The organism is Corynebacterium sp., from assembly GCF_022712195.1.
In the GTDB taxonomy this organism is placed as follows: domain Bacteria; phylum Actinomycetota; class Actinomycetes; order Mycobacteriales; family Mycobacteriaceae; genus Corynebacterium.
The window spans coordinates 1-52,193 of the sequence record NZ_JALAGY010000026.1 but is presented as its reverse complement, the minus strand read 5'-3'; the positions used below and the strand labels follow the sequence as shown (position 1 = coordinate 52,193).

Here is a 52,193-nt window from a genome sequence, read left to right as displayed (position 1 = left end):
GGTGTCAGGGAAGTAGCTGACGCGGTAGATAGTGCTGTCGCCGGCACCGGTTTTGCCGACCGTATGGCTACCGCCGGTGACGCCACGTACAGCGGCGGTCCCCCGGGGCATGCTGTTGCTGACTGTCAGCACCTGAACGCCGTCGAACGTGGTAGTCGGTGAGAGCGAGCCCGCCCGACCCGCATAGATGAGGACGACCCAGAGTCCCTCCGGAAGGTCGAAAGTGAGGGTGTTCGTCTGCGCCCCCTCGAACACGTCGACGATCTCTCCGCCACCTCGTTTCCCGACGACCGGGCCCAGTTTCAGGTCACTCATCGCTGATCACCTCCTCCGCTCTGTGCACATCGTTGCTGTCGGTGTTCCATACCCGGTCACCCGGCAGCGCGTGCTCCGGCGGCACCCACGGTTCGGTGCCGTCCCACTCCCACTCCACGGGCCGACCACGCACCAGCGCTTCCAGCGCGTCCAGCCGGTCGACGACAGCGCGCAGACCACGCACCTGGTCGACCTCATGCTCATGCGGTAGAGGCATCCGCGGATCACTGAGCCGGTCGTCGTTGCCGTTGACCTTCGACTGCAGAGCACCCTGCAGCCCCTCCACCTCCGAGATCGGATGCGAATGCTTCGGCAGAGGCACCACCAGCAGACTGACCGTGCAATCAGCCTCCAGATCCTCCGGCGACCACGTCGCCGCGACCGCCAGGCCAGAGATATCCGCCAGCTCCACCCGCACCGTCACCGGCCGGTGAGTCTCCGGAGTGCCCGCAGGGACCGTCTCCAGCGTCACCGCCGACCCATCCGACCGACGGCCACGCAGCGCCACCGACGTGCCGCCACACCAGTCGACCATCACCATCACCGACGACATCCAGTGCGGCGGAGACACCCACGTCCCATCCATCGACCAACCCGTCGGCGTATCAGCCACCGGAGCAGTCGCATACCCCCACCCCGGCTCCTGCGGAGTCAGCTGCACCGACGCACCCGGCGCGGCGAGGGATAGGGCGGGGACGGTGGGGGCGTCGGCGGTGCCGGAGAGGTCACCGCCGAGCTGGATCAGACCGCGGGTATCCTCCGTCGCGCCGGGAACGTTGCCGATCGCGATTTCGGCCGCAGCCTCCGCCGACTCCGCAGCGGCCTGCTGTGATGCGCGAGCATCGCGGGCGGAGCGTGCGGAGCGCTCCGATGATGCCTGGGCGGCATCCGCGTGCCCGGCGGTGATGCCTGTGGCCTCGGCGACCGCATCAGTGACGCGCTCCTCGGCTTCGGACGCAGAGATCGCAGCGTTAGTCGCGGAGGAGGCGGCGTTGTCCTCAGAGGTTTTCGCCGCGGTTGCGGAGTCGGCGGCGGCCCGGCGGTGGACGTCGGCATCGTCCCGGTGCTGCTCGGCGAGCGTGGCGGACCCAGCGGCGGATTCGGCGGAGCCAGCGGCCGCGACCTGGGATTTTCCGGCCTCGTCCTCGGAGTCGGCGGCGGCAGCAGCGGACGCTGACGCGTGGCCGGCGGACTCAGCAGCCGCGGTCGCCTCGTCGGCGGCCCGGTCGGCCTCCGACTCGGAGCGGGTGGCCTGGCGGGCAGACTCGTCCCGGTGGGACAGGGCGTCCTTCTCCGCCTGCACCGCCGTGGCCTCCGCTTCGAGGACACGCTCGGCGGAACCGACCCGGTCGGCGGCCCGCTCGGAGCGGTCGGCTTCCCGCTCAGAGCGATCCGCCTGGGCCCGGGACTCCCGGGCAGCGGCTTCGGCGCGGGACACGACGATCGGCTCCCACTCGACCTGCTCACCGATCAGGTCAGCCAGGTTCCAGCGCTCGTTGTCGTCGGGGATGCCGATCTCCCACTGCTGGCCGTGTGACACGCCGCCCTCCAGGCGGACGATCACAGGGCCGGGGTCGAGCTCGGGGGTCTCGAAGTGCCCGTCGGAGTCCTCCATCTCCACTCGCGCCAGCTCGACGAGGGTCAGGGCATCGGAGTGCATTGCGGGGCGGGCCTGCGTCGCGGAGATCACCACCGCGGTGCCCTGCTGATCGAACGGGGCGCCGGTGACGTCCCTGAGGTTTCCGTAGAGGACGGTCATCCCTTGGCCTCACTCTCTGTCTCGTCCGGGACGGTCTCGTCGCCCCGGTTTTCGGTGTCGGTGGAGTGCCGGATCGCGGCCATCATCGACCAGCGGGTACCGCCGTCCCACCAGCGCCAGGCGCTCGACCAGACCTCCGCCTCGACCGTGCAGCCCGGCTCGTCGATGACGACTGGGAAGACAGCGAGGAGGGTGCCGGGGCCGATGTTGTTGTAGGCCAGGCCTGCTTCCAGCAGCGTGGACGCGTGGTCGGTGGTCTGGTGGTAGAACTGCCCGTTCGGGCGCCTAACCCGGGTGGTCATGCTGATCTCACCGGTGCCAGTGAATCCCGTAGACCGGGCGTGCGCCTTGACGAGGATCAGCCACGCGCCCGCCCCGTCGAGGACCAGGCGGCCGTCGGAGTTGATGCGGGTGTTCTTCGCCGGGCCGAGCTGCTTGTCGAACGGCAACCGACGGGAGTTGTTCAGGCTCCACTGGGCGTTGATATTCCGGGACATGTACGAGAAGCCGTACCCGGAGATGCCGAACAGCAGGTCGATACGGTCCTCCAAGTCGGCCTGCCCGTTGCGGAACTCCTCGCCGGCTTCCTCCGCCGGGGCGAACGGGCCGCCGGTGATGATCCCCCGCAGCCCATTCATCAGACCCTCGGCGATACCGCCGACCGTGTCCTGCATCGACCCAGCCAGACCACCACCCAGGTCATTCCCGGCGCGCCCCAGGGCGCTGATGTCCTGCGGTGAGCCGGACCATCCGGGCTCGTGCTTGTCCGGTGAGATTCCCATGTCAGTCCTCCTCGGCCAGGGCGGCGCGCAGCTCTGCTCGCTGCTCTGGGGTCAGGGACTTCACGTCGACTGGGGCGGTGGTGACTGGTTCCCGGTCCTCCAGTGCGCCGATCCAGCGGCCGTCCTGGTGTGGGGATCCGTCGCCGCCGAGGGTGTCGTACTTCACCTGCGGGCCGAGTCGGACTGTCCACCGGTACTGGCCCCGCGGTAGGGTGCCGACCATCCGGCCGGTGCGGGGGCACAGGCTGATCCCTGGGGGCAGCTGCTCCGACCATGCGGCGGTGTACTCCGACCCGGGGACGATCTCGTCGACGTCGCGGTCGTCCTTCCAGTCGCGGACGTACTCCACCGATGTCGGCTCGACGTCGTGGAGCTTCGCCCCGCACATGTCGAAGACGAAGGTGGCGAGCTCGTTCATCATCTCCGGGGTGAATTTCATCCCGAGGGGGTGGAGGAACAGCTGCGCCATCGGGTGGACGTCGGGCGGCGGTTCGGTCTCGTGCATGAACGCGAGCTGCCTGTTGCGTTGATTCGTCACAGTGATGTTCCTCCTGTGGGTTACGGGATGGCCGTCTTCACCCGCTCGAGGGCCGACGACAGGGTCTGGACGCTGCGCTCGAGCGACCGGGCCGGGGATTCCCGTAGTCGCGGGTCCCCGAGGCCGAGTGACACGTCGTCGCCGTCCGGGGTGACGTCCACGTCCCACTCGGCGACGTAGGTGGCGAAGACGATGTCGTGGGAGATGACGCCCGCCTGGTCGCCGGCGACGTAGTCGCGTCCGAGGACGTACGGCTGGCCGTCGCCGACGGTGAACTCGGTGCCGACGGACCCCTGGGTGGACTGCAGGCCGGTAAATCCCGACTGCAGACTCGACAGGGAGAAACCGTCGCCGGAGAGCACGATCCCTCGGTAGCGGTACGGGCCGTGCGCCAGGGCACGCGACCGTGAGCTGTACTGCGCCCACGCGAAGAGCTTGTCCTTGAGCAGTTCGCCCTGGATGTGGCCGAGGAACGCTCCGGCCGCGATCGCCAGAGGGGCGAGCGGTGGGAAGAGCATGCCAACTCCGGCACCGATCCCCTGCCACAGGGCATTGCTGCCCGCGGCGATCAGGCTGTTGACGATCTGCGGGGATCGCCCGCCGACGATGACGTGACTGTCGGTGGACTTCCGGATGACCAGCCGGTGCTCGGTGCCCTGCATGTGGTCCGCGGACCACACACACCAGGCGTGCGGATTCTCCCCGTTGAACCACTCGTCGTCGAGGACGAGGGCCTTGGTCGTCTGGTCGCCGGAAATCGTCGCCCGGATGCCGCGGATGATGTCCGTCGGCCGGCCCGTCGACGACGAGTCGAAGGCGCGGGGTTTGACGTCGATCCAGATCGTCGGTTTCGTCAGCGTGACATGCGACGGTGCGGGCTGCTCGTCGCCGGGCAGCCACAGGTCCAGGGTGACGAGCAGCCCCGCCGCGTCCAACGTGGAGGCGAAGGTCTCGCCGGCCATGTTGAAACGCGAGTCCAGGACCGTCCATTCGGTGGTCAGGGACTCGTGGACGGGGTTGACCATGATCGGCCAGGCGGATTCGTTGATCCTCGCCCACGTCGACGGGGACCACATGTCCCACGACCCGAGCAGCGCCGACTGGAACTCGCGGGCTAGGTTCGCCTGCATGAAGGACTTGACGACCCGCAGGCTGTCGCCGAAGCGAATGTCGGCGTACTTCAACTGCGCCAGCAACGGGCTACCGGGGCTGGCCCACAGCGGCAGGTGGTTCAGGTGCTCGAACAGCCCCTCGCCGAGGACCGTCACCGAGGACACCGTGTCGGTCTGGATCAGCTCCAGCTCTGCCAGGCGGTACGCCACCCGGTAGTGCGCGGTCTCCACGATGATCCAGAACCACTGACTGAGAAGCGCGTTCGGGTCCGTGGCACCGTCGCCGTCAGCCATGAGCAGCGTCGGCACCGCCGAGTGATCGCCCGGCAGGGTGAGGTTGATTGCCCCGGCTGCGTTGGCCTTGTCGCCGTACGACCCCTGCAGGAATCCCGACAGTGAGCACACCGGCACCATCTGATTGTCGGCCAGCCAGATCGTCCGGGCGCCGAGCGCATGCTCGGCCCGGCGCGCCGCCTGCCACGACTCCCAGTCGAACGTGTCCGGGATGTCGAGCACTGTGGCGTCCATGTCACCACCTCCACATGTGTGAATGCCGTGAGGTCAGACGTCCCACGCACCCGTCGAACGTCCAACGGGCGGTGCTGTGGGCGTCCACCGGTGCGGGGAACAACCGGCCCCGCATGCCGCGCCACAGGTCGGGGGCGTCGACCCCGTCGACCGTCACTCGGGACGCGAATGCGGGGTCGGTCTCCAGGACCGCGGTGCGGCCGCCGGTGTCCGGTAGGGCGACCTCGCCGATGCCGGGGGCGGTGACCGACGCGCCAGCGCCGGACCACTGCACCACCGGCCAGGACGGCAGGTCACCCGAGTTCGCGAGGGTCGACGGGCCGCGGTGCGACACGGTCTCCCCGTGCCAGCACCCCTGGTACGAGGTGACGGGGATGTCGACGATCAGCGATTTCAGCCCTCGGGTGTACGGGCTCTTGTCTGGCTCGGGGTCGACGGATGTCCTCACCACCGGGCAGGTGAGGATGCCACGCTTGGGGACCTTCACCCGCAGGGTGGACGGCACCAGTGGGGTCAGCCCTCGGAGGAACATCGCCCAGGTCTCGGAAAGCGGCTGGTCGTCGCCGCGGAAGCCGATCTTCCAGGTGGCCTCCATCTGCTCCGATTTCCACGAGACGGCGGATACCCCGACCTGGGAGGTGGTCTGCCTGGCGGTCACCTGGATCGGTGACGCCAGGCCTACCGGCCCCATCAGGTGCACCCCGGGGCGGCCGGGGGCGTTGCCCGTCAGTGCCCACTGGATGCCCCACCGGTCGGTGAGATCGACCTGCATCTGATCCACCGGATCACCTCCTTACGTCAGCAGCCTGACTCCGGCATCGACAGCCCGGCGGGCCGTCTTCTGCTTCTTGAGCTCGGCGGTGTTGATCTCGACCTGGTCCTCAACGTCGTCGACCCGCTTGGCGAGGACCTCGTCACCGTCGACGTTGACGACGACGTAGACGGGGCGTCCCGTGTCGTCGTCGCGGTCGTCGATGGACGGGGCCTCGACCTCGGGTGCGGCGATGACCGGCCCCTCGGGCTCTGCGGAGTCCGAGAGGTCGGCCGCGGCGACCTTCATGTCGCCGGTCGCGTCGACGAAATTCTCCATCGCGTCGTCGGTGAAGACGTGCTCCGGGGAATCGCTGAGGTTCACCGCGAGGGCTCCGGGCGGCAGGGTGCCGCCGGAGTCGTACAGGCCGGCCTCCATGACGAGCTGCTCGGCCCTCCCCATCTTCGTGGCGTACCGGTCGGGGAACGCGGAGACCTGCACGCCCTGCGCCACAGCGCCGGGGTCCATGGACTCCCAGTTCGGGAATTTCTGCAGCATCGCGTCGAAGAACATCCCCGCACTGTCATACGGGTCCATGCGCTGGGCGACGGTGCCCCACGCCCCGTTGTCACGCTGCTGGAACAGCCCGACCGAGTCGTGGTCAGACCCGACGGCATCGTGCGGGTAGTTCAGCGACTCCGGGACCGCGTTGTTCGCCCACATCTGCAGCGGGTCGCCCGCCTCCACCAGAGCGGTGGCGACGCCGATTCTCGCTCCCGACGCGGGCAGACCGTGGTCCTGGGCCGACTGCACGATGCCGTAGACGTACCCCTCGGGGCCGCCCGACGGCTTCTTGTGCCGGTCCGGGTCGATCTCGTCGAGATCCACCACTAGCGACTCTGACTGTCCTGCAACCGCAGGCACGGGAGCCGTCGCGGCCGCCACAGCAGCAGGCTCTACCTCGGCGGTGACCTGCAGGTCATCCGTCGTGGTCAGATCCTCCATCACCACGCCAGCGCCCGACACGTCGGACGCCGTCGTGGCCGCGGTGGCCGTGTCGACCGCGGTGGACTCCGCGTCGCCGCCCTGGTCCTTGGTGTACCAGTCCGGCATCGGTGCCAACTCATTCGCCGGGGTGGTGACCAGCTTCTTCGTCAGGCTGTCACCCATGCCGAAGAAGTCGAACACCGCGTCCGTGGCGTGCTCCAGGGCGGACTTGTCGCCCATCTCCTCAGCGAAGACGTGCTGGGCTACCTGGGTGCCGCCCTGCACGGCCTCCTGAGGAGTGGACCCACCCTCGGTCGGGTTCCGCAGGATCTTCTCCGCCTCCGCGACGGGTGAGTACCCGACGCCGAAGTGGTCGATCATCTTCTTGATCGCCTCGACCTGCTCCCAGTTGAGCACAGCCTCCGGCCGGCCGGTCTCGTTGCGGACGATGGACATCCCGTTCGGGATCCAGCCGCCCTTGTCACGGAAAAGACCGGTTGCCTTGTCCCCGACCCAGCTCGCTGCCGAGGACACACCGTCGGCGATCGCCGAGCCGATGTCCTTGGCCTTGTTGTACGCGCCGCCGAGGAGGCTACCGAGATCCTCGATCCGATCGAACAGGAAGTCGATCGTCTTGTTCTTAGTCCTCGACATCGCCTCCGGAGGAATCCCCAGCCACTCGGGCGGGGGCTCCCCGATTGCCGAAGCGAACGAGGCCTTGATCGGGTTCAGCAGCTCATCGAAGATGTCCTTGACCTTGTCGCGGAGGTACGAGGACTTCTCCGCAGGTGACGGGCCACCTCCGCCGCCGCCGGACTCGAAAGCGCCGTCCGCGCCGATCTTCAGGTGCCACTTGTCGGGGAACTGCGAGTGGTCCGCACCGACCGCAGCGCCACCGTAGGTCGCGCCCTGGCCGGTACCACCACCGGACTCCACGTTGACCGCCGAGAATTTCCCGACCGCAGACAGAGTGCCAGCAGTGTGACCACCGCCGGGCCCACCCGGATCATCGTGGATACCGACCGAGAAGCCCGGTCCCAGGCCCCGGTCCCACGCGCCGACCTGGGGGCCGGGGAACGTCGACGTTGCCCACTGACGTGTCCCGCCGGGACCGCCGATGATCACATCGGCGATCTCTGACATGAACCCCGAGCAGTCCGTCGGACCACCCGGCGCGCCGCCGGAGCTTCCGCCGAGCACGTACGGCCCGGGGGCGACCTTTTGGGCGTACGCATGGCCGCGCTCGAGCTGCGACTCCCACTCGGGGCGGATTTCTCCGCCCTTGGCGAATGCGGGGAGGAACAGGCCTGGTGCGGCGCCGGCGAGGTCGCCGGCGTCGTTGTCTACCTTGTTCGGCAGGCTGACCAGTCCGCCGTGGCCATCGAAGGTGAAGGCGTCGCCCTGCGCGATCATCTCGCGCATGGCGTAGATCGCGCCGTGGCCGCCGGCCTTTTGGACTTCGGCTTCGGTCCACATGTGCTCGCCGTTGGAGCCCCACATCAGAACATCGTCCGAGGTTCCGGTTCCGGGGCCGGAGATCCGGCCACCGGTGGCGTACCCAGGAATTTCCTTGGCTGGTTGCGCCTCCTTGAGCCCGGGCAGGAAACCGGCGATGGTATTCCACGCCTTCAGGATGCCGCCGTTGTACACCTCGCGGATCATGAAGTTGATCGGCTTGGCGAGGATAGAGCGAAGTCGCTCCCACACTCCCTTGATGCCGTCGACGACGGTGCCGAAGAAGTCGCGTACCTTCGACAGGCCGTTCTTCAGCGCGTCGAACGCCGGGGAGATCACCGAGTCGTAGACCGACCGGATGCCGGATCCGAGACCGGACCAGGCTTCCTTCATCCGGTCGACGACCGGGGAGAAGATGGTGTTCCACAGCCACTGGATGGCGGTGGCGACCGAGTCCCACGCCGGCTTGATGACCGAGTCGTAGACGGACCGGATGCCGGATCCGAGATTCGACCATCCGGTGCCGCTACTCGAGAAGATCGGCGAGAGGATCGTGTTCCACAGCCAGCTCGCCGCCGAGGCGACGGCATTCCACGCCGGCTTGATGACCGAGTCGTAGATGGCGCGGATCGCGCTGCCGAGCAGGGACCATGCGCTGCCGATGTAGCCGAAGATCGGCTGCAGCACGCTAGACCACAGCCAGCTGATCACCGTGGACAGAGCGTCCCACGCCGGCTTGATGATGTTCTCCCACGCCGCGCTGATGCCCCAGGACAGGACCTCCCACGCCAGGAGCAGCGGGGCGAGGATGATCGTGCCGATTACCCCGAGGGTGGTCGACACGACGGTCCACAGGGCGTCGAAGACGGGCTTCAGGATCGACTCCCACGCGAACTTGATCCCGGTCCAGATGCCCTCGACGAGGGTTCCGAACCCGGAGAACGCGCCGGACAGCGCCCCGCCGAGGAACTCGGCGAGGTCGCCGAACCATCCGATCAGCGGGACGATCACGGTGTCGACCAGCCAGGAGAATACTCCGGCCGCGATCTTCACGACCCCTGCGATGAACTCGAAGGCCTTCGCCGCGGCCATGATCGCGCCGAGGACGACACCGCCGACGACGGCGCCGACGATCTTCAGGACCGGCAGCAGCAGCGGGGACAGGACGTCCCACAGCTTCCGCAGTCCCTCCCACAGGCTGGTGACGGCTTCCCACCCGGACTTGAGGGCGTCGATCCACGCGCCGCCGAGCGCCTTGCCGACCTCGAGCACGGACCCGCCGACGTTCTTGAGGGCGTCCCACAGTGACGACAGGGCGCCGCCGAGGGTGTCCTTGAGGATTCCGCCGACGGTCATGGCCGCGTCCCTCAGCCTGAACAGGAAGTCGACGATGCCGCTGTCTTCCTCGAGTCCGAAGGGCAGGCCGGTGTAGTCCCCGTTGAACAGGATGTCCCACACCCCGCCGGCGAGGGCGGGCAGTTGCTTGAGCAGGTCCCATACGGTGCCGAGAGCGTCACCGACGCGCTCGACGGTGCTGACGATCCACTCAGCGTTGTCCGCCCCGACCAGTGCGGTCAGGGCACCGGTGCCCCAGTCGCCGCCGGAGAAGGCCGCAGTGATCTCCTCCCACGCGGCCTTGAGCAGTCCGAACTTCTCGCCGATCCAGTCGAAAACCGGGGCGAAAGTTCCGGTGAGCCAGGACCACGCGCCCTTGAGCGCGTCCATGAGCTTCTCCCACAGGGCCCGGCCGGTCTCGGTCGAGGTGAAGAACCAGGTCAGTGCACCCACCACCGCGGCGATAGCCGCGACGATCGGGTGCTTGACCAGGAGGTTCAGCGCGCCGCGGAAGAGTGTCGTGGCCTTCGTGGCGATGCCGGTGGCGCCAGCCTGCGCCAGCATCCCGAGCTTCATCAGGCCCAGTGCTGCGGTCACCGCGCCGACGGCGGCGGCCAGGGGCTTCATGATCGGCGACAGAGTGCCCAGGACGCTACGGAATGCGCCCATGACGCCCTCGCCCTCGAGGAAGTCGGAGATCAGGCCACGGATGACGCCGATCAAGTTCGACCCCGCCGAGGCGAGGGTCTTGATGGCCGGCATCAGCAGCTTCATGATGTCGCCCGCGAGGTTGACGAACGACATTTTCAGCAGGCCGAGCTGGCCGGAGGTGGTCTGCGACATCTCGTCCATGACGCCGGTCATCGCCATCGTCGACCCGGCGATACCGTCGGACCCCTCCATGATCCCGGTCGTCAGGGCGTCGAACGCCTCCTCCATCGGCACCGTGCCGCCGGAGATCATCTTCTGCATCTCCTCGGTGGTGACGTCGAAGTGGTTGGCGAGGATCGTCAGCCCGTTGACGCCGCCCTGGGCGAGGGAGTTGATCAGGTCCATGCTGATCTTGCCGGACGCTGCGGCCTTGCCCCACGCGTCACCCATCGACGCCAGGGCCTGCTCGCCCTTACCGGAGGCGGCCGCGGCTTCACCGAGCGCCATGACGGTGTCGGTGACGTCCTCAGCTTCCAGGCCGAAAGCGACCAGGTTCTTTCCTGCCTCGGACCAGGCGTCGAACGAGTACGGGGTCTTCATGTTGGACTCGGTCAGATCGTCCATCAGGGTGGACGCCTCGTCTGCGGAGCCCATCAGGATCCCCAGGGACGCCGTCGTGTCCTCGATGGCCGACACCTTGTAGAATCCGGCGGAGATCGTGTCACCGATCCCCTGCACGCCCATGAAGGCCGCTGCGGCGAGTCCGGCGTTCTTCGCCAGGTCACCGAGCCCGAGGGACAGCCCCTCGGCTGCCGGCTCAGCGCCGGCGAGCTCCGAGCTCATGGCACGGGTCTCCCCCGCCGCCTCGCTCGCCGCATCTCCCGCCTTACGGGCGGCCTCGGCGGACTTCTCCTGCGCGGCCGCGAGACTCAGCTCGGCGACCTCCGCGGACTCCGTCGCAGACTGCGAATCGGCGCGGGCACGGCTCACCTGCCCCTCTGCCTTCTCCGCAGCGACCGTGGCCGTGTCCGCCTGCTTGCGGGCCCGCTCGAGCTCCTTCTCCGCGGCGGTGGCCTGCTTCGAGGACTCTCCGTGCTCGGCCTTCGCCAGGGCGAGCTGAACCTCGGCGCCCTCGGCCTTCTGCGTGGCCGCCAGGGAAGCATCCCGGGCGTCCTGAGCCTTCTGCTCGGCCACGGCGACCTTGTCGGACGCCGCCTCGGCCTTCAGCCGTGCGTCTTCAAGTTTGTTCTCGGCGGTGACGACGCTCGACGTGCGAGCTTCGCCACCGTCACGCACGGCCTGTAGGTCCTTCTCCGCAGCGCCGAGACGGGTGGATGCGGACTCCTGCCGGCGGCGGGCGTCCTCCACTTTCGCCTCGGCGGCCATGATCTGGCCGGAGGATGCGTCTCCGCGCTTACGGATCTGGTCGAGCTGCTCCTCGGCGACCCGGAGGTCCGATGCTGCGGCCGCCTCCTTCTTCCGGGCGGCCGCGACCTTCGACGACGCCTGCCCCATCTGCTGGGCGAGCGACTCGGCGGCGGACTTGCCGCCGCGCTTTCCCGCTTCCCCGAGGTCCCGTTCCAGGACGGCTCCGGCGGACTTGGACGCCTGACCGGCGCCCTTGTTCACCTCGGCGATGAAGCCCTTCATGCTCGCGAGCACGGGCACCCAGACCTCGGACATGGGACCTCCTACAGATTGTCGAGCCAGTCCAGGACTTCGCCCTGGTCGTAGTCGCCGAGATCGCCGGACAGCCCCTGACCCCCGGATTTCTCCGGCTTGGTCCACGGGTACGTCGGCATCTTGTCGGCAGGCATCTTCGCCTTCTTGTCACCGGCGACCTGCCGGGCGCTGACGGTGTTGACCCACACGGCCCAGATCAGGATCCACAGCATCGAGTCCGAGTAGGAGTACTCGATGCCGTTGGTCTGGTGGCGGGTGTGCGGCCCAACCTGGGGCAGACCCTCGGTCAGCACCCGCAGCTTTCGCAGGGTGATCTCCCCGCGCCAGTACTCGGCCATGACGTCACGGTGGTAGCAGCGCTCGAGGGCGGCCTCTAGCGCTTCCGCGCCGCCGTGCGACGCTGCGAGCGATTGCGCCGTGTAGGGCGTCCGGAGCTGTCAGCCTCCTGCTCCCGCTTCGCCTTCTCCTGGATGATGAAGGCGATCATCGCGGGGGTGCCGCCCGCTTCGACGAAGCGGTCCCACTCGTCCTCGCCCATCCAGAAGACGGCGACGTCCTCGAGGGTGCCGTCGTCGTCGCGGATGTCGTTGAGGTCGTCCCAGTCCTCGTCGGTGAAGGTCATCTGGTCGCGGACGGTGAAGGTGAGGTTCTCGCCCTTCTTCGGTCCGGCGGTGGCCTCGAAGTCGAAGGGGACGCGGCCCTCCTGGGCGCCGGTGGCTTCGGCGCGCTGTGCGAGCAGTTCGGTCAGGTTGAGATTGGACATGTCAGGTCCTCCTAGAAAGTTGGTGTGTCAGGTCCGCTTACGCAGGCGAAAAGTGAGGGGTGCGGGGCGAGGACCTGACAGGGTTCCCCGCACCCCACACCCGTGGTGCAGCGTGCTACTCGCCGGGCTCGGCGGCGGCTTCGAGTGCTGCGACTCGTGCCGCGAGCGCGTCGAAGTCCTCCTGGGACACCAGGCCGGACACATCGGGGATGGTCGGTCGGTCCTCCAGGTCGTTGTAGCTGTGCTTGTGGTTGCCGGCGGCGGCCGTGTTCCCGGTCGTGCCGATCGTCAGGGACGACGTACCCGCGCCGAGGTGCGTCCGTGCGGCTGCGGCAGATTCGACGCGCATCAGGTCACGGGAGTAGCCCGTGGTCTCGCCGATTTTCGTCATGTCCAGCGTGGAGTCCGGGGTCAGTGCCCGGGACGCAGCGGACTGGGCAGCCGCCGCGGCCGACTGAGCGTCGGCAGCAGCCTGTGCCGCCGTCGCGATGCCGTCGTCCATGTGGTTGAAGTTGGCCGCGGAGGTGGGCGTGCCGCCCTCTTCCCCGTTGCGCCAGTTGATCTTCTCGTAGTCAGCCATCAGGCCTCCTCACTCGGGTCGGTCGGGTACAGGTCAGGGCCGGGGTAGGACTGCTCCCCCGGCCATGTCATTCCCCCTGGCCGTCACCGGCCTCCACGGTCAGCTCGACGGCGCGGGAGGCGTACAGGCCGTTGCGGTCGTCGACGCGGACGGTGAACTCGAAGTCGCCGGCCTCGGTCGGGGCGCCGGACACCTGGCCGTTGTCGGCGAGGGTCAGGCCGTCGGGCAGTGACCCGGCGGAGACGGACCAGCCGTAGGGGGCGGTGCCGCCGGACACGGTGAAGCGGTGGCTGTAGGCCTCGCCCTCGGTGGCGTCCGGGACCGCGCCGGAGCCGATGGTCACCGGGGTGGTGCCGTCGGTGCCGGTGGAGATCTCGCTGGCGTCCTTCCAGTTCTTGTTGAACTCCCACCAGGCGGTATTGCCCACTGCGTCGGGCTCGGTGTCGGCGTACTCGTTGCCGGCCGGGTAGACGTTGCGGGTGATCTGGAGGCCGTAGACGCCCTCCTTGTTCATGGTGATGCCGCCACGCTCCGCGATCTGGGTGTTCAGGAACGTGGTGCGCTGGTGCTTGCCCTTGTCGAACATGTCGACGATGGTCTGCACCGAATCGAACTCGGGCAGGCCGCCGGTGAAGAAGCCGACGCCGCCGTGCTCCATGTCCTGGATCTCGGACTGCGGCACGCCGAGGTACTCGGCGAGCTTGCCCGGGCCGGTCTCCCACATCGTGTACTGGATGCCGGTGGTGGCCTCGATGATGTCCGTGCGGACCGCGGAGGCCTCCTGCCACGGGATGAAGTCCTGACGGTTCTCGTCGAAGCTGACCTCGACGCCGTCGGAGGACAGGTAGCCCTCCTGCTTGTGGACGGTGGAGTCGTACTTCTCGTCAGTGCCGACGATCGGCGTTCCGATCGGGGCGGTACGCACCGCACCGGTGAGCGCGACGCGCACAGCATCGCGGTTGGTTCCCTGGAGCATTTCCTGCTCAGCCATGTTGATCCTCCTCATGGATCGTGAAACCCCCGCAGGACGATCCCACGGGGGTCAGTTTCGGATTGGTGGTCTAGCGTTTCGTCAGCTCGGCCTCGGCGCCGAGGACCTTCACCCTGGGGTTCAGGTCCTCGCGAGTGACGAGCTCGGGACAGTCGACTGTCGCCACGTCAGTGGTGGCGATGTGCGGCAGCTGGTACAGGACCTGCCGGAGCTTCTGCGCCACCGGGAAGGCCTGACCACGGGACCGGGCGAATACCTCGACGTCGAGAGCGACCTCGTCCAGGAGGACGGGGAATTCATCTCCGTTCCACGCGGTCTGTCGCGTCTGCCCGGGAAGCACGTCGATGACGATGCACGGCAGGTTGTCGTCCATCTCGGTCAGGGGCGGCAGGTGGTCCGCGACCCACATGCCGGGGAAGGCTTCGGCAGCGACGTCGATCGTCTGTTTCAGCACGTCGGCGGCGCTCATCCTCTCCCCCTCCCCTCACGTCCAGCGCGCCGCAGGATCTTGTTGACCCTGCGCTCTGTGCCGTCAGGGGCTGCCGCGACCACGTCCACCGTGGCGCGTCCGGTGGCGAGCGTCCGCTCACGGATCGACACCGGGGCGTCGATACCAGCCCGCGACAGCTCTTTACGGGTCCGGGACGCGATCTGGGCGCCCCTCTTCTTCACCGCGGCGCGGACCCGTGGGTCCGTGTTCGCGAGGGTGAAGATTTCGTCAGCGTCGAGCTGTACGTTTCCCATGTCATCCCCTCCATCTCGTGACGGTCAGCTCGTCGTGACCGTGAGTCGGGTGGACGAACTCGCCCACCTCGCCGACGACCTCGAGCACTCCGTCGATGCCGTCGACGAGGACACCGTCCGTCGCTTCCAGGCCCTCGATGTGCTCGCCAGGTCTTGTGATGATCCGCCAGGAGGTTCGAGTGTGTACCCGTGTGCCCCCGGCGTCCTCCTCCACCAGTTCGACCGGCTGGCACTCAACGAAGTGCTCCTCGTCGAGGACGGTGGCGCCGTTGTCGGGGTCAAGGGTGGGCCGGCCTGGGCTGTAGTCGTCGGCGACGACCGCGGGCTTCACGACCCGTAGCGGGGTGTCCCACATCTACATCCTCCGTTCCGGCCACCGCGGTGCGCGGGGGAACCGGCCGCGGGATCTGCCGCCGACCGGCAGGCCGAGGTCTCGGCGTTGCTCGTCGGTCAACTCCACTCCGACCCACGCGGTCGACACATCATCGGCCCAGGTGTACGACTCACTCACCGCGCCAGCAGACACGCTGCGCGATCGGCGTTTCGCGTCCCCTCCGACGGTGATTGCCGCGCCCACCATCTCGACGATGACCCGCCGGTAGGTGATGAGGAACTCCCGCCGCTGGAGAGCGGCTGCGAGGTCCTCGCCCACGGCGAGGAACGACGCTTCGATCACCTCGGCAGCATCCCCGAGCAGAACCTCGGCACGGGTCTTCTCCGCTCGGTTGAGCCGACGGGGGAAACGGGCTTCGAAGTAGTCGATGCCTACAGTCGGCATGGACGCTCACCCCTCTCAGATGAAGCGGGCGATGAGCTCTTCCTTCTTCATGCCCTTCGGGTCGACGCCGCGAGACCGGGCGTAGTCCTGCCACGCCTCGAGCTTCGCGACCTTGCTCGGCCGCTTGGCCTTCTCCTCCGCCGCGTCGTCCGATGGTTCAGGCTCCGCAGGCGCGGGCTCCGGCTCCGGGGTCTCCACGGCGGGGACGTCGTCCTCATCCACGGCGATGCCGTGAGACAGCATCCATCCCCGCTTCGGGTGGTCTGCCGGCAGCCGGTCCCCCGGAGCATGTCGGACAACCCGGCCGTCCACGGTCGGGTGCCAGTGATGCTTCAGGACCAGGGCCATGTCGATCAGGCCTCGATCCCGGTCAGCTTCACGACGGCCCGGGGGTTGTCCACGGCGATGACGCGGTGGCGGAACAGGTCAGACCGCCAGGACTGGGTCGGCCCACCGAATCCGTTCTCCCCGCCCGGGGAGTACACCGGGGTGACGGTGAGGGGCTGCGCATCCGAGGTGAAGCCGACGGTGCCGGACTCCATGATGTACGCCTCCCCCTCGGGGATGTACTGGGAGGTCACGACCTGCAGGCCGCCGATGGTCTGTGGGGTGATGCCGGTGTAGACGGGGTTCTCCGAGGCGATGTTGCCGCGGTAGAACTTCTGCACCGACTCGTGCCACAGGGCAAGGTCGATGGTCGCGTCGTTGGCGACGAGGATGTTGGGCTTGTAGCCCATCAGCACGTCGTCGCGGTCCGGGGCTTTGGCGGTGGAGATCATCCGCTTGGCCTGCCGGATGTCGAGCATCGGGTTGGCGTCGTTGGACTCCCAGTCGGATCCGACGGCGAGCTCGGGGGTGTCCGCGGAGCGGAAGGCGTTGAGGGTGGCCTCGACGCCGTTCTTCACCATCGTGTTCTGCGCTGCGGTGATCTGCTGGGACAGCATGTCGATCCGGTTGAAGCGCTGCATCTCCCAGGAGATGCGGATCGCGAGGGCGGTCTTGTGGCCGATGATCGACCGCAGCTTGCCGCGGTTGATGTCGGAGACCGGGATCTCGGCGAACTCTGCGACGTCCTCAGCGTCATCGTTGAGGAACGGTGCGGCGGCCTCGCGGACGGCGACGACGCCGTCGTTGGTGCCACCGTTGCGGAACAGTGCCGCCTCGAGGAACGCGCCGTCGAGGTTCTCGATGACGCGCTCCTGGATGAAGGTCGGGTCTTTCACCATCTGGTCGACGGTCAGCGTGTCGTTGCCGAACGCCGACGTGATGTGCTGGGCCATTATTCCTCCTCAGGAAAGGCTTGGGGCATGAGAAAACCCCCACGCCCTGTAGGCCCAGGACTGGGGGTGCGTATGCGCGGTGCCCGCCTATTCAGCGGGGTATGTGTCGTCTCCCGGGAAGCGATCCTCCCCGGGATGGGTCAGTTTCCCTCAGCCCCGCCGGAAGCCCCGACGAGTGCGGACGGATGGAACAGGTGCACGCGGGTCAGCGTGCCGGCGGTCGCTCGGTCAGCGATGCCGACCTTGACTGAACCGGAGGCAGACACCTTGCCGTCGGCCGCGGCGTACACGTCGGCACCGGCGGCGATGGTGCCGTTCGTGTCGATGTTCACGACCCGCTGGGAAGTGCCGACGCGGATCAGCTCGGGCAGGCCGTGGGCGAGGTAGTCCTCCTCTCGGCCCTCATCCGGGGCAGCTGACTCGGTGATGACACCGAACGGGAAGGTGCCAGCGTCGTTGTAGATGACGGTGTTGTCGCCGTCCTCCTTGACGAGGTGGAACTTGCTGATGCGGGCGCCCGCCTTACGGGTCAGGTCGCCGGTAGAGAATGTGGGGTTAGACATGCTGTCTCCTTCTGATTGTCAGACGGTCGGCTTCATGGCGAAGCGGGCCTTGTTCGCAGCGGCCTTCATCGCCGCCTTCTCGTTGGTCTCGCGGTCCTCATCGGATCCGCCGCGGCCGGTCTCCGAGACGTTGACCGACCCAGGCGACAGCTTCATCAGCGCGGCCTTGGTCTTGTCGTAGTCCTCGGTGGCACGGTCGACCCAGGCCTGCCGCTGCCAGCCGAGCAGTCGGCCGGCTTTGATGCCGTCGTCCTCGATGAGGGCGGCGGCGCGGGCGGCCTTGTCCTGCTCGACGGCAGCGTCACCGGCGGCGGCGCGGGACAGCAGGTCCTCGTAGACGGCCTTGTCGAGATGGACGACCGTATCGTCGTCGTCGGACTCCTCGTCGTCCTCCCCCGGCTCGTCGTCGGCGGGGGTCTCCCCTGCCTCGTCGGACTCGCCGTCCGGGGTGGGATCCTCCTCCTCGTCGCCGGCGATGTCCTCTGCCGGCCTGGTGGACTCTCCCGCGGCGGGGATCTCCCCCTGCTCGGCGAGGACCTCGTCCAGGGCGGCGAGCACGGTGGTCTCGTCCACGTCCTCGGCGGCGAGGCCGAGGCGGGTGGCGACTTCCTTCATCAGAGGCATGTCGGTCTCCTTCCCGGCCGCGGTGGCCGGATTGATGATCGCCGGGCGAGATGCCTCGGCCCGGCGGCTGTGATTGAACTTCTTGGCGAGGGCGAAGACGCGGCCGGAGTGGGCTGCGACGACCTCGGGGACGTCATCCTCGCGGGCATCCTCGACAGCATCAGCGAGCCCGGCGGATACCGCCTCCTCGGCGGACATCCAGGTCTCGTCGCGCATCGCCTGACGCCATTCCTCAGCGGTGCCGCCGCCCTTGTCGGCGTATACGGCGGCGAGACTGTCGCTGGTGCGGTCCAGCTGGTCACGCATGGAGTCCATCTCGGCAGCGTTGCCCATAGCCAAGCCCCAGGCGTCGTGGATCATCAGCTCGGCCTGCGGCCGCATCACCACCCGGTTTGCACCGCCGACGGCGATGACGGACGCGGCCGACGCGGCCAGCCCCTCCACCACCGCGGTGACGTGGCCGCGGTGGGCCCGCAGCGCGTTCATGATGGCGATGCCCTCGAAGACATCACCGCCCGGGCTGTTGATCCGGACGGTGAGATCATCGGTGCCGACGTCGAGGAGATCCTGGGTGAGCATGCGGGCGTCCACACCCCACAGGCCGATCTCGTCGAAGATAAGAAGCTCAGCACCGCCTGCGGTGGCTCTGGCGAGCTTGTACCACGTTTTCATGTGTCCTCCTCGGGGTCGGGGGAGCCCGTGAAATCGGGGCGATCCTCCGCGGGCAGGTCATACGACCTGCGAATGTGCGCTTCCGTCTTCGGCCCGTCACTCAGCAGATACGCATTGTGCAGAGCCGCCATGTCCTGCGGCGACAGGGATTTCTTCGCCTCGATCGTGTCAAACACGATGCGGGGGAACGGGCCAGACGAATCACCCGTCAGAGCGAACACCATGTCCCGGACGAGGTGCTGATTCGCCGTCTCCGCCACCTGCCCAGCGATCTCGTTGAGCGACTGGAAGAACAGATCCATCTGCACCTCGGCAAGGGCGTAGCTGCCGCCCTTACCATCGAGGTTCAGGGCGTGCGCGAGTGCCGTACGGGCGATCTGCGAGTCGTGGTAGCTGATCGCCTCACGCGGCGACACCAGCTGCCCCGACACCCCCTTGATCTCGAGGAGCTCGTCGTTCTTCACCACAGCGCCGGCGTAATCGCCCGACCGGAGTCCAGTGACGATGTCCTCCAGACGCTGCATGTCCTCATCCGTCGGCTCGAATCCAGACTTCGACACAGGAACTCCCATGCCATTGCGGTCCAAGACCGTAGCCTCGAGTCGGAGGAACTGATCCTTGAGCCGCCAGTGCTTGTACGCGGCCCGGAGCATGGACTCGCCGACCCAGTCATCAGCGTCATCGTCCAGGCGGTACGCGAGCAGCCGGTCCACCGGGATCGTCACTGACGTCAGCTTCCCCACCGAGCGCTGCTCGATACTCTCCAGGCCACCGTCGGATGCCACGTTGATCTTGCTGATCGTGTCAGGATGACGCGGCGCGATCTTCCTCAGGTGGGTCAGCCCATCCTCCGTCGCCGACGCGTCGTCGAAGACGAGCTCGAAGAACGCGTGCCCGTACACGAGCTGCCACTTCAGAGCCCTGCGGAGGTGCTGGTTCCACGACGCACGCCGCGGCGTACGAATGATCGGGTCGTCCAGAGCCTCACCCTGCACCACCAGGTTCAGATCCTCGGCGATGATGCGCGTGACCTCCTCGTCGGCCCCGTTCGGCGCGAGCCGCCACGGTGTGCGGCTGATCGGCTGGATCACAGCCTTCAGCACCGACTTCACCTGCGAGTCCTCACGGCTCATCTTGGTGTACGTACGGATCGACTGCGGCCACCGAAGGTCCCAGTTGTCCTCCGACGACTGGCGGGCCACCGACGCCGCCCCAGTGGACACCGGGCGGGCATATCCCATCTCCCTGGGCATGTCCACCTCCCTCCTGCTAGAAACTCATCGCCAGCGCACCCTGCCTGGACTTGATCCCACGGGCCGCGGCCGACGAGCGGCGACCGGCAGGCCGGATCGGCTCCGCACCTGCCGCCGACCACATCGCGTAGTCGACGGCCGTGAGCTGACAAATCGTTCCGTCGCCGGCGGTCCACCGGACCTGCCCGTCCTTCTCCTTCAGCTGCGCGTGATCGAACGCCTGCGCCACAAGACCGTGAGGATCCGTGAAGTGCCACAGGCCATCCGTCCTGCCCTGCAGGAACGCGCTCGTAGCGTGCTTGATATTCGCGTACGTCAGCTTCGTCACCTCGACGCCATCGCGGTCGAGAGCCTCCGCAACCGACCACGCGGGGTTCCTGTCGTCGACCAGAATCTCGTCCGGGTCGACGTGCTCGCAGATGTCCATCACCACCGCGACGACGTCCTCCGTCGCCAGCGGACCGAGGTAGCCGACATGCCCGTAGACATCCTTGCCGCGGCGACCGGCGAGAGCGACCGCGCACTTCGACCGATCCGGCGACGCGTCGATGACCACCTTGATACCGGCCAGCTTGTGCACGTCGACCGCATCGACCGTCATGCCGGCGATCTCCTCTGCAGAGAGCACCGGCGCGAAGTCATCGCCACCAGAACCATCCTCGAACCACAGCCCCCAGCCGAGGGCCTCCACCCCGAAGTTGATCCGGCCGGCCTCGGTCGTCATGCGGCGCATGATGCGCTTCATCTTCGCCTCAGTAGCGATCACACCATAGGACGGGTTCGCCGTCTGCCACGTCTCCTCAGCCTCCGGGTCCATCGAATCCGGGGCTGCATACTCCGAGAGGTACACCGGGTCCGATTCGTCCCACGCGTCGATCGCCTGAGCACGCATCGCCGACAGCACCTGACCGTTCTGGTGCTGCCGAAACTCCCGGTGCACCGACGACGACATGTAGAACACCTGCGGGTCATCCGCCGCCTGCGACAGGAACGCCAACGCCGCGATCTCCGGATCCGTGAGGTTATACGCCTCGTCGAATACCATCAGGTCGACCTTCGTCAGGCCGCGACCAGCGTCCGGAGACCGGGTCGTGAACACGACCTCTCCCCCACCCTTGAGCTTGAACGTCCCGCGCCCCTGGGAGCACGACTTCGACTCCAGCTCCTTGGAAAGGAACCGGCGGGAGCGGATGATCTTCCACGTCTGATCCCACAGCTCCTTCGCGGTGGTCCACTGCTGGGCGGTGAACAACACCTTCTGATGGAGGATGTAGACCCGATACAGCACGACCAACGCCACGACCAGTGACTTGCCGTTCTGCCGGGGGCAGATCAGCACCGCATCGGAGTGCACCCATCGACCATCGTTCCCGGTCGCGTTGATCGCATTGATCTCCGACACCTGCCACGGCATCGGCTTCACGCCCGCACGCCGAGACAGCTCGATGTTCTTCCGCCCATGCTCGTGGTCCCCCGGGGCTTCCCGCAGGATCAGCGGCGTCTGCTTCCCAGTCAGGCCCGGGAAGTCCTCAGAGGTCGTCGAGTCCTCCCGACTCGTCAGAGTCATCGTCGTCATACTCCGACCTCCTCCGAGTGATCTCAGCCATGAGCTGCTTATACACGATCTCCGTCTGCCGCAGCTCCCGAAGCACCCCGTCGATCTTCATGACATACTCCCCGTCCATGTCCGTCGGGACGACCCGACCCCACTCCCGATCGTCACGCGACGCCATCCTGTGCAGCCGGTCCAAGCGGTCCTTCACCCGGCACAGCTCCACCACCAGCGACCGGACATCCACCGGGTCCCGCTCGTCCTGCAGCCCCTCGAACAGGTCTCGACCGCCGGCCTCGAACGTCTCCAGGTCGAACAGCGACTCCAGATCATCCGTCACCAGACGACCTCCCTCCATCAGTGCAGGTCAGAGAAACTTTTCGGGCCCGCGTAAAAAATGTTCCTGACTGGCGAGCCGTGGTGGAGTCAGGAGTCCCACCCTCTCGGGATTATCGAGGAGGGCGGGTTAGGGCACACTAACATATCCCAGTCCAGTCGAACCGGGGCCGTCCGGAGTCGGGGCCGGTCTCTGGCCCGTTGGGGCGGCGGTCGTCGCGGCCGTCGAGGCGTTGGCGGTTGCAGCGTCGGTGGAGGAGCCGGTCGGCGTCGTTGGGTCCGTGGTGTTTGAGGGCGTTGGTGTGGTCGGCTTCGAGGGGGGCGTGGTCGAAGTTGTTCTTCGGGTCGCGGTGCATGGGTTGTCCGCACCAGGTGCAGGGGGTGCCGTCTTTGTGGGCGGAGAGGAGTCGCTGGCGGGTTTGTTGGTGGCGCCATCCGTATCCGCGTTCGGTGGTCGTTTTCGAATGCACTGTCGAGTTTCACCGTCCTTGTCCGTGGGGGCGGATACGCTGGCTTCCCCGGCGAAACGAGTCGGGGTTACCACTACTGTGAGGAGCTCACTATGACGAGTGATGACGATCGTGTGACTGAGTATGTGTGGGGTGAGCAGATCCGGGTGACGGAGCCGTTCCCGATGGATCGTCCGGACCCGTCGCACTTCGATGACTGGCAGGGCACGGTGCAGTTGGAGAAGGACATCACGAACACGACCCCGTTCCTGCATGAGGTACTGGGTCTGGAACGCGACCGGTGGGACATCGTGGGTATCAACGTGTTCCCCGAGCATGGCCGGCGTGTAGATGAGGATGGCGGGTACGACTCGGTGTACGTGTATGCCGTCGATCGTGAGACTCTTCCTGATCACCGGGCCGAGCCGGGCGGGCTGGTCGATGGTGAGGATGTGGACGTCGTGGAGTTCAAGTGTCACGACGTTTCGTTCGCGGACATCATGCGGTGCATGAAGTCGGGTCACATCTCGCTGAAGAGTAAGAGCCTCGTGGACCAGGACTTCCACGTCGTCGGGGTGGCGGACATCCCGGTGCAGGAGTAGTCCCCGGGCGCGCCGGCCCCCGCGGCATGACCACGCCGTGGGGGGGCCTTGCACCGGGCGGCGGAGCAGTTGGCTCGACGCGTCGCCCGGTGCCCACAACACCACAGGGGAACACCACACTCCCCTCGCGCATGAGTAAACCCCGGCGACCGGTCCGCACGGGACCGATCGACGGGGCTACTAGCGCTGCTTCGATCATATCAGCGAGGCGGCGAATTCGTCTAGACAGTTCTGCCGTCGCGGTACTCGGCGGCGACGGCCTGCGCCTCGACGAGGCTGTAGACGGTGTCGCCGTCCTCGAGGTAGCCAGCAAGCCTCCCGGACGTTTCCCAGTAGGACACCTGCTTGCGGTCGACGGTGAAGCCCATCTGTCGCAGGAGCGCGGCAGTGCGGGCGGCGGTGGCGTAGTGGTCTCGCTCCCCCACTGGCTTCTGCGCGAGGGGTGCGGGGTCGGTGGGGTGCAGCATGTGCCGCAGCTCCGACTCTTTCTCCTGAAGCCACTGCGGGAGGTCCCAGTCCTTCTGCAGAATGAGGGGGCGGTGGCGTGGGTGGTTGAGCCATTGGGCCCAGGCGACGCTGTCGTCGCCGCGGGTGGGGTCCTGGCGTGGGGTGGGCCAGCACTGCCCGGGGTAGTCGGAGTGGAGTTCCTCTGCCGGTTCGGACAGTTCGAAGTGGAGTTCGGTCTCCCAGTTGAGAAGGTCCGTGCTGCATGGGAGTTTCGGGCGGCCGCCGGTGGGTGCTTTGCCTCCGTTGCCGGATCCTGATGGTGCGTTGAGTCCGGAGGTGCGGCGGTCGTCGCGCATCTGGGTGAGGTGGGTGGTCAGGTCGGTGAGGATGCAGTGCAGCTCTTCGTCGGTCATTCTGAGCTCCTAAATGGAAGAACCCCGCACGGTGGCGGGGTTTCGGGTGGTGAGGATGTCGTCTGTCGCGGTCGTCAGGGAATTCTTGCTGCATGCGAAAACCCCCGTCTCAGGCTGTAACTACTGACCTGGCACGGGGGTTCTGACTGGGGCAGGTGATGCTCCTTGCCTAGCTACTTTCGTCTGGTTACAAGGCCGACGATCCACAGCAGGATCACCGCACCGATCAGGCAGGTGATGAAGCTGAAGATTATGCCCCCTCCTGCGACGTCCACGCCAAACAGGGTCAGAAGCCATCCGCCGAGGAAGCCGCCGACAACGCCGACGACGATGTTGAGGATGATCCCCATGGACGCGTCGGTGCCCATGATCTTCGAGCCGATCCAGCCGGCGAGACCGCCGACGATGATCCAGCCGATGAAGCCGAGTGGCGGGGCCGACTCTGCGGCGAGGATTACGGTGTTCGAATCCACGATATTCCCTTTCTTGGGGAGGTGAGGTTGGAGAGGGTTAGCGCTTCCTGCGTCGTAGGGCGATGAGGCCGGACAGTGCGAAAGCGAATACTGCTCCGCCGACCGCGGCGACAACGAGTCCGATGGAAAGGGGGAATGCGAACTCCCATCCGAGGAAACCGATGTCGACCTGGTCGGTATTTTGCCCGATGAGGATGATCAGGGCGATGGCCACGACGACGACGATCGCGGTTGTGGCAACGAGTCCGACGGACGATCGCTGCCGTGTCGTGGCTGGGGTGGTGCTGTCTGTTTTCGCCATCGTAGCCCCCAGTGTCGGTTAGTTTCCGGTGATCTTGTTGATGCCTTCGGAGATCTTGTCCTTGGCGTTCTCGGCGGCGTCTTTGACGCTGGCCTTGGCCTGGTCGGTCTTGCCTTCGCCCTTAAGCTGGTCGTTGTTGGTGGCGTCGCCGGCGGCCTCCTTGGCCTTTCCGGTGGCGTCTTCTGCGGCGTTCTTGATCTTGTCGTCGAGACCCATGGTGTTGACCTTTCTTGTTGGAAGCATGGATGCCTAACTGAGTATATGGATTGTGGCTGGCGTTGCGCTCGCTTGTTCTGGTTTTGTGTCCTAATTGTGACCTTCTAGTGACTTGGGTGGCGAACCTACCTCCTCGAGTTCTCCGATGAGTCGGCGGACGAGACGGTCGTGGGCGTAGGGCCGCCCGATGCGCACCGGCGGCGAGGGGCGGCGTAGCCGGCGGGTCTGGGAGTGCGGTCAGTACGACGGCACGGTCGAGGACGACGGGGTGTCCTGGCCGACGGTGCCGGTGCGGGTCCGGGACCTCGACCTCACACCCCTGGCGCGGCCGAAGGCGCGGTGAAACCACGTGCGTGGTCGGCGTATGGGGTGGGGTCGGAACCGGGTCATGCGGCGTCGACCCATTCGCCGTCGTGGTCGAGGGTCAGGTCGTAGAACTCGGCGGCGGCGTCCCAGTCGGCGCCGTGGGTTTCGGCCCACTCCCGGCACGCCGCACACCTCGGGTGTGGCATGCGCACCTCCCCTTCCCGGTACGGGTCGCGGGGGTCGGGCCGGCCGGACGGGACAACATCGCACACAGTGTGGCGGGTCATGGTGGGTCTCCGATCGTGATGGTGAGCCAGAGGGCCGGCCCCTCCGGGGTGGGCGGGTGAATCTTCGGCATGAGCTTGGTCATGTAGTCGCTGGTGTCGTCCGGGACGATCCCGGCGTCGACCAGGCCGTCCCACAGGGGCTTCGCGGTGGCGATGAGGTTGTCCTCGTCACGGCGCCGGCGGTCCGGTGGGAGGTAGTGCAGGCGGGTGACGATGTGCGGCAGGCTGACCGGAATGTCGAGCGCACGGGCACGGAGCATCGCCTCGTTGCGTAGGGCCTTGCGGTGCTGGTCCGTCTTCGCCCAGTGACCGCGCTGGTTCAGCGTCAACGGGGGCTTGTCGTAGGACAGGGGCATCGTCCAGGTCGTCATGCGGCTACTCCCGGTATCTCGAGTTGGGTCAGGGGTGGTGCCTCGTCCAGGCGCAGCTCGTCACCGATGGCCCGCAGCAGCCACACCATGTGGCGCCCGTGATCGGTGAGCAACCACCGCCACCACCCGTCGCACGTGTCACCAGTGCAGGTGTGCGGGCCACGGTCGTGGCAGGCGGGCAGGGCGTAGCCGTCGTCGACGAAAGCCTGGGCGTGCCATAGTTGGCAGGCGCCGGTGTCGGCGAGGGTGAGCAGGGCGCGGCGCTGCATCCGGAACATCAGGGCGCCTTTTTCGCGGCGCGGCGTTTCCGGGCCGTGCGGTGCCACGCTTCACGCCACACACGCCGCGTCTCCACCGGATTCTCCGACCTGGACATCGCGGTCAGAGCGGCGTTCTCCAGGCGGCGCCACGCCAGATCACAATGCGCGGCGACCGGCACCCCGCCACGCACCACACCGATGTCGCCCATGGTGATCGCGTCGGCGGCGCACTCCCGCACCACCGGGCACGACTCGCAGATGACGCCCTGGTCCCACACACCGTCGATGCGGCGGGCCGATGGGGTGCCGCTGCTGACGTTCATGCCGATGTCGAAAGCGTCCGGGTCCGCGGTCTGGCACGCGGCTCGGGGCAGCCACTCGGCCCGCCCCTTCTCCTGCCCCGCCCGGATGCGTGCCCGGCGTCGGGACGGTAGCCGGCTGATGCGGTCGCACTCCCGGCAGCGCAGGTGCCCGCCCGCCAGCTTGTACCGGTCGGCGGCGTCGTGCCCGTACTTGCAGGGCGTGAGGGTGGGGGCGGTCATGCTGCCACCGCCTGACGCTGGATGCGGCCAGCGGCGCGGAGGATCGCCCTCGCGGTGTCCGGTGAGGTGTACAGGCGACTGCCCGCGACGAAGTGGCGCAGCAGGGACTGTGACACGCCTGTGGCTTTCTCCGCGCCCGGGCGGCCGTAGGCAGTGTCCAGTACGCCGATGGCGGCGAGTACCGGCCCGGACACGTGCACACGGCCGGTCGGTGCCTGGTGTGACTCGTCCGGGTCGTCGATGTCGTCCCACAGCATCGGCGGGCCCCACCCGTGGGCGAGTGTGCGTTGGTCGATGCTCGTGCGTGTCTCGGTGGACAGGCGGTCGAAGCTGGCCCGGATGGTGTCCGCGGTGTCGGTGCGGAGTCGGTCGTATTCGCCGGCGGCGAGGCCAGCGATGCAGCAGACCGACAGTCCCGTCGATGTCGCGATATCCAGGTTGCTGTGCCCTCCAGCGCGCATGGCCCGGACCCGGCGGGTGTACGGCCACGATGGGACGTGTCCGGCCATGTCCCCCGTTGCTCGCATCAGTCTGCGGGCGGTGCGGTGTGAGACGTGGCCTTGGTCGCGGTCGTAGTGGCCCATGATCTGCATGACGGTGCCGGTGCCAATACCGGTGCCGGTGGCGATTCCGGTGAGGGTGGCTCCTTCCTCGACGCAGCGGGTGAGGTGGGCTCGGATCGGGGCGATGGGTACGCGGGGTTGGTAGATGCCGGCTGCGTAGAGGTGTGTTTCGCAGAGTGGGTGTCCGTGTCTGGCGGTGCGGTCGCATCGTGGGCGGGTGCAGGTGGTCATGGTGTGGTGTCCTCCTTGCTGTAGGTAGGTCAAAACCCCGCCCAGGAGCGCCGTGGAGCGTCTGAACGGGGTTTGGTGGGTACTGGTAGGGGTTGGGGGTATACGACGGTCAGAAGGGAGGCGGGGTGCCGTCGTCGAAGCCGTTGGACGCCGGCGCCGAGTTCCACGGGTCTCCCCCGCCCTGCTGCTGGCCGCCGCCGTAGCCACCGCCACCCTGCTTCGGGTTCTTCACCACCTGCGCCGACGCGAACGTCAGATCAGGGGTCACGCTGTCAGCCACGAGGGCCAACACCGTCTGCTCGCCGTGGTCTGACTGCCACGCCTCAGGCTTCAGCCGGCCGACCACGGCGACCCGGTCGCCCTTGTGTGCCGACTGCACGAGGTTCTGCGCCTGCCGGCCGAACACGGTCACCAGCAGCCATACCGTGGGGCCCTGCACCCACGATCCCTGCCTGTCCTTGCTCGACTCCGACCAGGCGCCACCGAACTTCGCGAACGTCGTCCGCCCGTCCTGGCTGGTCTTCAGCTCCGGATCCTTGCCCAGCGTCACTGTTCCTGCGAAATGTGCCATGTCTAACTTCCGTTCTCCGGGATCTCCCCGGGTTGCTTGTTCATGTCCTCGAAAAGCTCGCCACGACCGGCGGCCTCCCGCTCTGCGATTCGACGGTCCCGCGCACGCTGCGCGATACCCGCACGAACCTCCCGCCAATGACTCGCCGTGCTGTCACTCCGCGGCTCGATCGCCAGCTGCGGGTCATCCCCCACCGGCGGCACCGCCGACAACGGCAACAACCCCCGCGCCGCCTTCTGCCGGATGATCTCCCGGCGCGACCGTTCCAGCTCGACCTTCTTCTCCGGGTCGACCTCCCACACGTTCTTCACCACGTGGTACGCCGCATCCTTCAGCTCCCGGGGAGTCGCCATGCGATCGCCGACCCCGTTCAGTGCCCACCAGGACACCGCTTCGTCCCACACATCCGCGGGGACGGCGATGTCGCCGAGGACCAGGGCCCACGCCCGGGCGGACTCCGCGCTCAAGGCGGGGAACCGGTCAGGTGCGATTGCCTTACCCATCGCGAGGACGTTCTTCGCGACCTCGATCTTCTCCGGTGTGAGTGTCATGCTTCGATCTCCGCCCATGGGTCCGTGACGACTTCCGCGTCGATGTAGTCGCCCTGCGCTGGCTGGTCCGGCTGGTCGAACAGCCGATCCCAGTCCTCGGGGCGGGTACCCGCGACACGACGGCTCTCCGCGGGGAGGGTCGACAGTCGGGGTGGCAGCGGTTCGTCCTCCCACCGGTCGCCGTTGAGCCACGTCGCCGGGTGCGGGATGAACCGCTTCTCGGTCGGGAGGTTCGGGTCGTTGGCGAACCGGCGCATGCCGTCGATGACGGTCTGCTCGTCGCCGGCGCGCTTCACCGCATTGCGGTACGCGGTGCGCGCCTTGCCGATCCCGGCCTTCCGGGGAACCAGCGACCAGAACTCGTCGAACCGGTCCCCCGGCGGGGGACTTGAGGGGGTTGGTTTAACGGATGGTTCATCGGGTGGTTCTTGGGTGGTTTGTGTGACACCCGTGTCACCCCGTTCGGACCGTGGTGTCACCCCGTTCGGACCGCCATGACACCCCGTTCGGACCGTGGTGTCACCCCGTTCGTCATTCTGCGGGGTGACATTTTGACACCCCGACCACTCGGACGGAGTTGGAACGATGTCCCAGACGATCGGACGACGGTCTGGTCGGTAGCTCGCCACCATCCGCTGATCGCCCCGGCGGATGATCCCCCGGTCCTCGAGCGCCTGTAGATGGCGCATAACAGTGCGTCGGGACATCCCGTAGGCATCCGCGATGGTCTGCGCACTGGGCCACGCTCCGATCCAGTCGGAGTCGTCACCGCCGGCGGCTTCGGCGAGGTAGATCAGCACGAGGCGTTGGCCGGGTGTGATGTCCTTGGGGGCCTTCCTGGTTGCCCAGGCGACCGCCGCGATACTCATTCCTCCTCCTCTCTGGGGGTGTAGACGCCGCGGTAGTACGCGGGCGGCCAGGTCACCGGGTGCCACGAATGGATCAGCAGCCCGGACTCGTAGCCGAACTTGGGGTTGTCATGCACGTACCTGTGGCACGTGCTGCAGACGGCGGCGAGGTTCGCGACCGTGTGAGGGCCGCCCTGCGACCGCATCAGCCGGTGGTGCAGGTGCTGCGCCCCGCCGGTGCACACTCCGCGGATCATCGCCTCGCACGCGCCGTCCGCTCGCTCCAGGACCTCCCGGGCGACCGCGGCGGGCATCCTCTGCTTCACCATCAGGCCCCCTCCCCACGTCCCGCGACGGAGTACATCTGACGCACGTTCGCGCCGATGCTGCGGATCGCGTCGAGCTCCTTCTCGAAGGCCTTCACCCGCCGGTTGACGTGTGAGTACTCGACCTCGGCGAAGTCCTTTGCGTCCCGCTCGTCGATCGTGGCGAGTTCGACCTCGGCCTCCCGGTCTGCGACGGTCTTACCGTCAGCGGCGAGCTGCGCGTGCGCTTTCGCCCTGTCGTAGGCAGCGTCGGCCTGCCGGTAGGCGCGGAGCTTGTTCGTGACCTGCTGGACACCCGCGGCGATCATGTTGGACAGTTCCATGATCCGCTGCTCGACCTGTACCGGGTTGAGCGGCTCAGTCGGTGGCGTCTCCATCGGTCACCACCTCCGGAACCAAGCGAGAGATGAGGGTGATGTCGGTGTCCTTCACCACCGCCACGTCCCGGCTTTCTTTAAACGCGACGGCCCACGGGTGCCTACCGGGGGATCGGAACCCCACGCCCGGGTCGATACCGGCCTCCACCAGCCACGGCTCCCCCTCCGGTACGTCGGCGGGGTCGGGAAGGGCGGCACTCGATGCAGTGACGGGGGCCCGATCCGCGGTGAGTAGGTCGGGGTTGAGACGGTCGAAGGTCCTGGCGAGGTGTTCCACCCCCTCAGCGACGGTCATCCCCGGCGGCAGAGACCCGCCGTCGTACAGAAGGGCGTTGCGAATGGCCTCCACCTCGGCGTTGAGTCGGGCGAGTTCGTCGCGCTGGTGCTTCCGGATCTCGCGGTACTTGTGGAGCTCGTCCTTTCGGGCTTCTTCCTGCTCTTGCAGCCGTTCGACCTCGGCGTTGAGTCGTTCGATCTCGTCGTCACGCTGCTGTAGGTCGGCTGCGGAGGCGTCCACTATGTCCTGCAAGTCGTCGCGCTCCTTCTCGACAGCTTCCACCCGATCAGCGAGGGCATTCAGGTCGTCGGCGTATGCACCGAAGTCAGACGAGATGCCTCCCGCAATGTCCAACATCTGCTCGGCGAGGCTCTTCGGCGGGGCGGGGATCGTGTCGAGGATGTAGCGGGCGGCGGCATGGACGCCCTTGTTCTCAGGGGCCAGGACAACGGTTCCTGCCCATCTGCGGGCTTCGCGCAGCCCCTCATCGTTCACGTCACTCATCCGGCTCCACCTCCGGGGTCACCGTCTCGATACCGTCATCCGGCGCGGACTGGACGCCCGCCGCCAACTGCTTGCCGATCTCGACCCACTGGTCATAGACCCCCAGTCGGCGGGCCTCGCCCTGCTCCTGCAACAGCGCGTCCCGGTCGGTGAGGGTCCGGCAGCGCTCCAGGAACTCCTGGGCCTCCCGGGCACGGGCCTGCGCGGCCGCCTGCGACTGCTGCGGCGTGCCATCCGGCGACGGCCGGACATACGTCGACGCCGACGTTGCCGCGGTGACGCCCATCTGCTCGAGCAGGGCCTCGACGGTGAAGCTCGGTCCGATCTTCTTCTCCCCACCCGGCGGCAGCTGCAGCTTCGTGGACGCGATCTTCGTCATCAGCCAGTCCCGGGGCTGCCGGGCCTGCATGATGACCGTCGCCTGGTACGGCAGGTTCTTCTCCGCCCGGATCTTCCACGTCGTGTCGCCGGTCGGCTTGCCGCCCTCGACGACGCTGACGTGGTCCAGGCGGGCGGTGAGGATCACCGGGCCAGGGAAGCTGCGCAGCGCGCCGAGAAAGTCGCCGAGGGCGTCCTTCGCCGCGTTCCACAGGTCCATCGTGATCTGCGCGTCACCGCCACCACCACGGCCCTTCTGCTGTGCCCGCATGTTGGCCTGGTGCTGCGCCATGTCCGACAGTAGCGTCCACACCTCGGTCACGGAGTCGACGATCATCAGATTCGCCTTGCCCTCTGCCGGGGTGACCGCTGCTGCGGCACGGACCGACGCGAGGATCTGCTGCCATGTCCCGTCGTGCTCCACGATCTCGTAGTCCGAGCCCGGCACGGCGGCGTACTCGTCGCCCATGCGTTCCCCGACCTCGAGGAAGAAGCTGCGGTCGATGAGGTCCATGCTGGTGGCCTCGACCGCGGACCAGGTCTTGCCGCCGCCCTCGACGCCGGCGAGGATGATGATCGGCCACGACACCTGACCGGTGGGCCGCCTCGTACGCAGTTCAGTCACAGTGGCCCCTCCTCGTCGTGCCGGACGACCGACGCGAGGATCATCCGACCCTCCCGTTTCTGCTGCGCGTCACGAACCGCCGCCACGACGGTGGGGTACGGGATCGAGAGCAGGTTCTGGTTCGTCTGATCCGCCTTGCAGATCGTGCGTATCAGTTGGGACATGAAGCCGCCCGGGGTGTGGGCGAGTTCGTCATCGGGCCAGAAGAAGCCGATGACCTGTCGAATCTGTCGGCTGCGCTCACTCATCGCCGGCCTCCAGCTCCGCCGGCGCCGTCAGCGCACGGTTGCCCTCGACCAGCTCCGCGGCGGCATCCTTGCCAGCCTGCGTGGGCCGCACCGACATGATCGGCGACCCGGTCGACACCTCCACCCCGGGGATGTCCTCGCCCTTCTCCGCGGCCCGGAGGTACTGCGCCTCGTCCTGCGACGACAACGCCGGCTCCACCAACTCCGGGTAGTCCGCTTCCAGCAGCGCCAGTGCCCGCGGCACGTCCGTGATCCTCAGGCCGATCCTCCCCGGTGCGTCCTTCGCGACGTGCCCGAGCAGCGCTGCTCGGTCCGTGACCCTGGCCTTTGGCTTCGGGTCGCTGTAGCTGACGGTGCCGATCGACTGCTCGTCCGAGCGGGCGGTGATCTTCTCCCCGCGCTCCATGTCAGCCTGCAGTTCCGCCCGGTCAGCATCGTGCCGGGCCTTCAGCTCCTTCAGCACCGCAGCCTGCAGCACCACCCGGCGCGCCTGCGCGTTGCGCTGCGCCAGCAGTTCCTTCATCGTGCTCATTTCGTCTCCTCCTTGATCTTGTCCACTGCATCCTTGGCTAGTCCCTGCGTGAGCCGGATCTGTCCCCGCCACGCAGCCGCATCGGTACGTGCCCACACATCACCCCTCCCCGAGCGCTTCACTTCCTGCCGGGCCAGCTCGATCCTCAGCAACGCGGACCATTCGAGCCGGACACGCTCCTTACCGCGAGCGACCTGAGCCGCTGCCCGCATCTTCGCGACGTCGACGTAGTCACGCCCGACACGGATCATCAGTCCTTGTTCTGTCACCACAGGCTCATCACCACCAGGAACAGAACCCTCAGCACCAGGAGCGCAACGAGCATGCAGGCGATGACGCCCAGCGCGCCGAGCACAGCCTCGAGCCGGCGGAACCACGACTGCTGCTGCATGATCTGCAGCGGCGTCAGCTCCGGCTCCGAACGGTGCCGGCCGACGAGGTATCGACCCGCAGGGTGATCCGTGAGCGACTTCAAGTACTGCTCCGTGTCCGTCAGATCCCGTCTCATGCCGCGCTCCTCTCCCCCGCGACCCACCGGTCAACGGCTGCCTGCGACCACGTGATCGTGCTGCGCACCTTCAGTGGGCACAGCAGCATCACCGCGTCGTCTCGGTCCTTGATTCCCTCCCGGAGCGTCGTCGGACTGATCCCGACCCGCTCCGCCACCTCCTCGGTGGTGTAGTACTCCCGGTCCTCGACCGGTATCCTCGTAGTCATGGCATCCTCCTAGGTGCCTCATGAGCCGCCCCGGTCTGCCAGGACCGTCGGGGCGGCTTCTCAATTTCTCAATGGTCAAAGGGCGGGGCGCAGCAGACGCCTTCTTCAGCGAAAGGGTCTGGAAAGCCGGTCATGGGCGCCGCTTACAGGGGAGATTCCACCCCGCTCACACGCCCCGCCCCAGTGCCCCTCCCTGGACTCGAACCAGGAACCTCCGACCTTTGAAGTCGGCGCCTCTGCCAGTTGGGCTAGAGGGGCTTGGTGTCTGCAGCCGTTCCGCATCAACCCCGGTCGGGGTCGTTCCGCCGAACAAGTCAGGCGGGTGCGATGCGGGGAACCTGCCGGGTTCGCCACCCGGGGGTTTTCCAGCTGAAGATCGCGTTCACTATCGAGTTCTCAAACATCACGGCCACAGGGGCCTTGCTGCCGACGAGGGATCTGCACCCTCCCCACTGCTGCTGAGACAGCGGGGCACTTCGCGAAGGCAAGGGGTGGTCGCCCGTGCTTCCCCCACAGGCGACCAGGGGGGTCAGGCGACCGCGACGGAACCCTGATCAAGGTGCGACAGCCAGCGCCTAACCGCACGGGCAACCGCCATCGCACCGTCCGGGGTGATCTTCAGGGTGTGCATCACCTCGCCACGGAACCGTGGGGCGTCGTGCACCTCCTGGCGCTGGAAGTACGGCTTCTTGTCCGCGTACTCGCTGTAGCGGTAGACCGTCTTCTTCTCCCCCGTCTTCGACGACCGGCGAGTGGCCTCCTCCTTGTAGATCCACCCGTGCTCAATCAGCAGCTCACGGAGGAACTTCTCGGTGATGCCGATGGTCGACGCGACCGTGGCGAAGCGGAGCAGGTCCTCGGTGCACACGAAGTCATCGTGGTAGGCGACCTTGTGCTCGTCGGCGGAGACTTTCGCCTCCAGTTCCTGCACCTTGCGGTAGGTGATCTGCAGGGCCTGGTGGACCATCTCCTCCTCTGTGAGGGCGGGGGCTCCGTACGACCCGGTGCGGCGGATCGACGGCAGGACCTCGTCGGTGACCCAGTCCTGGAACTGCTCGGCGTCCGGGCGACGGCTCTTCAAGACTGCGGCGTACAAGCCGGCTTCGGTGATGACCGACATGGTCTGGTCTCCGGAGGGGGTCCCCACATTCTGGGTACCCCTGTGTCGATCCCGGAGGTTCCGGGTCATCCGCTCTGCGTCGCGGTAGCCGAGGATCTTGGCGACGTCGCTGGCGACCCACCGGGGCTCGCCGTCTTCTCCCGTGAGGACACGGACCTGGTGGCCGTGAAAATCGAACGGCCTGATGTCGCTCATGACACCACGACCTTGCGGCGGTAGGGAGCCACGGTCTTTCGGGGCAAGCTGTCGGTCTCCCGGGCCTCTTCCCTGACCTTCTCTGCCGTGGACTTCATCTGGTCGCGCAGTTCACGCAGTGCGGCCTGCAAGGCAGGGTCGGTAGCGTCGCAAACGGCGTGGGCGATGGCGAGGGACGCCTCGAACAACCCTGAAGCCCGTCCATACTCATAATCGTTATGCATGGTGTACTCTCTTCCTTGGATGGATTGGGCCCCGCTTCGGCGGGGTCTTTTTCGTGACTGGGGAGTTAGGCGGCGACTCGGGGGTCGTCTGCCAGGTCGAAGTACCCGGCGACGTAGTCCTTGTCGCCCTGCAGGGCGCTGACTCGCAGAGCTACCCGGGCGGATACCTTCGCCCCGGCCCGCAGCATGGGGAGCTGATCGGGCTGCACTCCGACGTAGAGGGCGAGCTGCTCGTCGGAGGTGAACCGTCGAGAGCGGGCGATAGCGTCGAGGGCGCCGGGGCGGAAGCGGTATGCCGGCGCTGCCTGTGCGTCGATCACTGGAACCTCCTTGGCTGGTGGTCTGTGGTGCGGTGCCATCTCGCAACCGCTGATACGAGTATGCATCCAGCGATACCGAATGGCAACGCTGTAACTACAAGCTACCCCTGGTACCTACCCCCGTTATGCATTTCTACGTGCAGGTATGGCGATTGATACCAATGTGCATTACAGTGACCATCATGGAACACAGAGCATGGATCGACGGACTCATCGCTGGAGACTCGTACCGAACCGCAGCCGAGAAGATCGGCACCAACGGGTCGACGATCACCCGGCAGCTCAACAAGGGGCACCTCTCCCCTGAGATGGTGATCTCGTTGTGCCGCACCTACGGACGCTCCCCCGTCACCGGACTGATCGAGACCGGGTACCTCAACCCCTGGGAGACCGAGGGCGTCTCGATTCCCTACGCACTCAAGGAGGCGACGAACAAGCAGATCCTCGACGAGATCATGGACCGCTCCGACCCGGAGGCGACCGTCCTGTTCGGCGGAGGGGATGACGTGATCGACGTCGCCCCCGTTGCTGATGTGTTCCCCTTCCCCGACTCCCCCCGTAGTTTCAACGGCGAACAGGCAGAACCCGACGAAACCACCCCAAGTGTCCGGGACGACGAGCAAGATCTCGAAGAAGCTCTGCGCGACGCCAACGCACTGCGCGGAGCTGCACAACACCGCACTCCCCGACTCGAGGAGCCCGAAGACCCGTAGAAACGACCCACATAGACCTGGAAACCATCGCGGAGAACATGGAGGTGAAGATCGTTCCCACCCCACAACTCCGCGATGACCTCAACGCGATCTACCTGCATCGCCACAAGGTGATCTTCATCCAGGAGGACCTCGATCCCTACACCGCCCGCTGCGCCCTCGCCCACGAGCTGGGGCATGCCCACCACCAGGACGAGCACGCCAGCACCGGTCGGCAGGAGCGACGCGCCGACGAATGGGCCGCCACCGCACTCATCACCCCGGATGACTACCGGGAAGCGGAGCAGACCTACGGCCCCCGCACCGGCGCGATCGCATGGGCCCTCGGCGTGACCCCTCACCTCGTCCGGGTGTGGCGGACGATGGCCCGAACCGCTCCACATAAGATCACTGTTAGAAACTAATAGCCTGTCGAACTGACGACGGCAGTCCCCCCACGAGAGGAGACCACCATGACCACCCCACAGAACTGGCCAACCAACGGCCAGCAACCCCACCCCGCACCACCCGTAGCCCCTACCCACCAGTACGGACCAGGCGGCGCCACACCCCCAGCCAAGACCATCGACGGCTTCACCGCCTGGACCGTCGCATCCGCCATCGTCTTCGTCGTCGCCGGCCTACTCGCATTCCTCGCCGTAGGCGAAGCCACCTACAACACCGACCTCGTACTCGGGATCATCTTTGCCATCTTCTCCGGGGTAGGATTCGTCGGGATCATCCTCTCCCGCATCGGCGCCGCGATCACCCGGACAGGAGCGGGACGATGACCACATCACAACCTGACAAGCTCACCCGAGCCCGCCAGATCCTGATCGGTAAGAAACCGTCCGAGATCGGCGAAAGCGGCCCCAGTCACGCACGATCGTTCATCGGGATCGGCGGCCTTGTCATCGCTTTCGCCATCCTCATGATCATCCTTGGCGAAGCAGGCACGGGCCTACTCGTCCTCATCGTCGGCATCCTCGTGGTCGGCGCAGCGACCATCGTCCAGGCAATCAACAAGCAGGACGGGAACCGGCAATGACCATCCGACGAGCTGCCCTCGCTGCACTGCTCGCACTCCCCCTCACCCTCACGGCATGCAGCAATGACGCCCAAGACCCGGCCCCGACAACAAGCAGCGCCACGATCACCACGAGCAGCACCACTAGCTCGACCACGTCGAGCCCCACCAGCAGCACACCATCGGCTCCCGACCCAACCCCTGCGCAAGAACCAGCGGCCGCGCCAGAAGAACCCCAGGTGTCCTACACCTGCGCGATGGACCCCATCTACCAGCCCGGGACCACGTTCTACTCCGACGGCACCAGCGGCTACACCGCAGCATGTCAGCAGCAGATGGAAGACGCGATGGAGGCGTCCGGGAACTACCCTGACTACCCCTTCGGCAACGTCGACCCGAACTGGACCGAAGAGGACGCCATGCGGGGCCGGTCCTACGACGACATGAGCAACGCCGAGCGGTCGAACCACGGCCTCAGCGCGGCGACACCGAACAATTGCGACGGGTACCTCGGCGCCCACGAGGACCCGGACGACTCGCACTGCTAGACACGAAAATGGCCCCCACCGACGGGCAAGACCAATGCATAGCACCTCGATCCGCCCATCCCATGCGCCCGCAATTACCTATGATTAGCTCCACCCCCATATGCCCCGGTGACCACCACAGAAGCGATCACCACCACCCCGCAAGAAAGAGAAGCCACCAATGACAATAAGACGACCCGCCACAGCCGCGCTCGTTCTCGCCGTGCCCATCGCACTGTCCGCCTGCACGACCAACGACGACAACCAGACCACCACCCCTGCGAACAGTACAACACTGGAAGCCACCCAAGCCCCCGAAGACCGAGCCGAAATCGGCCAACCCATCACCGTAGCCGGAGCTGAAATCACACCAACCAACCTCCGCCCCGCCGAACAGTCAGAACAAGAGCACACCTGCGTCGACATCAACATCAACGTCGCCAGCGACGCCGAACCACTCGACATCCACGGCCTCGCCGCATGGAAGCTCTACGACCCCTCGAACACTGCCCGCCTCCAAACTGCCAACGACGACACGCAGCATCTGCCTGAAATCGTCGAACCAGGTCAGGAAGCACAAGGAACTGTATGCTTCGAAAACGCTCCCGGCACCCCAGGCGACTATGAGCTGCGGTTCAGGGGAAACATCGATCCCCTCACCAACGAAGCAGTCTGGACCGGAAAGCTATAAGAGGCAGCCTAGAGGCAAGGCACTCAGATGACTACGCCGGACCGGAAACCACCACGTGCTTTGGTCATACTGATCGCTCTCGTTGCCACCGTCATGGCAATACCAGGTGGGATTTTCTTCGCACTGATGATCATTTCAATCGTCCTCAAGATGTAACCCCACGCACGGAAACGGCCCCCACCGCCGGGCAGGGCGATGGGGGCGAATGTCCAACACATATACGCACGTCAGACAGGAGAACCATACCATGAGCGTCCAGAGACGCCCGAAAACAGGACGGCCGAAAGGCGGCGGGAAGCCGAAGTGGATCGTGCGCTACCGCTCCCCCTCCGGCCGCGAACACTCCAAGACCTTCCCCACGCGAGCCGAGGCCGTCGCCTACGACGAGGAACAGTCACGACTGCTCCGCCGCCGCGAGTGGGTCGACGACAGCCATGCCCCCACCCTCGCCGAACTGTGGCCCCAGTGGGAGGCGGCCGCGACAAGCCCCGGGACGAAGGCGGTGCGCGTCACCGTCGGCAAGAACCTAGGAGACCTCGCCACGACGAAGATCACCGAGCTGCGCCCCTCCCAGCTCCGCACATGGCGAACCCAGCTCCGGGAAGGCAGGCCGTGGAAGTCAGGGTGCGACGGTCTCGCCCGGAACACCCGCACGTCCTGGTGGAACCAGGTGTCGGGGTGCCTCAACATGGCGGTCGACGACGGGCTGATGCTCACCAACCCGTGCCGACGGGTACGTGGCGGCGAGGAGACAGAGCCGGTCGATCCTCGATCGTTGCCGAGCATCGAGCAGATCCGGCAGGCCGTTACGCTCGCCGATACGACGGGGCGTGACACTCTCGCCACGATGATCCTCGTCGGCGTCGCTACCGGGCTGCGGCCCAGTGAAGTCGCAGGCCTGCACTGGCACCACATCGACCGGCAGGCTCGAGTCCTCCTGGTCGAAAGGCGGACCCGTGCAGTGACACGAGGAGAGACGGATCTGGGGCCGTTGAAGAACACCTCGGCGCGCCGGACCGTGCCCGTGCCGCCACGGGTGATGAGCCGACTGTTGGAGCACCGTCTACGGCACCCCGCTCGCGACGATCAGCCGATCTTCACCCGCCCGTCGGGTGGCCTGTGGTCGTCGGACGACATCGCGTCGGCGATGCGGGCGTTGACCGGAAAGCAGTGGACGTTCCATGCGCTGCGGCACGTGTACGCGTCTTCTCTGATCCGTCAGGGTCGTGGGGTGAAAGCGGTGCAGCAGATGCTGGGGCACAAGAACGCGTCGACGACGTTGGACACCTACACGCACATGTGGCCGGATGAGGATGACCTGGTGCGTGATGCTGCGAACGATCTGGTGCGGGATGTGTGCGGGATGGACGGTGGATCCGTGGACGGTGGGGACGCAGAAAGCGGCCTGCAGCCGAGGTGACTGCAGACCGCTTGTGGTGCTTTGACCTGCTACTTCAGCTGTGCGGAGGTGAGCTCCAGCTCACGGCGTGCGACGACCAGCTGCTGGATCTGCTGGGTACCCTCGAAGATGTCGAGGATCTTGGAGTCGCGGGACCACTTCTCGAGCAGGGAACGCTCGGAGTAGCCGTAGGTGCCGGCGAGCTCGACGGCGCGCAGCGTCAGCTCGGTGGCCATGCGGCCGGCCTTCGCCTTGCACTCGGAGGCTTCCTTGTTGTTCGGCTGCTTGTTGTCGGCCATCCAGGCTGCGCGCAGTGTCAGCAGGTACGCGGCCTCCCAGTCCGACTCCAGGCGGATGTACTCGGCCACCGCGGCGGGCTGGTTCCAGCTCGGGGTGTCGTAGTCGATCTCCAGGCCGGACTTGGTCAGGATGGTGCGCAGCTTCTCGAGGGACGCGCGGGCCACACCGACGGCCATGCCGGCCACCAGCGGACGGGTGTTGTCGAACGTCGCCATGACGCCGCCGAAGCCCTTCTTCGTGTCGACCTCGGGGGAACCCAGCAGGTTCTCCTTCGGGACGCGCACGTTGTCCAGGATGAAGTGGGCGGTGTCGGAGGCACGGATGCCGAGCTTGTGCTCCAGACGGACCAGCTCGAAGCCGGGGGTGTCGCGCGGGACGACGAAGGACTTGATGGCGGCGCGGCCGGCGGACTTGTCGACCGAGGCCCAGACGACCACGTGGGTGCAGCGGTCACCGGCGGTGACGAAGATCTTCTCGCCGTTGAGGACGTACTCGTCGCCGTCCAGCTTGGCGGTGGTGGAGACCGCGGCGGAGTCGGAGCCGAACTGCGGCTCGGTGATGGCCATGGCGGCCCAGACCTTGCCGAAGCGCTCGAGCTGCTCGTCGGTGGCGACGGCGGCGATCGCGGAGTTGCCGAGGCCCTGGTAGGGGATCGACAGGGTCAGTCCGACATCGCCCCAGCAGGTCTCGATGACGTTGACCAGCGACGACATGTTGCCGCCGTTGCGGACGGAACCGTCGTCCTTCTTCTTGTCGCCGCGTCCACCGGAGGCGCCGGCGAGGTTGCCGCCACCGTCGGTCATGCCCTCGACGAGGGAGGCCATGGTGTCGAGCTCGATGGGACGCTCGTGCTCGGCGAGGTCGTACTTGCGGGAGATGGGGCGGAAGATCTCCGCGGCGGCCTGGTGGGCCTGGTTGATGGTCCCGCGCAGCTTCTTCGGGAGTTCCAGGTTGATCATTTCAGTGCTCCTTCGATGTTGTTACTGACGGGACTTACAGGACCACGACGCCTTCGGCGACACCGATGGCACGCAGGTCGCGGTACCACCGCTCCACCGGGTGCTCCTTGGTGTAGCCGTGGCCGCCGAGCAGCTGGACGCCGTCGAGTCCGATCTGCATGCCGCGGTCGGCGGCGAAGCGGTGGGCCAGGGCGGCCTCACGGTTGAAGGACAGTCCCTGGTCGATCCGGGAGACGCCGCGGAGCATGATCATGCGCAGACCGTCGAGTTCGATGCGGATGTTGGCGACCATGAAGGCGACGGACTGGCGGTGCGCGATGGGCTCACCGAAGGCCTCACGCTCCTTGACGTAGGGCTTGACGTACTCGAGCACGGCCTCGGAGGTGCCGGCGGCCAGCGCAGCCCATCCCAGGCGGGCACGGCGGATGATCTCCGCGTAGTTCTCGGTGCGGGTCTCGGCGTCCAGGTCGGCGCCACCCAGCAGGTTCGACGCGGGGACCTTGACGTCCTTGAGCAGGACACGGCCCAGGCCGGCGGCGCGGATACCCATGGACGGGTCAGCCTCGACCACGACGCCCTCGGTGGAGGACTCGACGATGGCGAAGGTGTTGACGCCGTCCAGGTCCACGGCCACGACGAACAGCTCGGCCGAACCGGCGCTGGGGACCATGGTCTTCACACCGTTGATGACGATGTCGTCACCCTCGCGCTTGGCGGTGGTCTGCAGGACGAAGGGGTCGAACAGGGCGCGGGACTCGTTGACGATCACGGCGGCCTGGGGGACGGACTCGCCGGCGAACTCCGGCAGGTAGGTCTTCTGCTGCGCGTCGTCACCGTAGTTGGTCAGGGTGGTGGCGACACCGGCGGGAGCCAGGATCGCGACAGCCTGCCCCATGTCACCGAAGGCGAGCGCCTCGGCGACGAGGGCGGAGGTGGTGGAGGCGGACTCGGAGGCCAGGCCCTCGAACTCCTCGGGCAGGCTGACCAGGGAGATGCCCAGCTCTGCAGCGGTGTTCAGCACCTCCTGGGAGGTCTCGGCCGCCTCGTCGGCGTCGTGTGCACCCGGACGCAGCTGCTCCTCGGCGAACTCACGCACGGCGGAGGACAGCATCTCCTGGTCCTCGGTGGGGGTCAGGTCGAACAGGGCCTTCGCGGGCTTCTTCGGCTCAGTGGTGCCGTCGCCCTCGCTGCCCTGGTTCTCCAGGCGCACCGGCTTGCCGGAACCCTTGGACTTCTTGAACTGGCGGTTGATGGCACCGAGGGTGCGCATCCCGCCCTTGGTGGACTCGTAGGCCACGCGGTCGACCTTCTCACTGAGACCGTACCTGGTGGCCAGGTCGGAGCCGGTGAAGCGCGTCAGCACACGCATCGCGGTGCCGATGGCGTCACGCTTGATGGTGTTGAGGCCCGGTGTGGAGTCGTTCCGCTTGCTTCGGTCACTCATGGTGAGGCAGCTACCTTTCGCTGTACTCGGTTGTCGCCCCGGTGGTCACCGGCGGGCGCACAGTCTTGGACAGACATGGAGTTGGGTCGGACAGATAATGATTACATCATAACCACGAACCATGACCCGCGTCACAAATGACCAGATTCGACGACTGTCACACAGTTGGTGACGGAAACAGTTAGATCGGGGCAGGTGACGCACCCTGCCCCGTACCCCCGACCTCTACCCCCGTAGTGGCCCCTACAGACAGACCGCGGTCGTCAGCTGTCGCGTTCCGGCTTCACCATCGGGAACAGGACGGTCTCCCGGATCCCCAGTCCGGTCAGCGCCATCAGCAGGCGGTCGATCCCCATGCCGTTGCCGGAGGTCGGGGGCATGCCCTGCTCCATCGCCGCCAGGAAGTCCTCGTCCAGGACCATCGCCTCGTCGTCGCCGCCGGCGGCCAGACGCGCCTGGTCCTCGAACCGCTCACGCTGGATGACCGGGTCCACCAGCTCGGAGTAGCCCGTCGCCAGCTCGAACCCGCGGACGTAGAGGTCCCACTTCTCGGTCACGCCCGGCTTGCTGCGGTGCTGACGGGTCAGCGGGGAGGTCTCGACCGGGAAGTCACGGACGAACACCGGGCCGTAGAGCTGGTCCTCGCACAGCAGCTCCCAGATCTCCTCGACGAGCTTGCCGTGCCCCCAGCCGCCCTTCTCCGGGACAGGCAGGCCGACCACGCCCGCCAGGGCCTTGAGGTCCTCGACGGAGGTGTCCACGGTGACCTCGTCGACCACGTCCTGGTCGGGGAACTTACGGTGCAGCGCCTCGTTCAGCGACGGGTACATCTCCATGGTCCGCCACTCGCCGCCGAAGTCGTACTCGGTGCCGTCGACCAGGGTGACCGTGGTGGACCCGAAGACCTCCTCGGCGATCTCCTGGATGACCTCGCGGATCAACGTCGCGCCGGTGTCGTAGGTGCCGTAGGCCTGGTAGGTCTCCAGCATCGCGAACTCCGGTGAGTGCGAGGAGTCCACACCCTCGTTGCGGAAGTTGCGGTTGACCTCGAAGACCTTGTCGATGCCGCCCACCACGCACCGCTTGAGGTAGAGCTCCGGGGCGATGCGCAGGTAGAGGTCGATGTCCAGCGCGTTGGAGTGTGTCTCGAAGGGACGTGCCGCGGCGCCGCCGTGCAGCGTCTGCAGCATCGGCGTCTCGACCTCCAGGAAGCCGCGCCGTTCCAGGGCGTGCCGCAGGGCGCGCATGACCCTGATGCGGGTCACCGCGTTGGTCCGGGCCTGCTCCCGCATGATCAGGTCGGTGTAGCGGTGACGGATGCGGGTGTCCTCGCTGAGCTCCTTGTGCGCGACCGGCAGCGGACGCAGCGACTTCGAGGCCATCGACCAGGAGTCCGCCATCACGGAGAGCTCGCCGCGCTTCGAGGCCACCACGCGGCCGTGGATGAAGACGATGTCGCCGAGGTCGACGTCGGACTTCCAGGACGCCAGGGCGTCCTCCCCCACCTCGGCGAGCGACAGCATCGCCTGCAGCTGGGTGCCGTCGCCGTCCTGGATGCGGGCGAACGCCAGCTTGCCGGTGTTGCGCACGAAGATCACCCGTCCGGCGATGCCGACGACGTCCCCGGTCTCGTCGCCGGGCGCCAGGTAGGTCACGCCGTCGGCGCGCTCCACCGCGGCGGCCTCGTCCCCGTCCTTCGGAAGGACCGCGTAGGACGCGACGATCTCCTTGAGCGCGTGGGTGCGGGGGACCTCCACCGGGTACGGGTCCCGCCCTTCGGCGATGAGGCGGTCGCGCTTGCCGCGCCGGACCTTCACCTGCTCGGGGAGGTCGGCTCCGTCGACCTCCGGGGGGACCTGAGATGCGTTCTGGGGGGAGTTCTTCGCGTCAGTCACGGTGCCCCAGCCTACTGCATGGCCGCGCACGGACCTGCCCTGAGGCCAGTCGGCCGACGGCCGCACCACCGGGGCATTGACATCAAACTGATATCACTTTACTGTTAAGTGATATCAGTTTCCGGAGACTCCGGGAACGGGAGAGGACACCATGGCCAACGAACAGACCACGCCGCACGCCACGCCCCCCGACGCAGCCCCCGACGGCGTCGCCGGGACCCCCGTCGGACACGACGGCACCAACGTCAGCATCAGCGAGCACCGCGCGTGGTCCGGGTCCACCGGACTGGCCGTCACCGCGCTCCTCGGCGGGGTCGTCCTCTTCCTCGCCGCGGTCGCCCTGATCGTGTGGGCCGCCGTCGGCATGGGCACCGGGAACCTCGCCGACGCGCTCGGCGGGACGCTCGTCGGCGTCGGCGTGGTCCTGGTCCTCGTGTCGGTCGTCGTCCTGACGATGCTGCGGGTCATCAACCCCGGTCACACCCAGGTCGTCCAGTTCTTCGGACGCTACCTCGGCACCAACCGCACCACCGGACTGACCCTGGTGCCGCCGCTGGCGACCTCGAGGAAGGTCAGCGTGCGGGTCCGCAACTTCGAGACCAACGAGATCAAGGTCAACGACCTCAACGGCAACCCGGTGAAGATCGGCGCCATCGTCGTCTGGCAGGTCTCCGACACCGCCAAGGCCACCTTCTCCGTCGAGGACGTCGAGGAGTTCATCCACTCCCAGTCCGAGTCCGCCCTGCGCCACGTCGCCACCACCCACCCCTACGACTCGGTCCCGGGCCGCGTCAACGCCGACGGCAGCTCCGGCGAGGCCGCCACCAGCCTCGCCGGCTCGACCGACGTGGTCTCCCGGGAACTCGCCGACGAGGTCGCCGCACGTGTCGCCGTCGCCGGCCTCGAGATCGTCGAGGCCAGGATCTCCGCACTGTCCTACGCCCCGGAGATCGCCGGCGCGATGCTGCAACGCCAGCAGGCCCAGGCTGTCGTCGACGCCCGTGAGCAGATCGTCGACGGCGCGGTGTCGATGGTCCAGACCGCCCTCGACCAGCTCGAGGAACGCGACATCGTCGACCTCGACCCGGAACGCCGGGCCTCGATGGTCTCCAACCTGCTCGTCGTCCTGTGCTCCGACTCCTCGACCCAACCGGTGATCAACACCGGTGGTCTCCATGGCGCGTAAGAACGTCCCACTGCGCATCGACCCGGCGGTCTACGACGCGATCGCCCGCTGGGCCCACGACGACCTGCGCAGCGTCAACGCCCAGATCGAGGTGATGCTGCGCGACCAGCTGCGCCGGGCGGGCAGACTGCCCAAGTCCACCGGCGAGCTGCCGCGGCGGGGCCGTCCCCCCAAGAAGGAGTGAGCGGGGCACGCACAGCGACCCGCCGCCACAGATGTCTTCAGAGGTCTTCAGAGGACAGGTACCGCAGTTTCGCCGACAGCACCTGGATCTCGGGCCGCGCCGCCACCAGACGTTCCACCGCCTCCATGACCTCGACGACACGGTCACGGTCACCGCTGACCGTCGAGGCGCCGATCCCGGTACGGCGGTGCAGGTCACGGTGGTCGACCTCCGCCACGGACACACCGAACCTCCGGTGCACCTCGGCGATCACCGGCCGCACCACGGAGCGCTTCTGCTTGAGGGAGTGCACGTCCCCGAGGAGGACGTCGAGTTCAAGGGTTCCGATCCACATATGAGCCGCAACAATAGCCTATGCAGGGAAGAAGGAACAGGGCGGCGACCCCCGCCCCCGCTGCGGTAGAGTCCCACCGTCTGGAACACAGGCGACGTCAGGACGTCCGCACACGGACGTCAGCAACAGTGAGGACGGGCACCCCGTGAAAGCACAACTCAAGATCTCCATGGCATTCCTCGGTCTCCTCGTCGGCGCAGGCTTCGCCACCGGGCTGGAGGTGATCCAGTACTTCGCCTCCTTCGGCCTCGACGGCCTGTGGGGCGCGGCCCTCGCCGGAGTGGTCATGGCCGCGGCCGGCGCGGTGATCCTGCAGCTCGGCAGCTACTTCCTCGCCGACGAGCACAAGTCGGTGTTCCGCGGCATCACCCACCCCACCGTGTCCTGGGCACTGGACATCGTGGTCACGGTGACGTTGTTCTGCGTCGGTTTCGTGATGCTCGCCGGCGCCGGGGCGAACCTGGAGCAGCAGTTCGGCCTGCCCGGCTGGGCCGGGGCGCTGGTGATGACCGTCCTGGTGATGGTGACCGGGCTGCTCGACGTGGACAAGGTCAGCGGCATCATCGGCGGCCTGACGCCGCTGCTGATCATCGCCGTGCTGGTCGGCTTCGTCTACACGCTGTTCAACCTGCCGGAGGACTTCGGGGCCGTCAGCGACCTCGCGTCGCGGGAACCGTCCCCCGTGGGCCCGTGGTGGCTGTCCGCCCTGAACTACAACGGACTCGCCCTGCTGCTGGGCGTGTCGATGTCCCTGGTGATCGGCGGGAACCACACCAGCATGCGGGACGCAGGACGCGGCGGGCTGCTCGGCGGCGTCATCTACACCGTCCTGCTGGGTCTCGCCGTGTTCACGCTGCTGGCCAACATCGGGACCGTGGCCGGTGACGACGTCCCGATGCTGACCCTGTTCCACTCCATGCACCCGGCCATGTCCTTCGTGATGGTGTTCGTCATCTTCGCGATGATCTACAACACCGCCATCGGCATGTTCTACGCACTGGGCAAGCGGGTGACCTCGGCACATCCGTCCCGGTACACGCCGGTGTTCCTGGCCCTGTGCGCCGCCGGGTACGCGGTGAGCTTCGTCGGCTTCGACACCCTGATGACCTACGTGTACCCCGTCCTCGGCTACCTCGGGATGGCGATGGTGGCCCTGCTGGTCGGCTGGTGGGTCTTCTCACGTGCACGCCTGTCAGAGGAGAGTGGTCACCGGGACACCATCCGCGACCTCACCGAGCGACGTGAATCCGACGACGCGGACTTCGGCAGTGCCGAGGAGGCCGAACTGTCCGAGGCGCTGGAGGACTCCGACGCCGACACCGAGGCGCTCGCCGAACAGGTGGACAGTGAGGTCAGAGGGCCGCGTTGACCGGGGCGCAGGCGTTCCGCTTCCCCCACGACGGGTAGAGCAGGCGACGTTGTGAGGCGACCGGGTCGAACTGGCCCCGCACGCACACCAGCGCGGAGAGCTCGGGGATGAAGAGGACCTCACCGAGCACGGAGTCCCTGGCGAAGGCGGCGACGTCGTCGAGACTGTGGTTCCAGCCGAGACGGGTCTCCCCGTCGACCCCGGCCTCGAACCAGCCTCCGCCGAGGTCGGTGAGCTCCACAGGGGCGAAGCGTCCGAGGTCGCCTGAGGCGGGGTGGAGCACCTCGGCGACCTTGCGCGCCTGGATGTGGTGGACCTGGTGTCCGGGGTGGAAGAGACTGCATTGTGGATGACGCATGATGCTCCTGCGGTTTCGCGTTTCCCCGTCGGGTCATCTGTGCCCGACCGGGCCGATCGTCCTCGGAGGCACCGGTGTCCGCGACACGGTTGCCAGCCACCCTCTCCGGCCGGGGCCCGGGCGGTCACTGCACTGTGGACGCGGTGTCCGCGGGGGTGGACTTCTTGATCGTGGTCCTGAGCCTAACACACCACCAGACAGCTCTGTCTAGTTCTTTTCACGACGCACACCCGCCCGGTCTCCCCGTCTAGCTTGACCCTGACACTGTGTCAGGGTGTCCACTGGCACCATGAACCTCAACCACCCCGACCCCTCGGTCCGCCTCCGCGCCGCCCTGGCTGCGGGCACCGACGGCGGCGCCACCGTCCACGAACTCGTCGCCCGGTGCGCCGTGGAACCGGACTTCTTCGTCCGCGACATGCTGACCTGGGCGCTCACCAGGTTCCCGGCGCGCCTCACGGTGCCCGCACTGCTCGACGAACTGCACTCCCTGGTCCCCCAGGCGCGGTCCCAGGCGCTGCACACCCTGTCGAAGATCGGTGAGGCCGCAGACCGTCCCGTATACCCGCACATCACCGACGACCTCCTCGCCGACGCTGACGACGAGGTCGCCCGCACCGCGTGGCGCACCGCGGTCGGCTGCGTCCCCCGCCAGGACGCCGGACAGCTCGCCGCCCGTCTTCGCGGTCAGCTGGGCCGCGGCCCGCGGGAGATCCGGCGCAGCCTCACCCGGGCCTACCTGGACCTCGGGGAGAGCGGCCGGCCGGCCCTGGAGTCCGTCGCCGGGGAGGACGGACCGGCCGACTCCCCCGCCACCGTGCACGCCACCGTGCACGCCACCGCCACCCTGATCCTGCTCGACGACCCGGACCACGGCTTCGACGCCGCCGAGTACACGGCCACCCGACAGGAGCAGGGACCGCACTAGGATCAGGGCATGCTCATCGGTGAGGTGTCGCGCAGATCGGGGATCAGTGTGCGCATGCTGCGGCACTACGACTCCCAGGGTCTGGTCTCCCCCTCCCGGCGCACCGGCGGCGGCTACCGGGACTACTCCCGCGGGGACCTCGGACGCCTGCTGAAGGTCGAGTCGCTGCGCTCCCTGGGGATGGGGATCGCGGAGGTCCGCACCGCGCTGGACGACCCCGGGCTGGATGTCGCCGCGGTCATCGACCGGCTGCGGGAGGAGACCCGCCAGCGCATCCGTGAGGAGCAGGCCCTCCTCACCCACCTGGACTCCCTGGGCGGCCACGCGGGCCGGGACGGGGGCGGTGCACCGGAGAGCTGGGACGACGTCCTGGCCGTCACCTCGCTGCTGAACGCACTGCGCTCGGGGCACCCCACCGAACGGCAGTCGGCGGCGCTGCGCAGCACCCCGGGGCAGGCGACGACGGCCCTCGTCTCGTCCTACCTGGATGAACCCGACCCGAACGTCGCCGGGACGCTGCGCTGGTCACTGGCCCGTGCCGGTGAGGACGCCGTGCCTGCACTCGTGGCGCGGATCCCGTCCGCGGACGCCCCGACGCGCCTGCGCATCGTCGAGGCTCTCGACGCCGACGCCGTCCCCACTGTCCCCACTGTCTCCACCGTCCCCGACGTTCTTGCCGTCCTCACCGATCTGGCCGACGACCCTGACCCGACCGTCCGCTCCCGGGCGGTGCTGTCCCTGGCCCGACGGTCGGGGCCCGCGCCGACCGGAGGCCTGGTCGACCGTCTGGTAACGCTGGTCACCGACGGCGACCACGACGTCGAGGCCGCCGAGGCACTCACCGCACTGTGCCGCCGCCACCCCGCCTCCGGGGAGACGGTCGTCGCGTCACTTGTCGCCGCCGGTGGCCCGGCGTCGCCGGCGTCACCCGGGGCACGGTTGCGCACCGTCCAGGCACTGGCCGAGCTCTCCGGCACCGTGGACGCGGCCGTGCCCGCCCTGGCGGACTTCGCCACGGACCCCGACCGCACCGTCGCCCGGACCGCCCGGGCGCTCAGCGGTCGGTCGCCAGGCGGGCGAACGTGTCGAGGTCGTTGAAGCGGCCGCGCAGCATCTCGGCGTCACGCGCCGTCCCCTCGTGCCGGAACCCGGCGTTCACCGCCACCGCGCAGGACGCCCGGTTCCGCGGATTCGCCCGGATCTGCACCCGGTGGACCCGGTAGTCGAAGAGGAACTCGGTGACCGTGCGCACCACCGCCGTCATCAGGCCCCTCCCCCGCAGGTGGGGCGCGGTGGTGTAGCCCAGCTCCACGCACCGGCCCTCCCTGCTGACCAGCCGCACCTCCAGTGTCCCGCCGAACTTCCCCGGCGCGTCCGGGTCGTCGACGATCCACAGCATCGCCGTGGGTGAGCGGGCCATCGTGCGCAGGAACGCCTCGGCGTCGCCGCGGGTGTAGTCCTCCTCCAGGTGGGTGTAGCGTCGCGAATCCTCGTGCCTGCTGGACACCACCAGCCCCTGCAGGTCACTCTTCACCGGGGCCCGCAGACGCAGCACCGACCCGTCGTCGAGCTCCCCGACGATGTCCGCGGACGGCAGGGGCCAGCTCAACGGCGATTCGGGATCGGTCATGACGCCCCGACTACTCCCCCAGCAGCCAGTCGTTCGGCCCGAAGAGCTCCACGTGCACCGCGGCGGGACGCAGTACCGCAGTCTCCGACTCCAGCTGGGAGCGCACGTCCTGCAGGAACGCCGTACCACCGCACAGGTACCACACCGCCTCCGCCGGCACCACGGACCGGGCGGCGAGGGGCGCCAGGTCCACGGTGTCGCCGTTGTCCCGGTAGCACTCCACGACCTGCACCGTGGCACCCGCGTCCCGCAGGGCGGCGACAGCGGCGGCAGTCACCTCACGCTGGGCGTAGGACGCCTCGTCGTCGTCGGCGTGGAGCACCGTCACCGTCGGGGCGGTGCCGGCGGCGACCAGCGCGGACAGCATCCCGGTCATCGGCGTGGAACCGATACCCGAGCTGACCAGAACCACCGGGACGTCACCGGAGGTCACGGCGTCCTCCAGCACCAGGTCCCCGGCCGGGAGGGTGGCGTCCACGCGGTCGCCGACGGTCAGCCCGTCCAGCAACGCCGCCGACACCTCCCCGTCTCGCTGCACGGCGATGGTGAACCCCTGGGCGTCCCACCCCACGAGGGAGTACTGGCGCAGCTGCCGGGCACCGTCGGGCAGGACGACCCCGACGGACACGTACTGGCCGGCCCGGGCCCCGGCGAACTCGTCGGGGGCGGTGAAGGTGAACTCGGTGACCGTGTCCGACAGGTCACGGCGGGCCGCCAGGACGGCGTCCCGGAAGACGTCGCCCGGTTCGACACCCGCGGCCCCGTACAGACCCGACTCCGCGTCGATGAGCACCTCGGCCATCAACCAGTACACCTCGTCCCACGCCTCGGCGACGTCCGGGGTGACCGCGTCGCCGAGGACCTCGACGATGGCGGCGAAGAGGTGGTCGTGGACGATCTGGTACTGGTCCGCGGTGATCCCCAGCGAGACGTGCTTGTGCGCGATGCGTGACAGCATCGCCACCGGGTCCGGGGCGTCCGGGTCGACCAGCATGGTGGCGAAGGTGGCCACCGACGCCGCCAACGCCTTCTGCTGCCCGCCGGACCGCTGGTTTCCCCGGTTGAAGGTGTCACGGATCAGTTCAGGGTGCGCGGCGAACATCCGGTTGTAGAAGACCGGGGTGATCTCGTTGATGTGCGCGCCGATGACCGGCAGCGTCGCGACGACAGTCGCCTCGTGGCCGGGGGTGAGCCGGCGGGACCGGACGGAGTCGGACAGGGCGGTGGTCGGGTTCGTGATGGTGGACATAGGTGGGTGTTCCTTACTCGTCGGTGTCGTGGTCCCCGGCCCGGGGCGCAGGGTGCAGCGTGGGCATGCCCACACTGACCGGACCGGTCGCCGGGGCGGCGTTCCGGTCGATGAGCTCCCCCAGGGAGATGCCGTCGAAGGTGGCGAAGAAGTTCTCCTGCGCCTCGGCGAGCAGGTGGCGGAGCGAACAGTCGCGCCGGGCCAGGGGGCAGGGGGTGTCGCCGTCGCAGTCGACGACCTCGTGGCGGCCCTCCAGGTCGCGCAGGAGCGTGCCCACGTCGACCGAGCGTGCGCCGTCGGCCAGGTACACCCCACCGCTCCGACCCCGAACCGATCCGAGGATCCCCGCGCCGGTGAGCCGGGCGATGACCTTCTTCACGTGTGACGCCGGTGCCGCGGTCTGGACCGCGAGTTCACCGATGGTGCGCCGCTGGTCGGGGTCGGTTGCCCCGGCTGCCCCGGTGTCCCCGAGGATCATCAGCGACCGGAGCCCCAGGTCAGTGAACTTCGTGAGGTGCATGGACTCCACGGTAGGCCCGGCGGACCCAAAGGTACATCTGAGATACCCCATAAAAGAGAGCGCGCCGCGCAGGTCAGGGTAGGGTTACCGGCCGCGGACCGGCGGCTTCGGCACCGGGGCGCCGACGGGGATTGATCTCGGTCACATTTTTCGCCGCTCCCCTGTTCGTGCCCCCCCCCACGCAGCCGGCGGCTG

69 protein-coding genes and 1 tRNA gene (1 of these 70 running past the window's edge) are annotated in these 52,193 nt (G+C 67.4%); 14 read left to right on the top strand and 56 right to left on the bottom strand.

Going from position 1 to position 52,193, the window contains the following annotated elements; all coding sequences use genetic code 11:
* From Q0A34_RS03555 to Q0A34_RS03445, 23 genes are all read right to left on the bottom strand, one after another.
* Positions 1 to 315, bottom strand: the 5' portion of a protein-coding gene (locus tag Q0A34_RS03555) for a hypothetical protein (RefSeq protein ID WP_291478510.1). It extends 18 nt beyond the left edge of the window; the window shows 315 of its 333 coding nt (coding positions 1-315); its start codon is at positions 313 to 315; the stop codon falls past the left edge of the window.
* Positions 308 to 2,074: a hypothetical protein gene (locus Q0A34_RS03550; protein ID WP_291478509.1), complete on the bottom strand. Its 1,767-nt coding sequence runs from the start codon at positions 2,072 to 2,074 to the stop codon at positions 308 to 310. Before Q0A34_RS03550 ends, Q0A34_RS03555 begins: the two co-directional genes overlap by 8 nt.
* Positions 2,071 to 2,856: a hypothetical protein gene (locus Q0A34_RS03545; protein ID WP_291478507.1), complete on the bottom strand. Its 786-nt coding sequence runs from the start codon at positions 2,854 to 2,856 to the stop codon at positions 2,071 to 2,073. Before Q0A34_RS03545 ends, Q0A34_RS03550 begins: the two co-directional genes overlap by 4 nt.
* A 1-nt stretch (position 2,857) precedes the next feature.
* Complete coding sequence (locus Q0A34_RS03540; protein WP_291478505.1) at positions 2,858 to 3,394, bottom strand: hypothetical protein; 537 nt, start codon at positions 3,392 to 3,394, stop codon at positions 2,858 to 2,860.
* Between the two features lie 20 nt (positions 3,395 to 3,414).
* Entirely contained in the window at positions 3,415 to 5,034 is a 1,620-nt protein-coding gene (locus Q0A34_RS03535; protein WP_291478504.1) for a hypothetical protein, read from the bottom strand.
* A 1-nt stretch (position 5,035) separates the two neighbouring features.
* Positions 5,036 to 5,815 (bottom strand): hypothetical protein, encoded by a 780-nt coding sequence (locus tag Q0A34_RS03530; RefSeq protein ID WP_291478501.1) that lies wholly within the window; start codon positions 5,813 to 5,815, stop codon positions 5,036 to 5,038.
* A gap of 12 nt (positions 5,816 to 5,827) precedes the next feature.
* Entirely contained in the window at positions 5,828 to 11,896 is a 6,069-nt protein-coding gene (locus Q0A34_RS03525; protein WP_291478500.1) for a tape measure protein, read from the bottom strand.
* A gap of 8 nt (positions 11,897 to 11,904) precedes the next feature.
* Positions 11,905 to 12,234 (bottom strand): hypothetical protein, encoded by a 330-nt coding sequence (locus Q0A34_RS03520; RefSeq protein ID WP_291478499.1) that lies wholly within the window; start codon positions 12,232 to 12,234, stop codon positions 11,905 to 11,907.
* 35 nt (positions 12,235 to 12,269) lie between these two features.
* A complete protein-coding gene (locus tag Q0A34_RS03515) occupies positions 12,270 to 12,659 on the bottom strand; it encodes a hypothetical protein (protein ID WP_291478498.1) in 390 nt (129 codons plus the stop codon).
* A gap of 115 nt (positions 12,660 to 12,774) precedes the next feature.
* Complete coding sequence (locus tag Q0A34_RS03510) at positions 12,775 to 13,239, bottom strand: hypothetical protein (protein WP_291478497.1); 465 nt, start codon at positions 13,237 to 13,239, stop codon at positions 12,775 to 12,777.
* A gap of 67 nt (positions 13,240 to 13,306) precedes the next feature.
* A complete protein-coding gene (locus Q0A34_RS03505; protein WP_291478495.1) occupies positions 13,307 to 14,230 on the bottom strand; it encodes an Ig domain-containing protein in 924 nt (307 codons plus the stop codon).
* A gap of 70 nt (positions 14,231 to 14,300) precedes the next feature.
* Entirely contained in the window at positions 14,301 to 14,699 is a 399-nt protein-coding gene (locus Q0A34_RS03500) for a hypothetical protein (RefSeq protein WP_291478493.1), read from the bottom strand.
* The gene (locus Q0A34_RS03495) at positions 14,696 to 14,974 is read right to left on the bottom strand and encodes a hypothetical protein (protein ID WP_291478491.1); all 279 of its coding nucleotides are present in this window, start codon (positions 14,972 to 14,974) and stop codon (positions 14,696 to 14,698) included. Before Q0A34_RS03495 ends, Q0A34_RS03500 begins: the two co-directional genes overlap by 4 nt.
* 1 nt (position 14,975) lies before the next feature.
* Positions 14,976 to 15,329: a hypothetical protein gene (locus tag Q0A34_RS03490; RefSeq protein WP_291478489.1), complete on the bottom strand. Its 354-nt coding sequence runs from the start codon at positions 15,327 to 15,329 to the stop codon at positions 14,976 to 14,978.
* Positions 15,330 to 15,752: a Gp19/Gp15/Gp42 family protein gene (locus Q0A34_RS03485; RefSeq protein WP_291478488.1), complete on the bottom strand. Its 423-nt coding sequence runs from the start codon at positions 15,750 to 15,752 to the stop codon at positions 15,330 to 15,332. It lies immediately after the preceding gene.
* Positions 15,753 to 15,767: 15 nt separating this feature from the next.
* Positions 15,768 to 15,995 (bottom strand): hypothetical protein, encoded by a 228-nt coding sequence (locus tag Q0A34_RS03480; protein WP_291478487.1) that lies wholly within the window; start codon positions 15,993 to 15,995, stop codon positions 15,768 to 15,770.
* A gap of 110 nt (positions 15,996 to 16,105) precedes the next feature.
* Positions 16,106 to 17,032 (bottom strand): hypothetical protein, encoded by a 927-nt coding sequence (locus Q0A34_RS03475; protein ID WP_291478485.1) that lies wholly within the window; start codon positions 17,030 to 17,032, stop codon positions 16,106 to 16,108.
* A 140-nt stretch (positions 17,033 to 17,172) separates the two neighbouring features.
* Positions 17,173 to 17,595 (bottom strand): hypothetical protein, encoded by a 423-nt coding sequence (locus Q0A34_RS03470; protein ID WP_291478484.1) that lies wholly within the window; start codon positions 17,593 to 17,595, stop codon positions 17,173 to 17,175.
* A gap of 18 nt (positions 17,596 to 17,613) precedes the next feature.
* The gene (locus tag Q0A34_RS03465; RefSeq protein WP_291478482.1) at positions 17,614 to 18,891 is read right to left on the bottom strand and encodes a head maturation protease, ClpP-related; all 1,278 of its coding nucleotides are present in this window, start codon (positions 18,889 to 18,891) and stop codon (positions 17,614 to 17,616) included.
* Complete coding sequence (locus Q0A34_RS03460; protein ID WP_291478481.1) at positions 18,888 to 20,144, bottom strand: hypothetical protein; 1,257 nt, start codon at positions 20,142 to 20,144, stop codon at positions 18,888 to 18,890. Before Q0A34_RS03460 ends, Q0A34_RS03465 begins: the two co-directional genes overlap by 4 nt.
* Positions 20,145 to 20,160: 16 nt before the next feature.
* Positions 20,161 to 21,567 carry a hypothetical protein gene (locus Q0A34_RS03455; protein WP_291478479.1) on the bottom strand — a complete coding sequence of 469 codons (1,407 nt, stop codon included), beginning with the start codon at positions 21,565 to 21,567 and terminating at the stop codon, positions 20,161 to 20,163.
* A 106-nt stretch (positions 21,568 to 21,673) separates the two neighbouring features.
* Entirely contained in the window at positions 21,674 to 22,036 is a 363-nt protein-coding gene (locus Q0A34_RS03450; protein ID WP_291478478.1) for a hypothetical protein, read from the bottom strand.
* Between the two features lie 136 nt (positions 22,037 to 22,172).
* Positions 22,173 to 22,388, bottom strand: a complete 216-nt coding sequence (locus tag Q0A34_RS03445) for a hypothetical protein (protein WP_291478476.1) — start codon at positions 22,386 to 22,388, stop codon at positions 22,173 to 22,175.
* Between the two features lie 206 nt (positions 22,389 to 22,594).
* On the opposite strand from Q0A34_RS03445, the gene Q0A34_RS03440 reads away from it, so the two are divergent.
* Positions 22,595 to 23,083 carry a hypothetical protein gene (locus Q0A34_RS03440; protein WP_291478474.1) on the top strand — a complete coding sequence of 163 codons (489 nt, stop codon included), beginning with the start codon at positions 22,595 to 22,597 and terminating at the stop codon, positions 23,081 to 23,083.
* A gap of 221 nt (positions 23,084 to 23,304) precedes the next feature.
* Here Q0A34_RS03440 and Q0A34_RS03435 read toward each other — a convergent pair whose 3' ends face one another.
* From Q0A34_RS03435 to Q0A34_RS03420, 4 genes are all read right to left on the bottom strand, one after another.
* Positions 23,305 to 23,943 carry a hypothetical protein gene (locus tag Q0A34_RS03435; protein ID WP_291478472.1) on the bottom strand — a complete coding sequence of 213 codons (639 nt, stop codon included), beginning with the start codon at positions 23,941 to 23,943 and terminating at the stop codon, positions 23,305 to 23,307.
* A gap of 173 nt (positions 23,944 to 24,116) precedes the next feature.
* Positions 24,117 to 24,416, bottom strand: a complete 300-nt coding sequence (locus tag Q0A34_RS03430; protein WP_244804984.1) for a GlsB/YeaQ/YmgE family stress response membrane protein — start codon at positions 24,414 to 24,416, stop codon at positions 24,117 to 24,119.
* A 37-nt stretch (positions 24,417 to 24,453) separates the two neighbouring features.
* Positions 24,454 to 24,717, bottom strand: a complete 264-nt coding sequence (locus Q0A34_RS03425; protein ID WP_291478471.1) for a LapA family protein — start codon at positions 24,715 to 24,717, stop codon at positions 24,454 to 24,456.
* An 18-nt stretch (positions 24,718 to 24,735) separates the two neighbouring features.
* A complete protein-coding gene (locus Q0A34_RS03420; RefSeq protein WP_291478519.1) occupies positions 24,736 to 24,933 on the bottom strand; it encodes a CsbD family protein in 198 nt (65 codons plus the stop codon).
* A gap of 187 nt (positions 24,934 to 25,120) precedes the next feature.
* Between Q0A34_RS03420 and Q0A34_RS03415 the strand changes: the two genes are divergently transcribed.
* The gene (locus Q0A34_RS03415; protein WP_291478470.1) at positions 25,121 to 25,276 is read left to right on the top strand and encodes a hypothetical protein; all 156 of its coding nucleotides are present in this window, start codon (positions 25,121 to 25,123) and stop codon (positions 25,274 to 25,276) included.
* 43 nt (positions 25,277 to 25,319) lie between these two features.
* Here the strand turns inward: Q0A34_RS03415 and Q0A34_RS03410 are convergent, their stop codons facing one another.
* The 21 genes from Q0A34_RS03410 to Q0A34_RS03310 form a co-directional block, all read right to left on the bottom strand.
* Complete coding sequence (locus Q0A34_RS03410) at positions 25,320 to 25,526, bottom strand: hypothetical protein (RefSeq protein ID WP_291478469.1); 207 nt, start codon at positions 25,524 to 25,526, stop codon at positions 25,320 to 25,322.
* On the bottom strand, positions 25,523 to 25,897 hold the full coding sequence (locus tag Q0A34_RS03405) for a hypothetical protein (protein ID WP_291478468.1): 375 nt from the start codon (positions 25,895 to 25,897) through the stop codon (positions 25,523 to 25,525). Before Q0A34_RS03405 ends, Q0A34_RS03410 begins: the two co-directional genes overlap by 4 nt.
* Positions 25,894 to 26,175 carry a hypothetical protein gene (locus tag Q0A34_RS03400; RefSeq protein WP_291478467.1) on the bottom strand — a complete coding sequence of 94 codons (282 nt, stop codon included), beginning with the start codon at positions 26,173 to 26,175 and terminating at the stop codon, positions 25,894 to 25,896. Before Q0A34_RS03400 ends, Q0A34_RS03405 begins: the two co-directional genes overlap by 4 nt.
* Complete coding sequence (locus Q0A34_RS03395; RefSeq protein ID WP_291478466.1) at positions 26,175 to 26,699, bottom strand: WhiB family transcriptional regulator; 525 nt, start codon at positions 26,697 to 26,699, stop codon at positions 26,175 to 26,177. The genes Q0A34_RS03400 and Q0A34_RS03395 overlap by 1 nt, the downstream gene beginning before the upstream one ends.
* Positions 26,696 to 27,493 carry a hypothetical protein gene (locus Q0A34_RS03390; RefSeq protein WP_291478465.1) on the bottom strand — a complete coding sequence of 266 codons (798 nt, stop codon included), beginning with the start codon at positions 27,491 to 27,493 and terminating at the stop codon, positions 26,696 to 26,698. The genes Q0A34_RS03395 and Q0A34_RS03390 overlap by 4 nt, the downstream gene beginning before the upstream one ends.
* A gap of 109 nt (positions 27,494 to 27,602) precedes the next feature.
* Complete coding sequence (locus Q0A34_RS03385) at positions 27,603 to 28,064, bottom strand: single-stranded DNA-binding protein (RefSeq protein ID WP_291478464.1); 462 nt, start codon at positions 28,062 to 28,064, stop codon at positions 27,603 to 27,605.
* Between the two features lie 2 nt (positions 28,065 to 28,066).
* Complete coding sequence (locus tag Q0A34_RS03380; protein ID WP_291478463.1) at positions 28,067 to 28,615, bottom strand: hypothetical protein; 549 nt, start codon at positions 28,613 to 28,615, stop codon at positions 28,067 to 28,069.
* Positions 28,612 to 29,484, bottom strand: a complete 873-nt coding sequence (locus Q0A34_RS03375; protein ID WP_291478462.1) for a helix-turn-helix domain-containing protein — start codon at positions 29,482 to 29,484, stop codon at positions 28,612 to 28,614. The genes Q0A34_RS03380 and Q0A34_RS03375 overlap by 4 nt, the downstream gene beginning before the upstream one ends.
* Positions 29,481 to 29,792: an HNH endonuclease signature motif containing protein gene (locus tag Q0A34_RS03370; RefSeq protein WP_291478461.1), complete on the bottom strand. Its 312-nt coding sequence runs from the start codon at positions 29,790 to 29,792 to the stop codon at positions 29,481 to 29,483. Before Q0A34_RS03370 ends, Q0A34_RS03375 begins: the two co-directional genes overlap by 4 nt.
* Positions 29,792 to 30,166 (bottom strand): hypothetical protein, encoded by a 375-nt coding sequence (locus Q0A34_RS03365; protein WP_291478460.1) that lies wholly within the window; start codon positions 30,164 to 30,166, stop codon positions 29,792 to 29,794. The genes Q0A34_RS03370 and Q0A34_RS03365 overlap by 1 nt, the downstream gene beginning before the upstream one ends.
* Positions 30,147 to 30,947 carry a hypothetical protein gene (locus Q0A34_RS03360; RefSeq protein WP_291478459.1) on the bottom strand — a complete coding sequence of 267 codons (801 nt, stop codon included), beginning with the start codon at positions 30,945 to 30,947 and terminating at the stop codon, positions 30,147 to 30,149. The genes Q0A34_RS03365 and Q0A34_RS03360 overlap by 20 nt, the downstream gene beginning before the upstream one ends.
* Positions 30,940 to 31,950: an AAA family ATPase gene (locus Q0A34_RS03355; protein ID WP_291478458.1), complete on the bottom strand. Its 1,011-nt coding sequence runs from the start codon at positions 31,948 to 31,950 to the stop codon at positions 30,940 to 30,942. Before Q0A34_RS03355 ends, Q0A34_RS03360 begins: the two co-directional genes overlap by 8 nt.
* On the bottom strand, positions 31,947 to 32,198 hold the full coding sequence (locus Q0A34_RS03350) for a hypothetical protein (protein ID WP_291478457.1): 252 nt from the start codon (positions 32,196 to 32,198) through the stop codon (positions 31,947 to 31,949). The genes Q0A34_RS03355 and Q0A34_RS03350 overlap by 4 nt, the downstream gene beginning before the upstream one ends.
* Entirely contained in the window at positions 32,191 to 32,730 is a 540-nt protein-coding gene (locus Q0A34_RS03345) for a hypothetical protein (protein WP_291478456.1), read from the bottom strand. Before Q0A34_RS03345 ends, Q0A34_RS03350 begins: the two co-directional genes overlap by 8 nt.
* Positions 32,727 to 32,981 (bottom strand): hypothetical protein, encoded by a 255-nt coding sequence (locus Q0A34_RS03340; protein ID WP_291478455.1) that lies wholly within the window; start codon positions 32,979 to 32,981, stop codon positions 32,727 to 32,729. Before Q0A34_RS03340 ends, Q0A34_RS03345 begins: the two co-directional genes overlap by 4 nt.
* A 14-nt stretch (positions 32,982 to 32,995) precedes the next feature.
* Positions 32,996 to 33,238, bottom strand: coding sequence for a hypothetical protein (locus Q0A34_RS03335; RefSeq protein WP_291478454.1), 243 nt, complete (start codon positions 33,236 to 33,238; stop codon positions 32,996 to 32,998).
* On the bottom strand, positions 33,235 to 33,447 hold the full coding sequence (locus tag Q0A34_RS03330; protein ID WP_291478451.1) for a helix-turn-helix domain-containing protein: 213 nt from the start codon (positions 33,445 to 33,447) through the stop codon (positions 33,235 to 33,237). Before Q0A34_RS03330 ends, Q0A34_RS03335 begins: the two co-directional genes overlap by 4 nt.
* A 184-nt stretch (positions 33,448 to 33,631) precedes the next feature.
* A tRNA-Leu gene (locus Q0A34_RS03325) sits at positions 33,632 to 33,705 on the bottom strand.
* 271 nt (positions 33,706 to 33,976) lie between these two features.
* Positions 33,977 to 34,762: a BRO family protein gene (locus Q0A34_RS03320; RefSeq protein WP_291478449.1), complete on the bottom strand. Its 786-nt coding sequence runs from the start codon at positions 34,760 to 34,762 to the stop codon at positions 33,977 to 33,979.
* Complete coding sequence (locus Q0A34_RS03315; RefSeq protein ID WP_291478447.1) at positions 34,759 to 34,986, bottom strand: hypothetical protein; 228 nt, start codon at positions 34,984 to 34,986, stop codon at positions 34,759 to 34,761. The genes Q0A34_RS03320 and Q0A34_RS03315 overlap by 4 nt, the downstream gene beginning before the upstream one ends.
* Before the next feature lie 65 nt (positions 34,987 to 35,051).
* Positions 35,052 to 35,306: a hypothetical protein gene (locus tag Q0A34_RS03310; RefSeq protein ID WP_244804957.1), complete on the bottom strand. Its 255-nt coding sequence runs from the start codon at positions 35,304 to 35,306 to the stop codon at positions 35,052 to 35,054.
* Positions 35,307 to 35,488: 182 nt separating this feature from the next.
* Between Q0A34_RS03310 and Q0A34_RS03305 the strand changes: the two genes are divergently transcribed.
* The 7 genes from Q0A34_RS03305 to Q0A34_RS03275 all read left to right on the top strand — a co-directional run bounded on the left by Q0A34_RS03305 (position 35,489) and on the right by Q0A34_RS03275 (position 39,663).
* Positions 35,489 to 36,019, top strand: a complete 531-nt coding sequence (locus Q0A34_RS03305; RefSeq protein WP_291478443.1) for a hypothetical protein — start codon at positions 35,489 to 35,491, stop codon at positions 36,017 to 36,019.
* A 38-nt stretch (positions 36,020 to 36,057) separates the two neighbouring features.
* Positions 36,058 to 36,423: an ImmA/IrrE family metallo-endopeptidase gene (locus Q0A34_RS03300; RefSeq protein WP_291478441.1), complete on the top strand. Its 366-nt coding sequence runs from the start codon at positions 36,058 to 36,060 to the stop codon at positions 36,421 to 36,423.
* A gap of 48 nt (positions 36,424 to 36,471) precedes the next feature.
* Positions 36,472 to 36,789, top strand: coding sequence for a hypothetical protein (locus Q0A34_RS03295; RefSeq protein WP_291478440.1), 318 nt, complete (start codon positions 36,472 to 36,474; stop codon positions 36,787 to 36,789).
* The gene (locus Q0A34_RS03290; protein WP_291478438.1) at positions 36,786 to 37,046 is read left to right on the top strand and encodes a hypothetical protein; all 261 of its coding nucleotides are present in this window, start codon (positions 36,786 to 36,788) and stop codon (positions 37,044 to 37,046) included. The genes Q0A34_RS03295 and Q0A34_RS03290 overlap by 4 nt, the downstream gene beginning before the upstream one ends.
* A gap of 236 nt (positions 37,047 to 37,282) precedes the next feature.
* On the top strand, positions 37,283 to 37,573 hold the full coding sequence (locus Q0A34_RS03285) for a hypothetical protein (RefSeq protein ID WP_291478437.1): 291 nt from the start codon (positions 37,283 to 37,285) through the stop codon (positions 37,571 to 37,573).
* A 202-nt stretch (positions 37,574 to 37,775) separates the two neighbouring features.
* The gene (locus tag Q0A34_RS03280) at positions 37,776 to 38,243 is read left to right on the top strand and encodes a hypothetical protein (RefSeq protein WP_291478436.1); all 468 of its coding nucleotides are present in this window, start codon (positions 37,776 to 37,778) and stop codon (positions 38,241 to 38,243) included.
* A gap of 247 nt (positions 38,244 to 38,490) precedes the next feature.
* Positions 38,491 to 39,663, top strand: a complete 1,173-nt coding sequence (locus tag Q0A34_RS03275; protein ID WP_291478434.1) for a site-specific integrase — start codon at positions 38,491 to 38,493, stop codon at positions 39,661 to 39,663.
* A 29-nt stretch (positions 39,664 to 39,692) separates the two neighbouring features.
* Here the strand turns inward: Q0A34_RS03275 and Q0A34_RS03270 are convergent, their stop codons facing one another.
* The 3 genes from Q0A34_RS03270 to lysS form a co-directional block, all read right to left on the bottom strand.
* Positions 39,693 to 40,901: an acyl-CoA dehydrogenase family protein gene (locus Q0A34_RS03270; protein ID WP_291478432.1), complete on the bottom strand. Its 1,209-nt coding sequence runs from the start codon at positions 40,899 to 40,901 to the stop codon at positions 39,693 to 39,695.
* 34 nt (positions 40,902 to 40,935) lie between these two features.
* On the bottom strand, positions 40,936 to 42,345 hold the full coding sequence (locus tag Q0A34_RS03265; RefSeq protein ID WP_291478430.1) for an acyl-CoA dehydrogenase family protein: 1,410 nt from the start codon (positions 42,343 to 42,345) through the stop codon (positions 40,936 to 40,938).
* Positions 42,346 to 42,608: 263 nt separating this feature from the next.
* Positions 42,609 to 44,162 (bottom strand): lysine--tRNA ligase, encoded by a 1,554-nt coding sequence (gene lysS, locus Q0A34_RS03260; protein WP_291478517.1) that lies wholly within the window; start codon positions 44,160 to 44,162, stop codon positions 42,609 to 42,611.
* A gap of 229 nt (positions 44,163 to 44,391) precedes the next feature.
* Between lysS and Q0A34_RS03255 the strand changes: the two genes are divergently transcribed.
* The gene (locus Q0A34_RS03255; RefSeq protein WP_291478428.1) at positions 44,392 to 45,426 is read left to right on the top strand and encodes an SPFH domain-containing protein; all 1,035 of its coding nucleotides are present in this window, start codon (positions 44,392 to 44,394) and stop codon (positions 45,424 to 45,426) included.
* Entirely contained in the window at positions 45,416 to 45,610 is a 195-nt protein-coding gene (locus Q0A34_RS03250) for a hypothetical protein (RefSeq protein ID WP_291478426.1), read from the top strand. The genes Q0A34_RS03255 and Q0A34_RS03250 overlap by 11 nt, the downstream gene beginning before the upstream one ends.
* 37 nt (positions 45,611 to 45,647) lie before the next feature.
* On the opposite strand, the gene Q0A34_RS03245 is transcribed toward Q0A34_RS03250, so the two are convergent.
* Entirely contained in the window at positions 45,648 to 45,944 is a 297-nt protein-coding gene (locus Q0A34_RS03245) for a DUF503 domain-containing protein (RefSeq protein ID WP_291478425.1), read from the bottom strand.
* Positions 45,945 to 46,089: 145 nt separating this feature from the next.
* On the opposite strand from Q0A34_RS03245, the gene Q0A34_RS03240 reads away from it, so the two are divergent.
* Entirely contained in the window at positions 46,090 to 47,313 is a 1,224-nt protein-coding gene (locus Q0A34_RS03240) for a hypothetical protein (RefSeq protein WP_291478423.1), read from the top strand.
* Here Q0A34_RS03240 and Q0A34_RS03235 read toward each other — a convergent pair.
* Positions 47,297 to 47,671 carry a hypothetical protein gene (locus Q0A34_RS03235; protein ID WP_291478421.1) on the bottom strand — a complete coding sequence of 125 codons (375 nt, stop codon included), beginning with the start codon at positions 47,669 to 47,671 and terminating at the stop codon, positions 47,297 to 47,299. The two genes, Q0A34_RS03240 and Q0A34_RS03235, sit on opposite strands and share 17 nt — an antisense overlap.
* A 289-nt stretch (positions 47,672 to 47,960) precedes the next feature.
* Here Q0A34_RS03235 and Q0A34_RS03230 point away from each other — a divergent pair, with 289 nt between their 5' ends.
* Positions 47,961 to 48,599, top strand: a complete 639-nt coding sequence (locus tag Q0A34_RS03230) for a HEAT repeat domain-containing protein (protein WP_291478419.1) — start codon at positions 47,961 to 47,963, stop codon at positions 48,597 to 48,599.
* A gap of 9 nt (positions 48,600 to 48,608) precedes the next feature.
* Positions 48,609 to 49,697: a MerR family transcriptional regulator gene (locus tag Q0A34_RS03225; protein WP_291478416.1), complete on the top strand. Its 1,089-nt coding sequence runs from the start codon at positions 48,609 to 48,611 to the stop codon at positions 49,695 to 49,697.
* On the opposite strand, the gene Q0A34_RS03220 is transcribed toward Q0A34_RS03225, so the two are convergent.
* From Q0A34_RS03220 to Q0A34_RS03210, 3 genes are read right to left on the bottom strand one after another with little or no spacing between them, the layout of a single operon-like run.
* Positions 49,654 to 50,229 (bottom strand): GNAT family protein, encoded by a 576-nt coding sequence (locus Q0A34_RS03220; protein ID WP_291478415.1) that lies wholly within the window; start codon positions 50,227 to 50,229, stop codon positions 49,654 to 49,656. The two genes, Q0A34_RS03225 and Q0A34_RS03220, sit on opposite strands and share 44 nt — an antisense overlap.
* A gap of 10 nt (positions 50,230 to 50,239) precedes the next feature.
* Positions 50,240 to 51,478, bottom strand: a complete 1,239-nt coding sequence (locus Q0A34_RS03215; protein WP_291478414.1) for a globin domain-containing protein — start codon at positions 51,476 to 51,478, stop codon at positions 50,240 to 50,242.
* A gap of 13 nt (positions 51,479 to 51,491) precedes the next feature.
* The gene (locus Q0A34_RS03210) at positions 51,492 to 51,998 is read right to left on the bottom strand and encodes an Rrf2 family transcriptional regulator (RefSeq protein WP_291478412.1); all 507 of its coding nucleotides are present in this window, start codon (positions 51,996 to 51,998) and stop codon (positions 51,492 to 51,494) included.
* Positions 51,999 to 52,193: the final 195 nt, after the last annotated feature.

Excerpts from the sequence above, each read along its gene's own strand:
- Q0A34_RS03550 (WP_291478509.1), bottom strand. The coding sequence starts at position 2,074 with ATGACCGTCCTCTACGGAAACCTCAGGGACGTCACCGGCGCCCCGTTC.
- Q0A34_RS03545 (WP_291478507.1), bottom strand. The coding sequence starts at position 2,856 with ATGGGAATCTCACCGGACAAGCACGAGCCCGGATGGTCCGGCTCACCG.
- Q0A34_RS03535 (WP_291478504.1), bottom strand. The coding sequence starts at position 5,034 with ATGGACGCCACAGTGCTCGACATCCCGGACACGTTCGACTGGGAGTCG.
- Q0A34_RS03525 (WP_291478500.1), bottom strand. The coding sequence starts at position 11,896 with ATGTCCGAGGTCTGGGTGCCCGTGCTCGCGAGCATGAAGGGCTTCATC.
- Q0A34_RS03520 (WP_291478499.1), bottom strand. The coding sequence starts at position 12,234 with ATGGCCGAGTACTGGCGCGGGGAGATCACCCTGCGAAAGCTGCGGGTG.
- Q0A34_RS03515 (WP_291478498.1), bottom strand. The coding sequence starts at position 12,659 with ATGTCCAATCTCAACCTGACCGAACTGCTCGCACAGCGCGCCGAAGCC.
- Q0A34_RS03510 (WP_291478497.1), bottom strand. The coding sequence starts at position 13,239 with ATGGCTGACTACGAGAAGATCAACTGGCGCAACGGGGAAGAGGGCGGC.
- Q0A34_RS03505 (WP_291478495.1), bottom strand. The coding sequence starts at position 14,230 with ATGGCTGAGCAGGAAATGCTCCAGGGAACCAACCGCGATGCTGTGCGC.
- Q0A34_RS03500 (WP_291478493.1), bottom strand. The coding sequence starts at position 14,699 with ATGAGCGCCGCCGACGTGCTGAAACAGACGATCGACGTCGCTGCCGAA.
- Q0A34_RS03495 (WP_291478491.1), bottom strand. The coding sequence starts at position 14,974 with ATGGGAAACGTACAGCTCGACGCTGACGAAATCTTCACCCTCGCGAAC.
- Q0A34_RS03490 (WP_291478489.1), bottom strand. The coding sequence starts at position 15,329 with ATGTGGGACACCCCGCTACGGGTCGTGAAGCCCGCGGTCGTCGCCGAC.
- Q0A34_RS03485 (WP_291478488.1), bottom strand. The coding sequence starts at position 15,752 with ATGCCGACTGTAGGCATCGACTACTTCGAAGCCCGTTTCCCCCGTCGG.
- Q0A34_RS03480 (WP_291478487.1), bottom strand. The coding sequence starts at position 15,995 with ATGCTGTCTCACGGCATCGCCGTGGATGAGGACGACGTCCCCGCCGTG.
- Q0A34_RS03475 (WP_291478485.1), bottom strand. The coding sequence starts at position 17,032 with ATGGCCCAGCACATCACGTCGGCGTTCGGCAACGACACGCTGACCGTC.
- Q0A34_RS03470 (WP_291478484.1), bottom strand. The coding sequence starts at position 17,595 with ATGTCTAACCCCACATTCTCTACCGGCGACCTGACCCGTAAGGCGGGC.
- Q0A34_RS03465 (WP_291478482.1), bottom strand. The coding sequence starts at position 18,891 with ATGAAAACGTGGTACAAGCTCGCCAGAGCCACCGCAGGCGGTGCTGAG.
- Q0A34_RS03460 (WP_291478481.1), bottom strand. The coding sequence starts at position 20,144 with ATGCCCAGGGAGATGGGATATGCCCGCCCGGTGTCCACTGGGGCGGCG.
- Q0A34_RS03445 (WP_291478476.1), bottom strand. The coding sequence starts at position 22,388 with ATGCACCGCGACCCGAAGAACAACTTCGACCACGCCCCCCTCGAAGCC.
- Q0A34_RS03440 (WP_291478474.1), top strand. The coding sequence starts at position 22,595 with ATGACGAGTGATGACGATCGTGTGACTGAGTATGTGTGGGGTGAGCAG.
- Q0A34_RS03435 (WP_291478472.1), bottom strand. The coding sequence starts at position 23,943 with ATGACCGACGAAGAGCTGCACTGCATCCTCACCGACCTGACCACCCAC.
- Q0A34_RS03425 (WP_291478471.1), bottom strand. The coding sequence starts at position 24,717 with ATGGCGAAAACAGACAGCACCACCCCAGCCACGACACGGCAGCGATCG.
- Q0A34_RS03420 (WP_291478519.1), bottom strand. The coding sequence starts at position 24,933 with ATGGGTCTCGACGACAAGATCAAGAACGCCGCAGAAGACGCCACCGGA.
- Q0A34_RS03415 (WP_291478470.1), top strand. The coding sequence starts at position 25,121 with ATGCGCACCGGCGGCGAGGGGCGGCGTAGCCGGCGGGTCTGGGAGTGC.
- Q0A34_RS03410 (WP_291478469.1), bottom strand. The coding sequence starts at position 25,526 with ATGACCCGCCACACTGTGTGCGATGTTGTCCCGTCCGGCCGGCCCGAC.
- Q0A34_RS03405 (WP_291478468.1), bottom strand. The coding sequence starts at position 25,897 with ATGACGACCTGGACGATGCCCCTGTCCTACGACAAGCCCCCGTTGACG.
- Q0A34_RS03400 (WP_291478467.1), bottom strand. The coding sequence starts at position 26,175 with ATGTTCCGGATGCAGCGCCGCGCCCTGCTCACCCTCGCCGACACCGGC.
- Q0A34_RS03395 (WP_291478466.1), bottom strand. The coding sequence starts at position 26,699 with ATGACCGCCCCCACCCTCACGCCCTGCAAGTACGGGCACGACGCCGCC.
- Q0A34_RS03390 (WP_291478465.1), bottom strand. The coding sequence starts at position 27,493 with ATGACCACCTGCACCCGCCCACGATGCGACCGCACCGCCAGACACGGA.
- Q0A34_RS03385 (WP_291478464.1), bottom strand. The coding sequence starts at position 28,064 with ATGGCACATTTCGCAGGAACAGTGACGCTGGGCAAGGATCCGGAGCTG.
- Q0A34_RS03380 (WP_291478463.1), bottom strand. The coding sequence starts at position 28,615 with ATGACACTCACACCGGAGAAGATCGAGGTCGCGAAGAACGTCCTCGCG.
- Q0A34_RS03375 (WP_291478462.1), bottom strand. The coding sequence starts at position 29,484 with ATGAGTATCGCGGCGGTCGCCTGGGCAACCAGGAAGGCCCCCAAGGAC.
- Q0A34_RS03370 (WP_291478461.1), bottom strand. The coding sequence starts at position 29,792 with ATGGTGAAGCAGAGGATGCCCGCCGCGGTCGCCCGGGAGGTCCTGGAG.
- Q0A34_RS03365 (WP_291478460.1), bottom strand. The coding sequence starts at position 30,166 with ATGGAGACGCCACCGACTGAGCCGCTCAACCCGGTACAGGTCGAGCAG.
- Q0A34_RS03360 (WP_291478459.1), bottom strand. The coding sequence starts at position 30,947 with ATGAGTGACGTGAACGATGAGGGGCTGCGCGAAGCCCGCAGATGGGCA.
- Q0A34_RS03350 (WP_291478457.1), bottom strand. The coding sequence starts at position 32,198 with ATGAGTGAGCGCAGCCGACAGATTCGACAGGTCATCGGCTTCTTCTGG.
- Q0A34_RS03345 (WP_291478456.1), bottom strand. The coding sequence starts at position 32,730 with ATGAGCACGATGAAGGAACTGCTGGCGCAGCGCAACGCGCAGGCGCGC.
- Q0A34_RS03340 (WP_291478455.1), bottom strand. The coding sequence starts at position 32,981 with ATGATCCGTGTCGGGCGTGACTACGTCGACGTCGCGAAGATGCGGGCA.
- Q0A34_RS03335 (WP_291478454.1), bottom strand. The coding sequence starts at position 33,238 with ATGAGACGGGATCTGACGGACACGGAGCAGTACTTGAAGTCGCTCACG.
- Q0A34_RS03330 (WP_291478451.1), bottom strand. The coding sequence starts at position 33,447 with ATGACTACGAGGATACCGGTCGAGGACCGGGAGTACTACACCACCGAG.
- Q0A34_RS03320 (WP_291478449.1), bottom strand. The coding sequence starts at position 34,762 with ATGAGCGACATCAGGCCGTTCGATTTTCACGGCCACCAGGTCCGTGTC.
- Q0A34_RS03315 (WP_291478447.1), bottom strand. The coding sequence starts at position 34,986 with ATGCATAACGATTATGAGTATGGACGGGCTTCAGGGTTGTTCGAGGCG.
- Q0A34_RS03305 (WP_291478443.1), top strand. The coding sequence starts at position 35,489 with ATGGAACACAGAGCATGGATCGACGGACTCATCGCTGGAGACTCGTAC.
- Q0A34_RS03300 (WP_291478441.1), top strand. The coding sequence starts at position 36,058 with ATGGAGGTGAAGATCGTTCCCACCCCACAACTCCGCGATGACCTCAAC.
- Q0A34_RS03295 (WP_291478440.1), top strand. The coding sequence starts at position 36,472 with ATGACCACCCCACAGAACTGGCCAACCAACGGCCAGCAACCCCACCCC.
- Q0A34_RS03290 (WP_291478438.1), top strand. The coding sequence starts at position 36,786 with ATGACCACATCACAACCTGACAAGCTCACCCGAGCCCGCCAGATCCTG.
- Q0A34_RS03285 (WP_291478437.1), top strand. The coding sequence starts at position 37,283 with ATGGACCCCATCTACCAGCCCGGGACCACGTTCTACTCCGACGGCACC.
- Q0A34_RS03275 (WP_291478434.1), top strand. The coding sequence starts at position 38,491 with ATGAGCGTCCAGAGACGCCCGAAAACAGGACGGCCGAAAGGCGGCGGG.
- Q0A34_RS03270 (WP_291478432.1), bottom strand. The coding sequence starts at position 40,901 with ATGATCAACCTGGAACTCCCGAAGAAGCTGCGCGGGACCATCAACCAG.
- Q0A34_RS03265 (WP_291478430.1), bottom strand. The coding sequence starts at position 42,345 with ATGAGTGACCGAAGCAAGCGGAACGACTCCACACCGGGCCTCAACACC.
- Q0A34_RS03255 (WP_291478428.1), top strand. The coding sequence starts at position 44,392 with ATGGCCAACGAACAGACCACGCCGCACGCCACGCCCCCCGACGCAGCC.
- Q0A34_RS03250 (WP_291478426.1), top strand. The coding sequence starts at position 45,416 with ATGGCGCGTAAGAACGTCCCACTGCGCATCGACCCGGCGGTCTACGAC.
- Q0A34_RS03245 (WP_291478425.1), bottom strand. The coding sequence starts at position 45,944 with ATGTGGATCGGAACCCTTGAACTCGACGTCCTCCTCGGGGACGTGCAC.
- Q0A34_RS03235 (WP_291478421.1), bottom strand. The coding sequence starts at position 47,671 with ATGCGTCATCCACAATGCAGTCTCTTCCACCCCGGACACCAGGTCCAC.
- Q0A34_RS03230 (WP_291478419.1), top strand. The coding sequence starts at position 47,961 with ATGAACCTCAACCACCCCGACCCCTCGGTCCGCCTCCGCGCCGCCCTG.
- Q0A34_RS03225 (WP_291478416.1), top strand. The coding sequence starts at position 48,609 with ATGCTCATCGGTGAGGTGTCGCGCAGATCGGGGATCAGTGTGCGCATG.
- Q0A34_RS03220 (WP_291478415.1), bottom strand. The coding sequence starts at position 50,229 with ATGACCGATCCCGAATCGCCGTTGAGCTGGCCCCTGCCGTCCGCGGAC.
- Q0A34_RS03215 (WP_291478414.1), bottom strand. The coding sequence starts at position 51,478 with ATGTCCACCATCACGAACCCGACCACCGCCCTGTCCGACTCCGTCCGG.
- Q0A34_RS03210 (WP_291478412.1), bottom strand. The coding sequence starts at position 51,998 with ATGCACCTCACGAAGTTCACTGACCTGGGGCTCCGGTCGCTGATGATC.